This window comes from Actinacidiphila sp. bgisy160 (assembly GCF_965342435.1).
In the GTDB taxonomy this organism is placed as follows: domain Bacteria; phylum Actinomycetota; class Actinomycetes; order Streptomycetales; family Streptomycetaceae; genus Actinacidiphila.
Genome location: NZ_CBDRCM010000022.1, coordinates 56,808 through 111,777, shown reverse-complemented (window position 1 = coordinate 111,777; position 54,970 = coordinate 56,808). Strand labels below are relative to the sequence as shown.

The 54,970-nt window shown below is 72.0% G+C and carries 44 protein-coding genes and 1 tRNA gene (1 of these 45 running past the window's edge); 21 read left to right on the top strand and 24 right to left on the bottom strand.

Annotation, left to right across the window (positions count from 1 at the left end; genetic code table 11):
• Positions 1–46: 46 nt before the first annotated feature.
• The gene (locus ACRWNP_RS19215) at positions 47–502 is read right to left on the bottom strand and encodes a GNAT family N-acetyltransferase (protein ID WP_431962896.1); all 456 of its coding nucleotides are present in this window, start codon (positions 500–502) and stop codon (positions 47–49) included.
• A gap of 234 nt (positions 503–736) precedes the next feature.
• On the opposite strand from ACRWNP_RS19215, the gene ACRWNP_RS19210 reads away from it, so the two are divergent.
• Entirely contained in the window at positions 737–1,549 is an 813-nt protein-coding gene (locus ACRWNP_RS19210; protein WP_431962894.1) for a response regulator transcription factor, read from the top strand.
• Between the two features lie 75 nt (positions 1,550–1,624).
• On the opposite strand, the gene ACRWNP_RS19205 is transcribed toward ACRWNP_RS19210, so the two are convergent.
• Both ACRWNP_RS19205 and ACRWNP_RS19200 read right to left on the bottom strand, forming a co-directional pair.
• A complete protein-coding gene (locus ACRWNP_RS19205; RefSeq protein ID WP_431962892.1) occupies positions 1,625–3,181 on the bottom strand; it encodes an SH3 domain-containing protein in 1,557 nt (518 codons plus the stop codon).
• A 242-nt stretch (positions 3,182–3,423) separates the two neighbouring features.
• Entirely contained in the window at positions 3,424–3,921 is a 498-nt protein-coding gene (locus ACRWNP_RS19200; RefSeq protein ID WP_431962890.1) for a MarR family winged helix-turn-helix transcriptional regulator, read from the bottom strand.
• Between the two features lie 122 nt (positions 3,922–4,043).
• On the opposite strand from ACRWNP_RS19200, the gene ACRWNP_RS19195 reads away from it, so the two are divergent.
• On the top strand, positions 4,044–4,865 hold the full coding sequence (locus ACRWNP_RS19195) for a trans-aconitate 2-methyltransferase (protein WP_431962889.1): 822 nt from the start codon (positions 4,044–4,046) through the stop codon (positions 4,863–4,865).
• A gap of 5 nt (positions 4,866–4,870) precedes the next feature.
• Positions 4,871–5,239, top strand: a complete 369-nt coding sequence (locus tag ACRWNP_RS19190) for a VOC family protein (RefSeq protein ID WP_431962912.1) — start codon at positions 4,871–4,873, stop codon at positions 5,237–5,239.
• An 875-nt stretch (positions 5,240–6,114) separates the two neighbouring features.
• Here the strand turns inward: ACRWNP_RS19190 and ACRWNP_RS19185 are convergent.
• The 6 genes from ACRWNP_RS19185 to ACRWNP_RS19160 all read right to left on the bottom strand — a co-directional run bounded on the left by ACRWNP_RS19185 (position 6,115) and on the right by ACRWNP_RS19160 (position 10,840).
• The gene (locus tag ACRWNP_RS19185) at positions 6,115–6,609 is read right to left on the bottom strand and encodes a hypothetical protein (protein ID WP_431962887.1); all 495 of its coding nucleotides are present in this window, start codon (positions 6,607–6,609) and stop codon (positions 6,115–6,117) included.
• 48 nt (positions 6,610–6,657) lie between these two features.
• A complete protein-coding gene (gene pth, locus ACRWNP_RS19180; protein WP_431962885.1) occupies positions 6,658–7,245 on the bottom strand; it encodes an aminoacyl-tRNA hydrolase in 588 nt (195 codons plus the stop codon).
• Between the two features lie 81 nt (positions 7,246–7,326).
• On the bottom strand, positions 7,327–7,929 hold the full coding sequence (locus tag ACRWNP_RS19175) for a 50S ribosomal protein L25/general stress protein Ctc (RefSeq protein ID WP_431962883.1): 603 nt from the start codon (positions 7,927–7,929) through the stop codon (positions 7,327–7,329).
• A 176-nt stretch (positions 7,930–8,105) separates the two neighbouring features.
• Entirely contained in the window at positions 8,106–9,083 is a 978-nt protein-coding gene (locus tag ACRWNP_RS19170) for a ribose-phosphate diphosphokinase (protein ID WP_431962881.1), read from the bottom strand.
• 138 nt (positions 9,084–9,221) lie between these two features.
• On the bottom strand, positions 9,222–10,661 hold the full coding sequence (gene glmU, locus ACRWNP_RS19165; protein ID WP_431962879.1) for a bifunctional UDP-N-acetylglucosamine diphosphorylase/glucosamine-1-phosphate N-acetyltransferase GlmU: 1,440 nt from the start codon (positions 10,659–10,661) through the stop codon (positions 9,222–9,224).
• A gap of 108 nt (positions 10,662–10,769) precedes the next feature.
• Positions 10,770–10,840, bottom strand: a tRNA-Gln gene (locus ACRWNP_RS19160).
• Between the two features lie 245 nt (positions 10,841–11,085).
• Here ACRWNP_RS19160 and ACRWNP_RS19155 point away from each other — a divergent pair.
• Positions 11,086–12,075 carry an acyl-CoA desaturase gene (locus ACRWNP_RS19155; protein ID WP_431962877.1) on the top strand — a complete coding sequence of 330 codons (990 nt, stop codon included), beginning with the start codon at positions 11,086–11,088 and terminating at the stop codon, positions 12,073–12,075.
• A 76-nt stretch (positions 12,076–12,151) separates the two neighbouring features.
• Positions 12,152–12,754, top strand: coding sequence for a TetR family transcriptional regulator (locus tag ACRWNP_RS19150; RefSeq protein ID WP_431962910.1), 603 nt, complete (start codon positions 12,152–12,154; stop codon positions 12,752–12,754).
• 84 nt (positions 12,755–12,838) lie between these two features.
• Here the strand turns inward: ACRWNP_RS19150 and ppc are convergent, their stop codons facing one another.
• Positions 12,839–15,568, bottom strand: coding sequence for a phosphoenolpyruvate carboxylase (ppc, locus tag ACRWNP_RS19145; RefSeq protein WP_431962875.1), 2,730 nt, complete (start codon positions 15,566–15,568; stop codon positions 12,839–12,841).
• A 139-nt stretch (positions 15,569–15,707) separates the two neighbouring features.
• Between ppc and ACRWNP_RS19140 the strand changes: the two genes are divergently transcribed.
• Entirely contained in the window at positions 15,708–17,066 is a 1,359-nt protein-coding gene (locus tag ACRWNP_RS19140) for a sensor histidine kinase (RefSeq protein WP_431962873.1), read from the top strand.
• Between the two features lie 91 nt (positions 17,067–17,157).
• Here ACRWNP_RS19140 and ACRWNP_RS19135 read toward each other — a convergent pair whose 3' ends face one another.
• Entirely contained in the window at positions 17,158–17,640 is a 483-nt protein-coding gene (locus tag ACRWNP_RS19135; RefSeq protein ID WP_431962871.1) for an SUKH-3 domain-containing protein, read from the bottom strand.
• Entirely contained in the window at positions 17,637–18,131 is a 495-nt protein-coding gene (locus tag ACRWNP_RS19130) for a YwqJ-related putative deaminase (RefSeq protein WP_431962869.1), read from the bottom strand. The genes ACRWNP_RS19135 and ACRWNP_RS19130 overlap by 4 nt, the downstream gene beginning before the upstream one ends.
• A 433-nt stretch (positions 18,132–18,564) precedes the next feature.
• Between ACRWNP_RS19130 and ACRWNP_RS19125 the strand changes: the two genes are divergently transcribed.
• Both ACRWNP_RS19125 and ACRWNP_RS19120 read left to right on the top strand, forming a co-directional pair.
• Positions 18,565–19,551 carry an HNH endonuclease gene (locus ACRWNP_RS19125; protein ID WP_431962867.1) on the top strand — a complete coding sequence of 329 codons (987 nt, stop codon included), beginning with the start codon at positions 18,565–18,567 and terminating at the stop codon, positions 19,549–19,551.
• An 8-nt stretch (positions 19,552–19,559) separates the two neighbouring features.
• The gene (locus ACRWNP_RS19120; protein WP_431962908.1) at positions 19,560–21,902 is read left to right on the top strand and encodes an SUKH-4 family immunity protein; all 2,343 of its coding nucleotides are present in this window, start codon (positions 19,560–19,562) and stop codon (positions 21,900–21,902) included.
• Positions 21,903–22,118: 216 nt separating this feature from the next.
• On the opposite strand, the gene ACRWNP_RS19115 is transcribed toward ACRWNP_RS19120, so the two are convergent.
• Positions 22,119–23,699, bottom strand: a complete 1,581-nt coding sequence (locus ACRWNP_RS19115; RefSeq protein WP_431962866.1) for an alpha/beta fold hydrolase — start codon at positions 23,697–23,699, stop codon at positions 22,119–22,121.
• 486 nt (positions 23,700–24,185) lie between these two features.
• Here ACRWNP_RS19115 and ACRWNP_RS19110 point away from each other — a divergent pair, with 486 nt between their 5' ends.
• Positions 24,186–25,145, top strand: coding sequence for a DivIVA domain-containing protein (locus ACRWNP_RS19110; protein ID WP_431962864.1), 960 nt, complete (start codon positions 24,186–24,188; stop codon positions 25,143–25,145).
• On the opposite strand, the gene ACRWNP_RS19105 is transcribed toward ACRWNP_RS19110, so the two are convergent.
• Both ACRWNP_RS19105 and ACRWNP_RS19100 read right to left on the bottom strand, forming a co-directional pair.
• Positions 25,130–25,714 (bottom strand): Uma2 family endonuclease, encoded by a 585-nt coding sequence (locus ACRWNP_RS19105; protein ID WP_431962862.1) that lies wholly within the window; start codon positions 25,712–25,714, stop codon positions 25,130–25,132. The genes ACRWNP_RS19110 and ACRWNP_RS19105 overlap by 16 nt on opposite strands.
• Positions 25,715–25,718: 4 nt before the next feature.
• Complete coding sequence (locus ACRWNP_RS19100; RefSeq protein ID WP_431962860.1) at positions 25,719–27,203, bottom strand: MDR family MFS transporter; 1,485 nt, start codon at positions 27,201–27,203, stop codon at positions 25,719–25,721.
• Positions 27,204–27,571: 368 nt separating this feature from the next.
• On the opposite strand from ACRWNP_RS19100, the gene ACRWNP_RS19095 reads away from it, so the two are divergent.
• The 3 genes from ACRWNP_RS19095 to mfd all read left to right on the top strand — a co-directional run bounded on the left by ACRWNP_RS19095 (position 27,572) and on the right by mfd (position 34,773).
• Positions 27,572–28,360: an ABC transporter ATP-binding protein gene (locus ACRWNP_RS19095; RefSeq protein WP_431962858.1), complete on the top strand. Its 789-nt coding sequence runs from the start codon at positions 27,572–27,574 to the stop codon at positions 28,358–28,360.
• Complete coding sequence (locus ACRWNP_RS19090) at positions 28,357–30,936, top strand: ABC transporter permease (RefSeq protein WP_431962856.1); 2,580 nt, start codon at positions 28,357–28,359, stop codon at positions 30,934–30,936. Before ACRWNP_RS19095 ends, ACRWNP_RS19090 begins: the two co-directional genes overlap by 4 nt.
• Before the next feature lie 297 nt (positions 30,937–31,233).
• The gene (gene mfd / locus ACRWNP_RS19085; RefSeq protein ID WP_431962854.1) at positions 31,234–34,773 is read left to right on the top strand and encodes a transcription-repair coupling factor; all 3,540 of its coding nucleotides are present in this window, start codon (positions 31,234–31,236) and stop codon (positions 34,771–34,773) included.
• Between the two features lie 93 nt (positions 34,774–34,866).
• Here mfd and ACRWNP_RS19080 read toward each other — a convergent pair whose 3' ends face one another.
• A complete protein-coding gene (locus tag ACRWNP_RS19080) occupies positions 34,867–35,952 on the bottom strand; it encodes an acyltransferase (RefSeq protein ID WP_431962852.1) in 1,086 nt (361 codons plus the stop codon).
• 131 nt (positions 35,953–36,083) lie between these two features.
• Complete coding sequence (locus tag ACRWNP_RS19075) at positions 36,084–36,287, bottom strand: hypothetical protein (protein ID WP_431962850.1); 204 nt, start codon at positions 36,285–36,287, stop codon at positions 36,084–36,086.
• A 191-nt stretch (positions 36,288–36,478) separates the two neighbouring features.
• On the opposite strand from ACRWNP_RS19075, the gene ACRWNP_RS19070 reads away from it, so the two are divergent.
• Both ACRWNP_RS19070 and ACRWNP_RS19065 read left to right on the top strand, forming a co-directional pair.
• Positions 36,479–36,892, top strand: a complete 414-nt coding sequence (locus ACRWNP_RS19070; RefSeq protein WP_431962848.1) for a hypothetical protein — start codon at positions 36,479–36,481, stop codon at positions 36,890–36,892.
• Between the two features lie 6 nt (positions 36,893–36,898).
• Entirely contained in the window at positions 36,899–38,014 is a 1,116-nt protein-coding gene (locus tag ACRWNP_RS19065; protein ID WP_431962906.1) for an acyltransferase, read from the top strand.
• A 192-nt stretch (positions 38,015–38,206) separates the two neighbouring features.
• On the opposite strand, the gene ACRWNP_RS19060 is transcribed toward ACRWNP_RS19065, so the two are convergent.
• Both ACRWNP_RS19060 and ACRWNP_RS19055 read right to left on the bottom strand, forming a co-directional pair.
• Positions 38,207–40,525 (bottom strand): glycosyltransferase, encoded by a 2,319-nt coding sequence (locus ACRWNP_RS19060; protein WP_431962846.1) that lies wholly within the window; start codon positions 40,523–40,525, stop codon positions 38,207–38,209.
• On the bottom strand, positions 40,522–41,910 hold the full coding sequence (locus tag ACRWNP_RS19055; protein ID WP_431962844.1) for a hypothetical protein: 1,389 nt from the start codon (positions 41,908–41,910) through the stop codon (positions 40,522–40,524). The genes ACRWNP_RS19060 and ACRWNP_RS19055 overlap by 4 nt, the downstream gene beginning before the upstream one ends.
• A gap of 451 nt (positions 41,911–42,361) precedes the next feature.
• Between ACRWNP_RS19055 and ACRWNP_RS19050 the strand changes: the two genes are divergently transcribed.
• Positions 42,362–43,330, top strand: coding sequence for a glycosyltransferase family 2 protein (locus tag ACRWNP_RS19050; protein WP_431962842.1), 969 nt, complete (start codon positions 42,362–42,364; stop codon positions 43,328–43,330).
• Between the two features lie 2 nt (positions 43,331–43,332).
• Positions 43,333–44,724, top strand: a complete 1,392-nt coding sequence (locus ACRWNP_RS19045; protein WP_431962840.1) for a polysialyltransferase family glycosyltransferase — start codon at positions 43,333–43,335, stop codon at positions 44,722–44,724.
• A 9-nt stretch (positions 44,725–44,733) separates the two neighbouring features.
• Here the strand turns inward: ACRWNP_RS19045 and ACRWNP_RS19040 are convergent, their stop codons facing one another.
• The 3 genes from ACRWNP_RS19040 to ACRWNP_RS19030 all read right to left on the bottom strand — a co-directional run bounded on the left by ACRWNP_RS19040 (position 44,734) and on the right by ACRWNP_RS19030 (position 48,957).
• Positions 44,734–46,269 carry a protein kinase domain-containing protein gene (locus ACRWNP_RS19040; RefSeq protein ID WP_431962838.1) on the bottom strand — a complete coding sequence of 512 codons (1,536 nt, stop codon included), beginning with the start codon at positions 46,267–46,269 and terminating at the stop codon, positions 44,734–44,736.
• On the bottom strand, positions 46,266–46,847 hold the full coding sequence (locus ACRWNP_RS19035) for a hypothetical protein (RefSeq protein WP_431962836.1): 582 nt from the start codon (positions 46,845–46,847) through the stop codon (positions 46,266–46,268). Before ACRWNP_RS19035 ends, ACRWNP_RS19040 begins: the two co-directional genes overlap by 4 nt.
• A gap of 100 nt (positions 46,848–46,947) precedes the next feature.
• A complete protein-coding gene (locus tag ACRWNP_RS19030; protein WP_431962834.1) occupies positions 46,948–48,957 on the bottom strand; it encodes an N-6 DNA methylase in 2,010 nt (669 codons plus the stop codon).
• A gap of 222 nt (positions 48,958–49,179) precedes the next feature.
• On the opposite strand from ACRWNP_RS19030, the gene ACRWNP_RS19025 reads away from it, so the two are divergent.
• The 5 genes from ACRWNP_RS19025 to ACRWNP_RS19005 all read left to right on the top strand — a co-directional run bounded on the left by ACRWNP_RS19025 (position 49,180) and on the right by ACRWNP_RS19005 (position 53,087).
• Positions 49,180–49,917 (top strand): hypothetical protein, encoded by a 738-nt coding sequence (locus ACRWNP_RS19025; RefSeq protein ID WP_431962832.1) that lies wholly within the window; start codon positions 49,180–49,182, stop codon positions 49,915–49,917.
• Positions 49,918–49,995: 78 nt separating this feature from the next.
• A complete protein-coding gene (locus ACRWNP_RS19020; protein ID WP_431962830.1) occupies positions 49,996–50,727 on the top strand; it encodes a DUF6585 family protein in 732 nt (243 codons plus the stop codon).
• Between the two features lie 58 nt (positions 50,728–50,785).
• Positions 50,786–51,115, top strand: coding sequence for a hypothetical protein (locus tag ACRWNP_RS19015; RefSeq protein WP_431962828.1), 330 nt, complete (start codon positions 50,786–50,788; stop codon positions 51,113–51,115).
• Positions 51,116–51,122: 7 nt separating this feature from the next.
• Positions 51,123–51,893: an HNH endonuclease family protein gene (locus ACRWNP_RS19010; protein ID WP_431962826.1), complete on the top strand. Its 771-nt coding sequence runs from the start codon at positions 51,123–51,125 to the stop codon at positions 51,891–51,893.
• A gap of 63 nt (positions 51,894–51,956) precedes the next feature.
• Positions 51,957–53,087 (top strand): DUF6183 family protein, encoded by a 1,131-nt coding sequence (locus ACRWNP_RS19005; RefSeq protein ID WP_431962824.1) that lies wholly within the window; start codon positions 51,957–51,959, stop codon positions 53,085–53,087.
• Between the two features lie 115 nt (positions 53,088–53,202).
• Here ACRWNP_RS19005 and ACRWNP_RS19000 read toward each other — a convergent pair whose 3' ends face one another.
• Complete coding sequence (locus ACRWNP_RS19000) at positions 53,203–53,802, bottom strand: DUF6262 family protein (protein ID WP_431962822.1); 600 nt, start codon at positions 53,800–53,802, stop codon at positions 53,203–53,205.
• Positions 53,799–54,970, bottom strand: the 3' portion of a protein-coding gene (locus ACRWNP_RS18995; RefSeq protein ID WP_431962820.1) for a tyrosine-type recombinase/integrase. The gene runs 880 nt beyond the window's last position; 1,172 of the gene's 2,052 nt are visible here — the last part of the coding sequence; its start codon lies beyond the right edge, outside the window; its stop codon occupies positions 53,799–53,801. The genes ACRWNP_RS19000 and ACRWNP_RS18995 overlap by 4 nt, the downstream gene beginning before the upstream one ends.

The window sequence follows — 54,970 nt, the reverse complement described above, 5'->3', positions numbered from 1 at the left end:
AAGGTTGTGTCCGGCCCCGCGGGGCCGTGCGTGGCGCGGTGGGGGCTCAACCGCCGTCGGTGAGGCGCTTGGTCAACAGGAAGTCGGTGACTCCCGGCGGATAGTCGGGTACCGCGGCGACGACCCTGTACCCCAGGCCCTCGTAGAACCTCGGCGCCTGGAAGTCCCAGGTGCTGACACGGGCATGGAGGCAGCCGCGGTCGCGTCCGATGGCCTCGGCCCGGCGGACCAGTTCGCCGCCCACACCCCTGCCGCGGGCGGACTCCGCGACCCAGAGCAGGTCGATGTGGAGCCAGCGGGCCCAGGTGTGGCCGGCGAGACCGCCGGCCAGGCTCCACCCTCGTCCAGAGCGTGGACGTCGACGCCGAGTTCCCGGTCCGCGTCCGTGGCGCGCATCGATGCCAGCACCGGCGACACCGCTGTGTTGGAAGCCCGCAGCCGCTGCCGAAGCTCCGCGCGCCGTTGTTCGTCCACCGCTGTGGAAAACCGCACCATGGGTCACAGCCTGGCACGTTCAGGGGGAACTTCGTCCCGCAAGTTTTTCCATTCGGGCGCCTTTGTCTCTTCCTGCCCCTACGCTTTTTGGCAGCGCCGGTGGGGGCCGGCGGCATCAGGGGGCGAGACACAAGGGTTCGGCACCTGGTTGGGGACGGCTGCTAGCCCGGCGGCGTGCGGCGTCCGCTCCAGGTGCCGGACCTCCGTGCACATCGACCTCATCCGTGGGGGGAAGTGCCGAATGCCGGGAGTGGGGCCCGTGGGACGAATCCGCGTTCTCGTCGTCGACGACCACCGCATCTTCGCCGAATCGCTCGCGGCCGCCCTCGCGGCCGAACCCGATGTCGACGTCTCGGCCGCGGGGAGCGGGGCGGCCGCCCAGCGCTGCCTGGAACGCGCGGCCTCCGACGGCCGCCGCTACGACGTACTGCTGGTCGACGCCGACCTCGGGACGACCTCCGCCATGGGGGTCCGGATGATGGGTACGCCCAAGGCCGCCCCCCTGGGCGCGGCCGACGGCGGCGCCGCCGGACTGGACGGCATCGCCCTGGTGGAGCGTGTACGGTCCGAACACCCCGCCACCCGGACGGTCGTGCTCGCCGAGCGCGACGACGCGCGCCGCGCCGCCCGGGCGCTACAGGCGGGTGCCTCCGGCTGGGTCGCAAAGGACTGCTCGCTGTCCCGGCTGCTGGCCGTGATGCGTGGCGTCCTGCGCGACGAGACACATCTGCCGCCGGCCCTGCTCACCGGCGTGCTGCGGGAGTTGACCGCCGCGCGCCGGCACCGGACGGAGAGTGAGCGGCTCGTGGAGTCGCTCACCCCGCGCGAGCAGGAGGTGCTGCGCTGCATGGTGGCGGGCCTGGGCCGCAAGGCGGTCGCCGAGCGGCTGTACCTGTCACCGCACACGGTCCGCACCCACATGCAGAACGTACTTGGCAAGCTGGGCGTGCACTCGACGCTGGCCGCCGTGGCACTGGCCCGGCGGGCCGGGGTGCCCCCGGTGGACGGCGAGGGCGGCCGCGTGGGTTCGGCGGCCCCTGTCCAGCACGCCTGACGGTACGGCGCGCGGCGGATCGCCCTCCCCGCGACCGGGGAGAGCGACCCGCCGGGTCACCGCGGATACCCGCGGTTATTCACCGCCGACGCCGGTGGCCGGCGCCGAGCGGCTGGTGTCACGGTCATTGGGACGGTCGCGCTGACCGTTCTCCTGACCGCGGTCATTGAGGCCGTCGAACGGGTCGCGCTTGCTGTCGGCACGGTTGTTGTCGGTGCGGTTGTTGTCGGTGCGGCCTGTGTCGGTGCGGCCTGTGTCGGTGCGGCCTGTGTCGGCGTGGTTGTTGTCGGTGCGGCCTGTGTCGGTGCGGCCTGTGTCGGCGTGGTTGTTGTCGGTGCGGCCTGTGTCGGCACGGTTGTTGCCAGTGCGGGAGTTGTCGGCGTGGTTGTTGCCGCCGCGGCCGTTGTCACCGCGGCCGTCGAAGGGGTCGCCGCGGTTGTCACCGCGGTCGTCGAAAGGGTCGCTGTCATTCCCGCCGCGGCCGTTGCCCCCGTGGTTGCCCCCGTGGTTGCCCCCCTGGTTGCCGCCGCGGCCGTTGCCGCGGCAGTTGAAGCCGGGGCCGCCGACGAAGCCAGGCGCACCGATGAAACCGGGGCCGGCGATACCGCCGACGCTACCGGGAGCACCGACGAAGCCGGCGCCACCGATACCGCCAACACCGCCGACGAGGCCGGGTCCGGCGATACCGCCGACGCCACCGACACCGCCCACGAAGCCGGGACCGCCGACGCCACCGACACCGCCCACGAAGCCGGGACCGCCGACGCCACCGACACCGCCCACGAAGCCGGGACCGCCGACGCCACCGACACCGCCCACGAAGCCGGGACCGCCGACGCCACCACGGCCGCCGCCGGGGCCGTCGCTGCGCTTGGCGAGGGCGACGCTGTTCAGGGGCTCCTCGGCGCGGTTGTCCTCGCGGAACGGGTCCTCCACGCCGTTGAAGCGTTCGTCGCCGCGGCCGTGCTCACGGCCGCCGCGCCCGTTGTTGCGGCAGAAGACGCCGCCGATCCCGCCGATCCCGCCGACGAAGCCGGGGACGCCGATGCCTCCGACCCCGCCGATGCCGCCGACGCCGCCGATGCCGCCGACGCCGCCGCCGACGCCGCCGACGCCGCCGACGCCGCCGACGCCGCCGACGCCGCCGATCCCGCCGGTGCCGCTGCACCAGCCAGGCGCCGGGCCGACGTTGGCGACGAAGCGGGCCGAGGACCAGGCCCAGTAGTTGCCGCTGAGCTGGTACCAGCGCGGGTTGCCGGCGATGGTGCTGCCCACGGACTTGCAGACGATGGCCACCAGGGCGTTGAAGGGGATGACGCCGACGCTGGGGAATTGGACGCCCGGTCCGCTGCGGACGCGCAGACCCGTACGGGCGACGACGCGGCCCTGGAACAGGGCCGCGTTGGGGGAGCGTGCGGACTTCACCGCTACTTCACGGGACAGGTCCCGAAGGCGCTCCGAAGGGGAAACGAGTTCACTTTGGCCGTCCGGACCAGGAGGGGCAGGCACCCCGGCGGCAGGCCGGCCGTCGGTGGCGAAGGCGGTGCCCATGGTGCCGATGGCGAGGGTGCCGGCCAAGGCGCCGGTCACCGCGGTTGCGGCTATCTTGCTTGCGCGGGTGTGCAGAGTCATCTGCATCTCCAAGGTGGAGCGGGACCCGGCGGGGTCCAGGGAAATGGAAGCCGGACGCGCCCCGACTGCCTTCCACTTGACGTTGTCGGAATGTGGTGCGCCGGCAGCCGCAAAAGTGGCCATTTGAGCCTTTAAGCGGCGTTCACGGACATCACGCTAAGTGCGCCACTTTGTGTACGCAACCGGTGGCGGAGCGTGGTCGTTTGTGATCATTCCCTGGAGGTTACGCCGGGTAATCGACGTCAGCCGGGCACGTTGTCGAAGGGCGCGGTCAACTGTCGGAGCAAGTTCGCGAGTTCTCCCCGCTGGCGGCTGGAGAGCTCGCCGAGGATGGCTCGCTCCTGGGTCAGCAGGCCCGCCAGGGCCTGGTCCGCCCGGTCCCGTCCCTCCGGGGTGAGCCGTACGAGGACGCCGCGCCGGTCCGAGGGGTCGGGCAGTCGCTCCACGAGCCCCTTCTTGGCGAGCCGGTCGATCCGGTTGGTCATCGTCCCCGAGGTGACCAGTGTCTGGGTCAGCAGTTGCCCGGGGGAGAGCTGGTAGGGCGCGCCCGCGCGGCGCAGGGAGGTGAGGACGTCGAACTCCCAGGGCTCCAGGCCGTGCTCGGAGAACGCCAGCCGACGGGCCCGGTCCAGGTGTCTCGCCAGCCTGCTGACCCGGCTGAGCACCTCGAGTGGTTCGACGTCGAGGTCAGGGCGCTCCCTGCGCCACGCAGCGACCAGCCGATCGACCTCGTCCTCCATGGAGATCAGTGTAGTGGTTGTGTCGACGTGAAGTCTCTTGACGTCAAGAGATTAGCTCTGGAACCTTGTGGGCAATGTCGGCGGCAGGAAGAGAACCATCTCTCGCCAGGGAGTTCGAACACATGCCAGCAGCAGCCTGGGATCCCCAGCAGTACCTCCGCCACTCCACCCACCGCACCCGCCCCTTCCACGACCTGCTGACCCGGATACCGGAGCTGCCCGGCGCGAGCCCGCGGATCGCGGACGTCGGCTGCGGTCCCGGCAACGTGACCGCCCTGCTCGCGCAGCGCTGGCCCGGCGCCCGGATCACCGGTCTGGACAGCTCCGCCGAGATGCTGGAGGCCGCCCGGGCCCACGAGGGCCCCACCGCCGGGGGCGGCAGCCTCACCTTCCGCGCCGCCGACGCCGCCCACTGGATCCCCGACGGCACCTACGACCTGATCATCTCCAACGCCGCCCTGCAGTGGGTCGAGGGCCACGCCGACCGCTTCCCCCTCTGGGTCGAGCACCTCGCCCCCGGCGGCGTCCTCGCCTTCCAGGTCCCCGGCAACTTCACCTCGCCCAGTCACGCACTGCTCGGCGACCTCTGCGACTCCCCGGCCTGGCGCGACCGCCTCGGCGACGGCCACGGCCGCCGCTACGTCCACATCCTGCAGCCCCCCGACTACCTGGAGCGCCTCATCGAGATCCCCGAGGTCGAGGTGGACGTCGACGTCTGGGAGACCACCTACGTACAGCTCCTGCAGGGCGAGGACGCGGTGCTCGAATGGACCAAGGGAACGGCGCTTCGCCCCGTGCTGACCGCCCTGGAGGGCGACCCGGAAGCCGCCGGGGAGTTCCTCGGCCAGTACCGCGACCTGCTGCGCAAGGCCTATCCGGCGGGGCCGCACGGCACCGTCTTCCCCTTCCGGCGGATCTTCGCCGTCGCGCGGAAGGCGGGGTGATCCCGTTGATCACCGCCCTCGACCACGTCCAGCTCGCCGCCCCGCCCGGCTCCGAGGAGATCCTGCGCGCCTTCTACGCGGGGGTCCTGGGGATGAGTGAGGTCCCCAAGCCGCCGGTACTCGCCGCCCGGGGCGGCTGCTGGTTCGCCGCGGGCCCGGTCCAGCTGCACATCGGCGTGGAGGAGGACTTCCGCCCCGCGCGGAAGGCTCATCCGGGTTTACGGGTCAGCGGCATCGAGGCCTACGCGGACCGGCTGGAGTCCCGTGGCGCCGCGGTCGTCTGGAACGGTGACCTGCCGGGCCACCGCCGCTTCTGCACCGACGACCCGTTCGGCAACCGACTGGAGTTCCTGGAGTCCGTCGATCCCGCCTGACACCCCGGCGGCGCGTCACCAGCACGGCACCCGCGCCCACCAGCAGCAGCGCGCCGACGGTGATGCCACCGACCTGCGCGCCGGTTTCGGCCAGCCCGCCGGCCTCCGTGCCGGAGTCCGTGGCGGACGGGGCCGCGGTCGCGGAGGCCGAGCCGTTCGGCTGCTCACCGGACTCCGGAGCGGAGGCGGACGGCGAGGCGGAACCGGCGGGCGACTGCGAGGCGGACGGCGACGCGGAGCCGGAGGGCTGCGTCCCGGTGCCGCCGTTCTGCTCGCCGCCGTTCTCCCCGCCGCCGTTCTCCCCGCCGTTGTCGGCGCAGTCGACCCAGAAGACCTTGTGCTTGGCCCGGCCGTGCTCCTCGTCGAAGTTCCAGAAGAGCTTGTAGTGGCCGTCGGGGAGGGCGATGTCCTGTGTGCGCTCGTGGCCCGAACCGTCGAGGGTCAGCGAGCCGGACTTCACCGTCTCGCCCTTGTCCCCGTCGGTCGGCGACCACCGCTCGATGTGCCAGTCGGCCTGCTGGGCACCGTCGAAGCGGAAACCGTCGAGGTAGAAGGTGCAGACGTGCGGCTCGTTCTTGTGGAGCTCCTCGCCGGTCTTCGCGTCGTGGATCTTCACATTGCCGTTGTCGCCGGGGGCGTTGTGCGCGAGCGCGGCGGGAGCGAGCAGCACGGACGCTGCCAGGGCCACCGTCGCCGCGCACGCCGTAGTGAGGGCGCGCATGGGCGTACCACCTGAGGGAGTGAATGACGGAATGCGGGGGGAGGTGGCCAGATTCCAACGGCCTTCCGCCCCACGTCAAGAAACACCTGTCCCATTGGTCCCGGAGCGTCACGACTGCCCCATAGATCCGGGGTAACGATAGCGCCACGCGCCTTCACAGGGTGAGGAAGGCCGCCCCCAGGAGCGCCGCACCGGCCAGGGCGGCGGTCCAGGCGGTGCGCGGCCGGCGCAGACCTCCGGCCAGGACCAGGGATACGAGGAGCAGGGCACCGCCCAGCGGGATCCAGGCGTGCAGCACACCGGCGAGTCCGGTGCGCACCACGGCGTCGGTGCCGGGCTTCACCGCGACCGGTATCCGCTCGCCGGTGCGGTGGGTGACCGCCTTGTCGATCGTCACCTTCCCGCGCACGGAGCCGAGGCCCTTGGGCACGAAGGGCCCGGTGCAGGTGTCGCCGCCACAGGCGGAGACCGTCATCGTGCCCTGCTCGCGGCCCTTGGTGAGCATGACGTGCTGGGCTGTCTTCCACGAGGTCCACACCCCGGCCGCCAGCATGACCAGGATCAGCGCGCTCAGCAGGACGATACGGCCGACCAGCAGCAGCCCCCAGGCGCTCTCGGCGGTGCGGCGGGCGAGACTCCGTTTGACCATGCGGGCGATCCTTGGCCATTGCGTGGCGCTCGGTCAACCTTTCGCCAGTCAACCGTTGTAGGTGCCCTGCGCCCGCTCCAGCCCGTCGCAGATGAGCGACTCGACAGCGTCAGCGGCCCGGTCCACGAACCACTCCAGTTCCTTGCGCTCGGCGGCGGAGAAGTCCTTGAGGACGAAGTCCGCGACCTGCATCCGCCCCGGCGGGCGCCCGATACCGCAGCGCACGCGCAGGTAATCGGGGCCGAGGGACTTGGTGATCGACTTCAGGCCGTTGTGGCCGTTGTCGCCGCCGCCCTTCTTCAGGCGCAGGGTGGCGTAGTCGATGTCCAACTCGTCGTGCACCGCGATGATGTTGCCGAGCGGCACCTTGTAGAAGTCGCGCAGCGCCGTAACCGGGCCGCCGGAAAGGTTCATGTACGTCATCGGCTTGGCCAGCACGACGCGGCGGCCGCCGACGCGTCCCTCGACGACCTGGGACCGGCTCTTGTGGGTCTTGAAGCGCCCGCCGATCCGCTCGGCGAGCAGGTCGGCGACCATGAAGCCGATGTTGTGCCGGTTGCCGGCGTATTCCGGTCCGGGGTTGCCCAGGCCGGCCACCAGCCAGGGTCCCTCGGGGGCGCTTTCCGCTGCGCTCATGCTCATGGCGTCCATTCAACAGGACCGCCGCCCCGCTCCTCGCGGAGCGGGGCGGCGGCCGGGAACCGCGTGCTGCCGTACTTACTCGCCGGCGGCCTCGGCGGCCTCGCCCTCGGCGGCCTCGCCCTCGGCGGGAGCCTCGGCCTGGGCCGCGACGACCTGCAGGACGACGGTGTCCTCGTCGACGGCCAGGGTGGTGCCCTTGGGGAGCGGGATGTCCTTGGCGAGGACGGAGGTACCGGCCTCCAGGCCCTCGATGGAGACAGTGACGCCGTCGGGGATGTGGGTCGCCTCGGCCTCGACCGGCAGCGCGTTGAGCACATGCTCCAGCAGGTTGCCGCCCGGGGCGAGCTCGCCCTCGGTGCTGACCACGACCTCGACGGTGACCTTCTCGCCGCGCTTGACGGCGAGCAGGTCGACGTGCTCCAGGAAGCCCTTCAGCGGGTCGCGCTGCACGGCCTTGGGGATGACCAGCTCGGTGCCGTCACCCTCGATGTCCAGGCTGATCAGGACGTTGGGGGTACGCAGGGCGAGGAGCAGCTCGTGCCCCGGCAGGGCGACGTGCTTGGGGTCCTGGCCGTGGCCGTAGATGACACCGGGAACCTGGTGCGAGCGGCGGATGCGGCGGGCGGCGCCCTTGCCGAACTCGGTGCGCAGCTGCGCGGAGATCTTCACCTCGGACATGGGGATCACACTCCTCGTGATGACGACGGGACTCAGGTCGGTCGCCCGGCCCACGACGGGCCGTTCCACTTACGAGGAGCGCGTCGATAACGGAGTGTGCCGCGCAAACGCGGACGGCCTCCCTCGCCGAGCAACTCGCTGAGTCTACCCGGCGGGGAGGCCGCCCCGGAAATCGATCAGTGCGCGTCCTCGAACAGGCTCGTCACGGAACCGTCCTCGAAGACCTCGCGGACCGCGTTGGCGATCGTCGGCGCGATCGACAGCACCGTGATCTTGTCGAGGGCCAGCTCACCCGGCGTCGGCAGGGTGTCGGTGAAGACGAACTCGCTCACCTTGGAGTTCTTCAGCCGGTCCGCGGCCGGGCCGGACAGGACGCCGTGGGTGGCGGTCACGATGACGTCCTCGGCGCCGTTGGCGAACAGGGCGTCCGCCGCGGCGCAGATGGTGCCACCGGTGTCGATCATGTCGTCCACCAGGACGCAGATGCGGCCGCGCACGTCACCGACCACCTCGTGCACGGTGACCTGGTTGGCGACGTCCGGGTCGCGCCGCTTGTGGACGATCGCCAGCGGCGCGCCCAGGCGGTCGCACCAGCGGTCGGCCACGCGCACCCGGCCGGCGTCGGGGGAGACGACGGTCAGCTTCGAGCGGTCGACCTTCGCGCCCACGTAGTCCGCCAGTATCGGCAGCGCGAACAGGTGGTCCACCGGGCCGTCGAAGAAGCCCTGGATCTGGTCGGTGTGCAGGTCGACGGTGAGGATCCGGTCGGCGCCCGCGGTCTTCATCAGATCGGCGACGAGGCGGGCCGAGATCGGCTCGCGGCCGCGGTGCTTCTTGTCCTGGCGGGCGTAACCGTAGAACGGCACGACCACGGTGATGCGCTTGGCGGAGGCCCGCTTCAGCGCGTCGATCATGATCAGCTGTTCCATGATCCACTTGTTGATGGGAGCGGTGTGGCTCTGGATGACGAAAGCGTCCGAGCCGCGCGCCGATTCCTCGAAGCGGACGTAGATCTCACCGTTCGCGAAGTCGAAGGCCTTCGTCGGCACAAGGTTGACGCCCAGCTCACGTGCCACCTCCTCCGCGAGCTCGGGGTGTGCGCGGCCGGAGAAGAGCATCAGCTTCTTCTCACCGGTCGTCTTGATCCCGGTCACTGCACCGTCTCCTTGGTGTTCAACGCAGCTTCGCCTTCGGTCAGGGAGCTGGCGGAATTGTGTGCACCTCACACGGTACGCGTTGCCCGGCGCGACCGCGCACGTGGGGAAGGCCACTCCCCATGGCTGCCTCGCCGGTCAGGCCTCCGGCGCGGCCTGCTGGGCCTGTTCGGCGGCGTGGGCCGCGGCGCTGCCGGGCCGCTTCCTGGCCACCCAGCCCTCGATGTTGCGCTGCTGGCCGCGTGCGACGGCGAGCGAACCGGCCGGCACGTCCTTGGTGATCACGGAGCCCGCGGCGGTGTAGGCGCCGTCCCCGACTGTGACGGGTGCCACGAACATGTTGTCGGAGCCGGTGCGGCAGTGGGAGCCGATCGTGGTGTGATGCTTGGCCTGCCCGTCGTAGTTGACGAAGACGCTGGCGGCGCCGATGTTCGTGTACTCGCCGATCGTCGCGTCTCCGACGTAGGACAGGTGCGGCACCTTGGTGCCCTCGCCGACGGTGGCGTTCTTCATCTCGACGTAGGTGCCGGCCTTCGCCTTGGCGCCGAGCCTGGTGCCCGGACGCAGGTAGGCGTACGGGCCGGCCGAGGCGGCCTCGCCGATCTCCGCGCCGACGGCCACGGTGTTGCTCACCGTGGCGCCGGGGCCGACCAGGGTGTCGGTCAGCGTGCAGTTGGGGCCGACCTCCGCGCCCGCGGCGAGCCGGGTCGCGCCGTACAACTGGGTGTTCGGCAGTACGAGGGTGTCGGGCTCGAACTCCACCGTGACGTCCACCCAGGTCGACGCCGGGTCCATGATCGTCGCACCTTCCAGCATCGCCCTGCGCAGGAGGCGGTCGTTGAGGATGCGGCGGGCCTCGGCGAGCTGCACGCGGTTGTTGATGCCGGCGATCTCGCGGTGGTCCTCGGCGACGGAGGCGCCGACGCGGTGGCCGGCCTCGCGCAGGATGCCGAGGGTGTCGGTGAGGTACTCCTCGCCCTGGGCGTTGTCGGTGGTCACCTTGGCCAGTGCCTCCGCCAGCAGTCGCGCGTCGAAGGCGAACACCCCGGAGTTGATCTCGCGCAGCGCCCGCTGCTCGTCGGTGGCGTCCTTCTGCTCGACGATCGCCAGCACCGAGCCGTCCTCGCCGCGCACGATACGGCCGTAGCCGGTCGGGTCGGGCACCTCGGCGGTCAGCACGGTGACGGCGTTGCCGTCGGCCGCGTGGGCCTCGACCAGCGCGCGCAGGGTGTCCGGGGTGAGCAGCGGGGTGTCGCCCGCGGTGATCACCACCGTGCCGGTCAGCTCCGGGAGTTCCGCCAGGCCGGCCCGGACCGCGTGACCGGTGCCGTTCTGCTCGTACTGCACGGCGGTGCGGACCGCGGCGTCGGTCTCGGCCAGGTGACCGGTCACCTGTTCGCGGGCGTGGCCGACCACGACCAGCAGGTGCTCGGGATCCAGGGCGCGGGCCGCGGCCACGACGTGTCCGACCAGGGACCGGCCGCTGATCGAGTGCAGGACTTTCGGGGTCGCCGACTTCATGCGGGTGCCCTCACCCGCGGCAAGGACGATGACGGCGGCCGGGCGGTGGGCGCTCACGGAACGGGCTCCTCGGCGTGGGGTGACAGTCACGCGAAGGATACCGGGGCGTTTCGGGCGGGTGAACGCGGAAGGGTCGCGACGGCTGCCGCGACCCTTCGGTCAGTGCTCCGCTGCCAGGATTCGAACCCGGACTTAAGGGACCAAAACCCTCAGTGCTGCCGTTACACCACAGCGGAAGGAAACCCCGGCCGAACAGGACATCCGGTCAGGGTACCCGTCTGGCCTCCACCACTATGCCGCACCGACCGCCTCCAATGCGACGACAAAGATCGGCACTTCCCCTCCGCAAACCTGGGTACATGTGTCAAGAGCCGTGTTCTCGCCGACACGCGTGCTCTGTTCCGCCGTCACTCGGCCCTGCCATACTTACGAGGCCGTAAGTTACGGTGGCGTAGCCTCCGACCTTCATTGAGGGACCACCATGACCACACAGACCGACGTGATCACCGAGTCCCCGGAACCCGGGGCCGGCGACGGGGCCCCGCCTCCCCGCGCCACCCTCGGTGGTGACAAGAAGCAGTCACTCGAGCAGATCACCCTCGGACTCTTCATCGGCATCCCCTTCCTCGCCCTCCTCGCGGCGATCCCGCTGGCGTGGGGATGGGGACTGAGCTGGCTCGACCTCGGCCTGATGGTCGGGATGTACTTCCTCGGCTGTCACGGCATCACCATCGGCTTCCACCGTCACTTCACCCACGGCTCGTTCAAGGCCAACCGCCCGCTGAAGATCGCCCTGGCCGTCGCCGGCTCGATGGCCGTCGAAGGGCCGATCGTGCGCTGGGTCGCCGACCACCGCAGGCATCACAAGTTCTCCGACGCCGAGGGTGACCCGCACAGCCCCTGGCGGTACGGCGAGACCGTCCCCGCCCTGCTCAAGGGCCTGTGGTGGGCCCACATGGGCTGGATGTTCGACGAGGAGCAGACCCCTCAGCACAAGTACGCCCCGGACCTCATCAAGGACCCCGCGATCCGCCGGATCAGCCGTGACTTCTGGCTCTGGACGGCCATCTCGCTGCTGCTCCCGCCACTGATCGGCGGCCTGGCGACGATGTCGTGGACCGGCGCCGCCACCGCCTTCTTCTGGGGCTCCCTGGTCCGCGTGGCCCTGCTGCACCACGTCACCTGGTCGATCAACTCGATCTGCCACGCGGTCGGCAAGCGCCCCTTCCGCTCCCGCGACAAGTCCGGCAACGTCTGGTGGCTGGCCGTGCTGTCCTGCGGCGAGTCCTGGCACAACCTCCACCACGCCGACCCCACCTCCGCCCGGCACGGTGTGCTCCGCGGCCAGATCGACTCCAGCGCCCGCGTCATCCGCTGGTTCGAGATGCTCGGTTGGGCCAGTGACGTACGGTGGCCGACCGCTGACCGGATCGCGGCCCGCCGCAAGGAGAGCGTCAGCGAAGCGGCATGATTGACGGGTGAGCGACGGCAGCAGTAGCAGCAGGGCCAAAGACGGTACGCCCTCGCGGCGTGCCCGGCGGGTGCGCATGACGGGCAAGGAGCGCCGCGAGCAACTCCTCGACGTGGGGCGCACGCTCTTCGCCGAACGCGGATTCGAGGGCACCTCCGTCGAGGAGATCGCGCACAAGGCGGGCGTCTCCAAGCCCGTCGTCTACGAGCACTTCGGTGGCAAGGAGGGCCTCTACGCCGTCGTCGTGGACCGCGAGATGCGGTGCCTGCTGGACATGGTCACCGGTGCCCTCACCGGTGGTCACCCCCGCGAACTGCTGGAACAGGCCGCCTTCGCGCTGCTGGACTACATCGAGCAGTACACCGACGGCTTCCGGATCCTCGTACGGGACTCGCCGGTCGCGCAGTCGACCGGCACCTTCGCCTCGCTGATCAGCGACATCGCCACGCAGGTGGAGGACATCCTGGGCATGGAGTTCAAGCAGCGCGGCTTCGACCCCAAGCTCGCCCCTCTCTACGCCCAGGCGCTGGTCGGGATGGTCGCGCTCACCGGGCAGTGGTGGCTGGACGCCCAGAAGCCCAAGAAGGCGGAGGTCGCCGCGCACCTGGTGAACCTCTCCTGGAACGGCCTGTCCGGCCTCGAGCCCAGGCCCCGGCTGATCGGCCACCGCAAGAACTGACGTCGGCCCCGCTCCGCGCACGGGACGAGGGCGGTGCTCCCCGCGGGGAGCACCGCCCTCGTCCTGCTCTTCCGCGACGGGCGGTCAGCCGGTGTTGCGCAGGCCCGCCGCCACGCCGTTGACCGTCAGCAGCAGTGCGCGGGCGAGCAGCGGGTCGGGCTCCTCGCCGCGGCCGGCGGCCTCGCGCTGCCGGTGCAGGAGAGCCACCTGCAGGTAGGAGATCGGGTCGAGGTAGGCGTCCCGGATCCGGAAGGTCTGCTGGAGCACCGGCTGCGCGTCCAGCAGGTCCGCCTCACCGGTGATCCGCAGCACCTCGGCGACCGTCAGCTCGTGCTCGGCCTTGATGACCTCGAAGACGTGCTTGAGCTCGCCGGGCACCAGGGTGCGGACGTAGTGCCCGGCGATCCGCAGGTCCGTCTTGGCCAGCGTCATCTCGACGTTGGACAGGAAGTTCCGGAAGAAGTGCCACTGCTCGTACGCCTCGGCGATGTCCGCCTCCCGGCCCGCCTCACGGGCGGCCCTCAGGCCCGAGCCGACGCCGAACCAGCCCGGCACGATCTGCCGCGACTGCGTCCAGCCGAACACCCACGGGATGGCCCGCAGCCCGTCCAGGCCCGCCCCGCTGTCCGGGCGGCGCGAGGGGCGGGAGCCCAGGTGCAGCTCGGCCAGCTGGTCCACGGGGGTGGAGGCGAAGAAGTACGCGGGCAGGTCCGGGTCCTCCACCAGCCGCCGGTACGCGCGGTGCGCGGCGTCGGAGACCACGTCCATGGCCGCGTCCCAGCGGGACAGCGCCTCCTCGGACTGGCGGGGCGCGGTGTGCAGCGCCGAGGCCTGCAGCGTGGCCGCGACCGTCAGCTCCAGGTTCTCCCTCGCCAGGGACGGGATCAGGTACTTGTCGGAGATGACCTCGCCCTGCTCGGTCACCTTGATCTCGCCCTCCAGCGTGCCCCACGGCTGCGCCAGGATCGCGTCGTGCGTCGGGCCGCCGCCCCGGCCGACCGTGCCGCCGCGGCCGTGGAACAGCCGCAGCCGCACCCCGTGGCGGTGCGCCACGTCGCGCAGGCTGCGCTGCGCCCGGTGGATCTCCCACTGCGAGGTGGTGATGCCGCCGAACTTGGAGCTGTCGCTGTAGCCGAGCATGACCTCCTGCACGTCGCCGCGGAGCGAGACGAGCTTGCGGTAGGAGGGGTCGGAGAGCATCTCGTCGAGCAGCCGGTCGGCGACCCTCAGCTCGTCGGTGGTCTCCAGCAGCGGCACGATGCCGATCTTGGCGATCCCCGCGTGCAGATCGATCAGCCCCGCCTCGCGGGCCAGCACCGCCGCCGCGAAGACGTCGTCCGAGCCCAGGCACATCGAGATGATGTACGACTCGATGACCTCCGGTCCGAAGCGGTCGAAGGCCTCCCGCACGGTGTGGAAGACGCCCAGCGTCTTCGCCCCCGCCGCGTCCAGCGGCGCCGGGGACGGCGCCAGCGGACGCCGCGAGCGCAGCTCCTTGGCGAGCAGCCTGCGCCGGTAGTCCCGCGGCATGTCCGCGTACCGCCAGGACTCCTCGCCCAGCCGGTCGAAGAGCTGGCCGAGGGCGTGGTGGTGGGCGTCGGCGTGCTCGCGGACGTCCATGGTGGCCAGCTGCAGGCCGAAGGCGGCGAGCGTGCGGATGGTGCGGTCCAGCCGGCCGTCGGCGATCAGCTCACCGCGGTTGGCGCGCAGCGAGTCCTGCAGCAGACGCAGGTCGGCCAGGAGGCCGCCGGTGCCGAGGTAGTCGCGCCCGGGCACGTGCGGCGTGCCGCTCGCCAGCCGCTCCCGGGTGTTGAGCAGCTTCTGCCGGATGCAGGTGGCCTTGAGGCGGTAGGGCTCCTCGGCGTTCAGCCGCTTGTAGCGGGGGCTGATCTCCGGCAGGCGCTGCAGGTCCTGCTCCAGGCCGGCCAGCAGCTCGGGCGAGGCGCCGGAGTTGCGGATCGAGTTCGACAGCGCCGCGCGCAGGTCGTCGACCAGCTCCAGGGCGTCGGTGATGCCGTGCTCGTGCTGCAGGATCAGCACGTCCCAGGTGACCTGCGGGGTGACGTTGGGGTTGCCGTCCCGGTCGCCGCCGATCCAGGTGCCGAAGGTCAGCGGACGGGTCTTCGCGGGCAGCGGCACGCCGATCCGCTCCAGCTCGACCGCCAGGTCCTCCAGTACGTCGCCGACCGCGCCCGCGTGCAGCTCGTCCAGGTAGTAGATGGCGTTGCGCGCCTCGTCGGCGGGTTCGGGGCGTACGACGCGCAGCTCGTCGGTCTGCCAGAGCAGGTCGATGTTCTCCGCCAGACGCAGGTCGCTGCGGCGGCGGTCCCCGCCCGCCGCGCCGGACTCCTCCAGCAGGGCGGCGATAACCCGCAGCTTGTTCAGCACGCTGCGCCGGGCCGCCTCGGTGGGGTGGGCGGTGAACACGGGACGCACGTTGAGGTGGCGCACCGTCTGGCGCAGGTGCTCCGGGTCGGCGTCCTTGAGCAGGTCGGCGGTACGGGCCAGCAGCCCGCCGTCGGCCGCCCGGCGGGACCGCAGCTCACGGCCGCGGTGTACCTGTTCGGTGACGTTCGCCAGGTGGAAGTAGGTGGAGAACGCCCGTACCAGCTTGGCCGCGGTCTCCAGATCGGTCTCGCCGAGCAGGGCGGCGGCGGCCTCGCCGTCGCTGCGGGTCAGCGCCCGCACCCTCTCGACCAGATCGAGGAGTTCCGGGCCCTCCTGCCGTACGAGCGTCCCGCCGAGGAGGTCTCCCAGACGGCGGATGTCCGCGCGGAGGGGGGCGCTGCCGGTGGTGTTGTCGGCGCTGCTCACAGGTGCGGCTCCTAGTGCAGTGGAATGGTCGGCGGCATTGTCCGGACCGCGCTGTCCGACGGCACAAGGATAGGTCGGGGCCGCGTGCCGGAACCGGGCTGACCGCCAGGCGGACACCGGCGCGTCTAGGCTGGTCCGTATGAGTACGACGGGGGAGTACGTACCGGACGGGGCCGGCGGACGAAGCCGGGTGGCCGCCGGGCCGTGGTGGTGGCCCAGGCGGCGCAGCATGGCGCTCGACGTGTCCCTGGCCTTCGTCTCGGCCGTGGAATGCCTCCTCGAGGGCGCCGCCTTCGCGGAGAAGACCGGGGTCTCGCCGGTCGTCACGGGTCTGTTCGGCCTCCTGGTCGGCTCGGTGCTGGTGCTCCGCAGGCGCTGGCCGGTCCTGGTGGTCCTGGTCTCCATCGCCGTCACGCCGGCCCAGATGGGCATCCTGCTGAGCATCGTGGGCCTCTACAGTCTGGCCGCCTCCGACGTACCGCGGCGGATCATCGCGGTGCTGTCCGGGATGACCATGCTCGGCATGCTGATCGTCACCTTCCTGGAGATGCACGGTGACCTCGGCGGCGCGGCCTACCACGCGCCACTGGCCGTGGTCGCGCTCACCTCGGTGCTCGCCGCGGTCGGCGTCACCGCGCCGCCGGTGTTGCTGGGCCTGTACGTCGGCGCCCGCCGCCGGCTGGTGGAGAGCCTGCGGGAACGGGCGGACGGCCTGGAGCGGGAACTGTCGCTGCTGGCCGAGACGGCCACGAGCTCCGCGGAGCGCGCCCGCATGGAGGAGCGCACGCGGATCGCGCGCGAGATGCACGACGTCGTCGCGCACCGGGTGAGCCTCATGGTCGTGCACGCGGCAGCACTCCAGGCGATCGCCGTCAAGGACCCCGAGAAGGCCTCCGCCAGCGCGCAGCTCCTCGGGGACATGGGGCGGCAGGCGCTCAACGAACTGCGCGAGATGCTCGGCGTCCTGCGGACGGAGCCGGTGACGGCGGCGCGGGCGGCGGCGGGTGCGGGTGCGGACGTGGATGCGGTGGTCGGTGTGGCGGTCGCTGCGGAAACGATTGCGCACCCGCCGGGTCCGGCCGCGGCCGGGGACGCCGAGCCGGAGGACGAGCAGGGGCCGTGCCTGGCCGAGCTCACCGGGCTGCTCGACGAGTCGCGGGCCGCCGGGATGGACGTCGAGCTCACGGTGGAGGGACAGGAGCGTCCGCTGGCGGCGCGGGTCGAGGCGACGGTCTACCGCGTCGTGCAGGAAGCGCTCACGAACGTCCACAAACACGCGCCCGGCGCGCGGGCCCGCATCCGTCTGGCCTACCGCGATGCGGAGGTCGCGGTCCTGGTGCAGAACGGGCCCTCCGGCGGGGCGCCGGCGCTTGTGCTGCCCAGCGGGGGCAACGGGCTGGTCGGCATGAAGGAGCGGGTCACCGCGCTGGGCGGGGGGTTCGCCGCCGGCACGACCCATGAGGGCGGGTTCCGCGTCTCGGCGATGCTGCCCGCGTGACGTCTGCTGTCGCGTACGGGTTCGGCTCGCGCCCTTCGGGCGCAAGGACGCGGGCTGCGGATGGGAGGGCGGGGGCCGGCCCGCCCGGCGGTCACGTCGTGAGGCGGTGGGGGCGCGAGCCCGTCGTGAGGGTGCCCAACGCCTCGTCGATGCCGGCGCCCAGGTAGTAGTCGCCCGTGTGGTCGACGCAGTAGACGCGCCCCTCCGCGTCGATCGCGAGCTGCCCGTGGCCCGCCGACTCCTCCCCCAGCGGCGCCACCTCCGTGTCGAGCGCGCTGCCCAGATCGCCGAGGGTGCGTGCGAAGTGGAGCCCGTGGAGCGGGTCCACGCGGACCGTGCTGGGCGCGACGTGGCGGCCGGAGGCGGCGACGGCGGGCACGGTGAGGCCGCCGAACTCGGCCCAGGCCTCGACCGCGGCGGGGAAGACGCTGTGGCGGTGGCCACCGGGGGAGGCGTAGGCGCGGAGTGTGTCGGCCCAGACCTCGGCCTGCCGGATGTCCCAGCGGCCGGGCTGCCAGCCGGCTGCGCGCAGGGCCGCGTCGACGCCGGCGGGGAAACGGGTGGTCGAGTTCATTCGGCGTCGGTTCCAGGGTCGAAGGCGCGGACGCCGAAGTGCGCGAGCAGCGCCTCGCAGGAGCGGCAGGGCGGGGCGTAGGTGCCGTGGGCGGGGTCGCCGTCCTCACGTATGCGGCGGGCGGTGAGCTTGGCGCCCTTGAGGGCCTTGCGGGCCTCGCCGGCGGTGAGCGGCTTGCGCGAGGCGCGCTTGCTGCGGGCGCCGTCGACGGTGGTGAGGTGGCGGGACAGCAGCACCGGCTCGGGACATCGCCCGGTGAAGCGCTCACGCTGGGCGACGGGGAGGGTGTCGAGGAAGTCCTGGACGAGCGGGTGCAGCGGGGGCGGCTGGTCGGCCTTGACGCCGGTGCAGGTGAGGACCTCGTCCTTGACGGACAGTGCGGCGGCGACCGCCGGCAGGATCCCGTCGCGCCGGTGGCGCAGTACCGGTGGAGCGGGTGCTTCGCCGGCTCCCCAGTTGAGCCGCGGATCCGCGGTGTCTGTCGTCAGCATTTTCGTACGGCCCTCCGATCCGTCCTCGCGGGGAGGACGTCCCCCTATGTGCGTAAGACTGCCAAACGGACAAGGCGTTACGGAAGTCGGTTGTGAGGTGAGAGGTTTATTTTGTGCCGGATGTCACGGCACCGTGCGACGTCGCGTGTCGCGGTCCGATGTGCTGCCGCAGTGGTGCTCCTTGCGTTGGCCAGTGGTTGTACGGATAGTAGCGCCGGGTCGGACGGATTCGACCAAGGCCTCCACGGGAGCGGCACAACGGACCCTGTTCAGCGCGCAGTTGAAGGTGCCGGCGCCGTCGGCCACCTGCGTCACCCGGCGCGGACAACTCGCCGCGGTTGGCCGTACACCCGTGACCTGAACCAGCGGAAGCACCTCTTGCCACACCCCATAGGCTGTGCCCAACACCAGATTCAGCATGGGGGCATCGGCAATGACGACAGGTCGGCCCGGGCATCGGGCCGCGCCACCGAACGCGGCCTACGCCGGTCAGATCGTGCACTTCCCGGACCCGGTGCGGCGCGCCCGCCACCCGCAGGGCGTACGCGTGGACGAGCGCGGCTTCCCCGACTTCTCGCCGTACGCCCGCGCGGCGGCCGAGATCGCAGAGCCGCCGGACGGCTTCGGCATCGACGAACTCCGGCTGACCGACTACGTGTCGGCCAACGCCGCGCTGCACGCCGCCGGTCACGAGCTGTGGGGCAGCCTGCCCCCCGTCGCCACGCCGCACGGGTGGACCTGGCACCACGTCGCCGGCAGCCGTCGTCTGGAGCTGATCCCCGCCGAGGTCAAGTCGCTGCTGCGGCACCACGGCGGCCTGGCCACCACCGCCTCCGCCGACCACGACAAGCGCGGCACCCGGCCGCTGCAGGAGACCCGGCCGGTCCACTTCGGGCTGCGCAAGGACGGGGTCGCCGTCACCGAGCAGCAGGTCCGGGACGTCGAGGAGGAGCTCGGCTACCGGCTGCCCGGCGCGTACCGGACCTTCCTGAAGGCGGCGGGCGGCAGCGCGCCGCGCGGCGTCGCCCTGCTGCCCATGCTGGGACTCCTGGTCGACCAGCCCTTCTTCACCGTGCGGGACGAGGCGGCGGTCAACGACCTCGGCTACGTCAACAAGTGCCTGCGGGACCACCTCACCAAGGACTACCTGGCGATCTGTTACGTCCAGGGCGGCGTGCTCGCCGTGAAGTCGCGCGGCGCCGACCTGGGTTCCATGTGGCTGTGCCCGTACGACGACGTGCGTGACGCCGACGGCGCCTTCGGCTCCACCGAGGAACGGGTCTGCGGGCTGCTGCTGCCCTGCGGCGAGGACTTCGACGCCTTCCTGGCCGCGCTCGCCGGCGACCCGCCGGAGCTGGAGACGGTGGCGAACCTGATGGTGGACGGCGGCTTCGCCCGCGCCGTTCCGGTGGAGGGGTGAGGCAGCACATGGTCACCTTCGCGCAGGCGCAGGAGCGCGCCGAGCGGTGGATCAACGCCGACGTCCCGGCCTACCTCGCCCGCGAGGTGCGGGTGCGGGAGTTCGACCGGGGCTTCGTGGTCTGGTCCGAGCCGAGGGACGGCGGTCCGACCTCGGACGACGGGGAGACCCGCATCGTCATCGCCCGGGACAGCGGCGAGGCCACGCTCTGGCCCGCGTTGCCCGTGGGCGAGATCATCCGCCGCTGGGAGGAGACCTACGGCGCAACGGCCGAGGCGGTCGCGGACGCCGTGCCGGAGCCGCCCCGGCGGATCGACCTGGAGGCGACCTCCTTCCTGCTGAGCCCGCCTCAGTGGCTGCAGGACGCCGCCGACCGGCTCGGCATCCCCGACCGCCGCAACGCCGACGGCGCCCCCGGCGACACCGTCCCCATGCCGCCGCCCGCCCCGGCGCCGGTCACCGCGCCCGGTCCCGCCACGCCCACCCAGCCGTACGTCCCCACCCCGACCCCGCCGTTGCCGACGCCGTACGGCGGGGCGCCGACCCCGCCGCCCGCGGCGTGGCGGGACGCCAACGACGGCCAGGGCGCGGGAGCCTCCGTGCCGCCGCCGGCGACGGTGTACGCGCCGCCGATCAGCGACTCGGACGACGCCCATACGCCGCTGCCGGTGACGAGCGCCGACGCCAGCACCGAGCGGCTGCCCGGTGTGGGCGAGACCGGGACGCCGCTGCCGCAGGGGGGTTACGGCTACCCCGGCGCCGGTGCGGGCGCGCCGCCCCCACCCCCGTCGGCTCCCGGGCCCGGCGCCTACGGCTACCCGGGTGGCGCGGCCGCGCCTCCGCCGCCGGGGCCTCCTCCGCCGCCCACGCCATTCGCCGGTCCGCCCCCGCCGCCGCCCGCGCCGTCCACCCCCGCCAGGCCCGCATCCGGGGACGTGCACCAGGCCGCGACGATGCTGTCCCGCCCGGACGGCCCGCCTCCGCCGCCCCCGCCGCCCGGCCCGGCTCGCGGGGTCGCCGACGTGGCCGCCGCCGAGACCTCGAAGGCCGGTCCGCCCGGCCCACCCGGGCCGCCCGCGCCGCCGCCCGGTCCGGGAGTGCCCGGCACCCCGGCCGCCGGGTACGTGCCCACGCAGCTCGTGCAGGCGCTCCCCGCGAACGACCGGCCCGGCCCGCCCGCACCCCCGCCGCCGGGGCCCGCGGCCGGGGACGTGCACCAGGCCGCCACGATGCTGTCCCGCCCGGAGGGCGGCGCCGGAGCGCCGGCACCGCCTGCGCCCTCTCCGCCGGGCCCGGTGGCGCCGCGGCCCGCGGCGTACGGCTACCCCCAGCCGCCGCAGCCCCAGGCCCAGGCGCCCACCGGGGTGCCCACGGTCGGCCCCGGCTACATGGCCGTACTCCGCTATCGCGCGCAGGACGGCTCGGAGCAGCAGCTGATCCGCCGTTCCGCCCCCGGAACGCCGCACCCGGAGTGGCAGATCCTGCACGAGCTGCGCGCCCTCGGCGTGCCTCCGCAGGCGGTGCTGGAGCTGCACACCGAATTGGAGTCGTGCGACCTGCCGGGCGGCTACTGCGCCCGGATGATCCGCGAGACCTGGCCCCAGGTGCGGATCAGCAGCACCGCCCCGTACGGCAAGGACCACGCGAGCCGTCGAGCGGGCGTCCAGCACCTGCTGACGCACCTCGGCGAGCTGCACCAGGTGGCGAGCGCCCCGGCGCACGCCCACCCGCACCGGGTGCCGCTGCCCGAGCCGCACCGGATCCAGCGCGTCCCCCCGGTCCCGCTGGACGCGATCGGGCACGAACTGGCGCAGTCCTTCGGGCCGCAGGGCGTGTTCCGCTTCGACCAGCGGGCGGTCGCCCGCCAGGGCGTGCCGGACCTCGTCGCGCAGACGCTCACCTGGTCCGGGCTGCCGGTGGACTTCGGCCCGTTCTTCTGGGCCCAGGCCCAGCCCGGGCGGCCGGTGCCGACCCTGGCCGAGCTGGCGGCCGAGCGCGGCGCGCAGCCGGCCCCGGACGCGGGCTCGTACCTGGTGATGGGCAACGACTTCGGCCGGCAGCTGTGCGTGCAGTACGGCACGGCGCACATCGTCGCGGTGCCGCTGGAGGCCGGGCCGGGCGGTGCGGCGGCCGTGCCGCAGTTCGTCAACTCCAGTCTGCCGGAGTTCGTCCGCTGCCTGGCGCTGCTCGGGAAGATGTGGCGCTGGCGGCTGGGCCTGACACCCGAGCAGGCGGGCCGCTGGACGGTCGACTTCCAGAACCAGCTGGCCGCGCTGGACCCGGCGGCGGTGGCGTCGCCCGAGCACTGGTGGCCGGTGCTCATCGAGCAGATGTGGGACGGAATGCTCTAGTCGGCACAGGAGGGTCACCGGACGGCGGACCGCCTGCCCGGCAGGCGTCCGCCCGCCCGCCGGGGCCACGGGCAGGGAACCGGGCCGTCCGGGGGGAAGTGTCCTGGAGCCGGCTCGCCGGGGTGCGAAGGCGGCGCGACATCGCCACCGGCACGCCCCGGCCTGCTACGTGACGACTCGCCGGGAAGCCGGAGCGCGGTGCGGCCGCTTCGGCGGTCACTCCGGGGACGGGACGGGGGACGTGAAGGGCCGGGTGTGCTGGCGGCAGACGGTGCCCCGGGGAGGCAGTGCGCCGGTGAGGAAGTAGCGCACCTCGTGCAGGCCGGCGCAGGTGCTGGGGTTCAGCAGCGTGGTGTGCCCGTAGCCGCGGACGGTGATCAGACGGGCGTTCCCCAGGTGCCGGGTCGCCGCCACCGCTGCCCGGTACGGGGTCGCCGGGTCGTACGTGGTGTTCACGGTGAGGAGGGGGACGGTGGAGCGGTTCCACGGTCCCGTGTAGGGGTGGGCCGCCCGCGCGGGCCAGGTGGCGCACGGTTCGGGCAACCACGTCCAGTACGATCCGACGTCGCCCGACCGGGCCCGGGCGTACCGTTCGAAGTGGCGGTAGCGTCGTGGATCGCGCGGGTTGGGGCTCTCCGAGCACTCCACGGCGAGTGGCGGTTCCACCTCCGGGTACGCCGGTTGCTCCTCCGCCTTCGAGGGCACCGGGGCAGCCGCGGGGGTGGCGGTGGAGTCCTGCCGGGAAGGCGCGCGGCCTTCCCACAGGTCCTGGAGGTCCTGGGCGAGTTCGGTCCACCCGGGGGCGACGACGTACAGCCCGTTGACGACCGCCGCCACGGTGGCCGCGTAGGTCCACTCTCCCTGAGGGTGTTCGCGCAGGCGCCGCAGCAGCCGCTGGTACTTGTCCCGGGTGGCTCGCGGGGTGCCGGCCGAGAAGGCGCAGCGGTCGGCCGTCGTACGGCCGCATAGTTCCAGGAAGCGGGACAGGGTCCGGGCCGACCCGATGTCGGCCCCCTGCCGCAGCTCGGTGGGCAGTTCGGGACGCATCCGCACCCACCTGACCGGATCGACGTTGCCGTCCAGGACCACGGCCCGGACCCTGCGGGGGAAGAGATTGGCGTAGGTGGCGCCGAGGAACGTCCCGTAGGAGACGCCCAGGTAGCTGAGCCTCCGGTCGCCCACCGCGCGGCGCAGAAGGTCCAGGTCGCGGGCGGTGTCCGCGGTGGAGACGTGCCGCAGCAGAGCGGGGAGGCGGTGCCCGCAGATCCGGCCCAGCTCGGCGAAGGCGGAGATCCACGCCTCCCGTTCACGGGCGCCGACGGGGAAACCGTCCGGCACCCGCGCCGCCCACGCGGTGAACTCCTCCACGGAGCGGAAGCACCTGACGGCCGTCGAGCGCCCGACGCCGCGGGGGTCCCAGCTGACGATGTCGAACCGCTCGCGCAGTTCGCGGGGGAACCTTTCGTACGCCAGGGGCAGCGCCGCCGTTCCGGCGGCCGCGTTGCCGGGGCCGCCGGGATTGAAGAACAGGGAACCGACGCGGCGGTCCGGGTCGGTCGCCGGCCGCTTGATGACGGCCAGTTCGATCATTCGCCCGTCAGGGTGCAGGTGGTCGAGCGGGACTTCGGCCGTCGCGCAGGTGAAGCCCGGCGCGTCAGGGCAGGGGCTCCATGCCAACGAGGGCACGGTGGCCGGTGCGGAGCGGCCGGTGGCCGCGGCCGGGGCGGCGGCCACGGCGCAGGCCACGGCCGCCGTCACGGCGATGCCCTTCCAGCACGGACCCTTTCGGACTGACATGCGTGACCCTTCCCGAACTCCGGCTCGCGGGAGCTCCGCCCTCACCCGCAGCCTGTGTGAGTCGGGCCACGGGTGCCCGCGGGGGTGACCTGTACGGGCGCTGCTGCAGGTCCGTCCGGATGAGCCGGGCGGTCGGCCGCCCCGGTGGACGGGCCATGGGTCCCAGCCCGTCGACGGATAACGGCCCCTCAGGCCCGTGGACGGGTGCGAGACCGTGCCGGCGACCTCGGCGTCCGCACCCGCACCCGCACCGTTCCTCGCCCCGGCCGGCTTCACCTTGCCGGCCACCCGTCGCGACAGCCGCACCGCTCGGGCGGCCGCATCACCGCGACCAGCCCGGCCTGCGTGATCAGATTCGGATCATCGAAAGCAGTGGGGACCGTCGTCCGCGGCCGATCGCGCTCTGTTCCGCGGCTTCGGCCGTCCGGAACCGCGGTCGGAGTGTCGCGTTATGAGCAAATCGGGCAAATCCCCGAGAATGGAGGCATGAGTACGGCACACCCCCGCGGCCACGGCTTCGCCACCGTCCGTGGCCGCGGGTACCGCACCGAACAGGTCGACCGCTTCCTGGAGGAGCTGTCCGAGGACCGCGACGCTGCCTGGGAGCGTGCCGCGCGGCTCACCGTCCTGGCCAACGAGATGAGCTCGGAGTGCGCGGCTCTGCGCGACGTGGTCTCCACCCTCTCGCCGCCCACCTACGAGTCCCTGGGGAAGGGCGCGCTGGACCTGCTGCGGCTGGTCGAGGAGGAGGCCGCCTCCGTCCGCGAACAGGCGGAGGAGGAGGCCCGGCACGCGCACGACGCGGCCGAGGCCGCCCGCCGCACGCTCATGGACGAGGCCCGCGCGGCCGCACACGCCCGCCGCGGCGCCGCCGACGAGGAGGCCGAGCGGCGGCTGGAGCAGGCCCGCGCCGTCGCCGGGCGCGTCCTCGGCGACGCCCGCGAGGAGGCCGGCCGGCTGCGGGACGACGCCGACCGGGACCTCGACGCCGCACGGCGGGAGAGCGAACACACCCTCGCCGAACTGGAGAAGGAGCACCGCGAGCGCTTCGACACCCAGGAGCACGAACTCGCCGAGGGCGAGGCCGGGGTCGACTCCCGCCTGGCCGAACTGACCTCCTACGCCGAGGCCATGGTGGACGACGCCCGCCGGGCCCTGGCGGAGACGGAGGAGGCCGCCAGGCGCCGCCAGGAGAAGGCCGACGCCACCGCCGCGGAACTCCTCGCCCAGGCCCGGGTCCGGGAGGAGCGCATCCGGCTCGCCGCCGAACGCGAACTGCGCGAGCACGAGGTCCGCCGGGAGGAGATCCGCGAGCACCTCGCCCACGTCCGCAGCAGCCTCGCCGCCCTCACCGGCCGTGAGGTCCCCGAGACCGAGGACGATCCCGGCCCCGCCGCTGCCGACGTGCCCGCCCCCTCCCCCGGGGACGATCAGGAACCGTCGTAGGCGGGGAACTCCCCGCTGTCCACGACCCACGGCCCCACGGGGACGGTGTCTCCGAAGGCGTAGTCGTGGCGCGCCCGGTAACGGGGGCCGTCATCGCCGGGCGCCGGTCCCGGATCGGAGAGGACGGCCAGCGTCTTGTCGCGCGGGTCGATGATCAGATAGAGCGGGATGCCCATGGCGGGGTAGTCCCGGGTCTTGTCGCGGTAGTCGTTCTCCGGGTTGGACGTCGACACGACCTCGGCGACCAGGGCGACGTCGGCGGGGTCGAGGAAACCGAGCGTGTCGAGGGCCCGTTCCGGCACGACGACCAGATCCGGGCGGCGCATGCGCCCTATGGCGGGTGCCTCGATCTCGGGGCCGCTCCAGGCGGTGTGGCCTGTCCATTCGGCATCGCTGTCGATTTGCCGCTGAAGTTGACGTGCCAGCCGCAGGGCGATCAGCTCGTGCCGGTTGACCGGCGGCATCATCATCGTGATGACACCCTCGCCGATCTCCACGGCCCAGGCCTCTTCCCGGGTCATGAGGTCCTCGGCGACGGCCCGCATGCGCGCGTAGGTCTTCGCGTCCATGGGCTCACCGTACCGCCGGGTCCTCCTCCAGGACCGGGAAGCGGCGGGGGGCCACCAGGAGGACGGCGGCCAGGGACAGGACCGCCGCGACGGCCGCGCCGGCGTAGACGTGGTCGACCGCAGCCGCGACGGCGCGGCGCACCTGGTCGTCGACGTGGGCGGCGCCGGCGATCGAGTCGAGGTCGGTGCCGGAGCCGTGCAGCCGGGACGCGAGGGTGGTGTTGGCGACGGCGCCGAAGACGGCGGCCCCCACGCTCTGGCCGACCTGGCGGCAGAAGAGGATCGACGAGGTGGCGGTGGCCCGTTCGCTCCACGGGACGGTGGACTGCACACCGACGATCAGCGGGAGCTGGAAGAGGCCGAGGGCGGCGCCGAGGGCCAGCATCACCAAGGTGGGCTGCCAGGCGGGACCGGCGTACGGGAGCGTCACCAGCACGACGAGGACGACGGTGGCCGCCGCCATGCCCAGGGCGGCGGTGTTGCGGAAGCCGATGCGCAGGTAGACGCGGTTGCTGAGGGCCGCGGAGACGGGCCAGCTGAGCGTCATCACCGACAGCACGAAGCCCGCCGCGATCGGCCCGAGCCCGAGCACGGTCTGGGCGTACGTCGGGAGGAAGACCGTCGGGGCCACCATGAGGACGCCGAGCATGCCCAATGCCAGGTTGACGGCTACGATCACCCGGCGCCGCCAGACCCAGCCGGGGATGATCGGCTCCGCGGCCCGGCGTTCGGCCCACACGGTGAGGGCGCCCATGACGAGGCTGCCGCCGAGCAGCCACCACCGGGCGGGCCCGCCCTGGACGAGGCCGGTGATCAGCAGCCCGCCGGAGAGGAAGAGCAGCAGCGCGCCGGGCCAGTCGACGCGGTGCCGGGTCCGCTCGCCGACCCGCTCGCGCAGATGGCGGGAGATGAGCAGGAGCGCGACCGCGCCGATCGGCAGGTTGATCAGGAAGATCCAACGCCAGCTGGCGTACCCGGCGAGCAGCCCGCCGCACAGCGGCCCGAGAACGGCCGAGACCGCCCAGACCGTGGAGATCGCGGCCTGGATGCGGCCACGCTCCTTCAGCGGGTACAGGTCGCCGGCGACCGTCTGCACGGTCCCCTGGATGGCACCGCCGCCGAGCCCCTGCACGATGCGGAAGGCGATCAGGCCGGCCATGCTCCACGCCCCGGCGCACAGCACGGAACCGAGCAGGAAGATGCCGATGCCGGTGAGCAGCACGGGCTTGCGGCCGAAGGTGTCGGCGAGCTTGCCGTAGACCGGGAGGGTCACCGTGACCGCGAGCAGGTAGCCGGAGAAGAGCCAGGAGAAGACGGAGAAGCCGCCCAGCTCGCCGACGATCTGCGGCACGGCGGTGGAGATGATCGTGGAGTCCATCGCCGCCAGCGCCATGGCCAGCATGAGCGCGGCGACCACCGGGCCGCGCCGCTGCGGCCCCTGCCGGCGCGCGGTGGCGGCTGCGGTCGCGGTCTGCTCGGTGCGCTCCACGGGACCCCCTGGTTGTGTGTACGACACACGATTTCATGCCCGGCCCCCGTGCGCACAGGGGGTTCCCGCAGGCCGGACGGCGCGGCTTGAACCTCCCGCGACCGGAGGGCGCACTCTCGACCCCGAGCCGGGTCAGCCGAAAGTCGCAGTCCCCCTAGGGGTCCCACCGAACTTTCTCCTACCCCCGGTTCGTACCGGCGGAGGACGAGGGGGCCCTCCTGGGCTCCCTAGCCTTCTGGTGGGGCTAACCCCCGGGCCGATACGGAGACGCGCACCATCGTCCCGGCCCCCTCCCCGAAGCCAGTCTTGGTACGCGACGAAGCACGCCCCGAACCGGCGGCGACGACCACTCGAACAGGAGCATTCCAGTGACAACGGCAGTATCGATTCCCAAGTCCGGGGGCAGCGGAGAACGTACGGCCGTGGCCGCCCGGGCCCGTCAGGTCACCAAGGCGTACGGCTCGGGCGAGACCCGGGTCGTGGCCCTCGACGCGGTCGACGTCGACATCGACCGCGGCCGCTTCACCGCGATCATGGGGCCGTCCGGCTCCGGCAAGTCGACCCTGATGCACTGCCTCGCCGGTCTCGACACGGTGACCGAGGGCCAGATCTGGGTCGGTGAGACCGAGATCACCAAGCTGAAGGACAAGAAGCTCACCCAGCTGCGCCGGGACAAGATCGGCTTCATCTTCCAGGCCTTCAACCTGCTGCCGACCCTGAACGCGGCCGAGAACATCACGCTGCCCATGGACATCGCCGGCCGCAAGCCCGACCCCCAGTGGCTGCAGCGCGTCGTGGAGACCGTCGGCCTGGCCGGCCGCCTCAAGCACCGTCCCGGCCAGCTCTCCGGCGGCCAGCAGCAGCGCGTCGCCGTGGCCCGCGCCCTCGCCGCCCGTCCCGAGATCATCTTCGGTGACGAGCCGACCGGAAACCTCGACTCGCGCGCCGGCGCGGAGATCCTCGGCTTCCTGCGCCGCTCCGTCGACGAACTCGGCCAGACCATCGTCATGGTCACGCACGACCCGGTCGCCGCCTCGTACGCCGACCGCGTCCTCTACCTCGCCGACGGCCGGATCGTGGACGAGATGCGGGACCCGACCGCCGACTCCGTCCTGGAGCGCATGAAGGACTTCGACGCCCGCGGGAGGACGTCGTGACCGTCGTCAAGACCTCGATGCGCAACTTCGTCGCGCACAAGGGACGCATGGCGCTGTCCGCCATCGCCGTCCTGCTGTCGGTGGGCTTCGTCTGCGGCACGCTCGTCTTCACCGACACCATGACGTCCACCTTCGACAAGCTCTTCGCCGCCACGGCCTCGGACGTCACCGTCACGCCCAAGGGCGCGCCCACCGACGACGAGATGCAGATGACCACCAAGGCGGCCACCGTGCCCGCCTCCGTGGCCGGGGAGCTGCAGCGGGTCGAGGGCGTCAAGTCCGCGACGGGCGAGGCCAACAGCCAGACCCTGACCGTCACCGACGCCGCCGGCGACAACCTCGGCCCGACCTCCGGTGCCCCCACCATCGGCACCAACTGGGACCCCACCGAGCTGCGTTCGGTCGACGTCACCTCCGGCCACGCCCCGCGCGGCCCCACCGAGGTGATGGTCGACGCCGACACCGCCGACAAGAAGCACCTGGAGCTGGGCGACGAACTGCGCGTCATCGCCATCCCCGGTGAGTTCCGGGCCCGCATCAGCGGCATCGCCACCTTCAAGGTCACCAACCCCGGTGCGGCGATCTTCTACTTCGACACCGCCACCACCCAGACCAGGCTGCTCGGCGCCAAGGACGTCTTCAGCAGCGTCGGCCTGACCGCGAAGCCCGGGGTCAGCGACGAGCAGCTGAAGAAGAACGTCACCGCCGCCCTCGGCGCCACCGCCGGCTACAAGGTGCAGACCCAGGCCGAGTGGACCGCCGAGAACCAGAAGGACATCGCCGGCTTCCTCGACGTCATCAAGTACGCGATGCTCGGCTTCGCCGGGATCGCCGTCCTCGTCGGCGTCTTCCTCATCGTCAACACCTTCTCGATGCTGGTCGCCCAGCGCACCCGGGAGATCGGCCTGATGCGGGCCGTCGGCGCCAGCCGCCGCCAGGTCAACCGCTCGGTGCTGGTCGAGGCGCTGCTGCTCGGTGTGGTCGGCTCGGTGCTCGGCATCGGCGGCGGCGTCGGGCTCGCCGTCCTGCTCATGAACCTCATGGGCAGCGCGGGTATGAACCTCGACACCTCGTCCTTGACGATCAAGGCCACGACCCCCGTCATCGGGCTCGTCCTCGGCGTGGTGGTGACCGTCCTCGCCGCCTACCTGCCCGCCCGGCGGGCCGGCAAGGTCTCCCCGATGGCCGCGCTGCGCGACGCCGGCACCCCCGCCGACGGCCGTGCCGGCAAGGTGCGCGCCGTGATCGGCCTGGCCCTCACCCTCGCCGGTGCCGCCGCGCTCCTGGCCGCCGTGCGGGCCACCAAGGCCGCGGACGGCTCGATGTTCCTGGGCCTCGGCATCCTGCTCACCCTGGTCGGCTTCGTGGTCGTCGGGCCGCTGCTCGCCGGCGTCGTCGTCCGGGTGATCAGCGCGGGCGTCCTGCGGATCTTCGGCCCGGTCGGCCGCCTCGCCGAGCGCAACGCGCTGCGCAACCCGCGGCGCACCGGCGCCACCGCCGCCGCCCTCATGATCGGCCTCGCGCTCGTCGCGGGCCTGTCGGTGGTCGGCTCCTCGCTGGTGGCCTCGGCGACCGACCAGCTCGACAAGTCGGTCGGCGCGGACTTCATCATCGCCTCCGACAGCGGCCAGCCGATCACCCCGCAGATCGAGCGCGCCATCAAGGCCGCGCCTGACCTCGCCCACGTCACGGACTACAAGTCCCTGGACGTCGAGCTCACCGCCCCCGACGGGTCGGTGTCCGACACCTCACTGACCGCCGCGGACCCGACGTACGCCCAGGACCTCCAGGTCAAGACGGTCGCCGGGGAGCTGTCGGCCGCGTACGGGGCGAGCGCGATGTCGGTCGGCGAGAGCTTCGCCGACAAGCACAAGGTCAAGCTGGGGGACAAGCTCGCCGTCCGCTTCGAGCACGGCGACACCGCCACGCTGACCGTGGCCGCCATCACGTCCGCGGACACCGTCTTCGACCAGGGCGCGATGTACACCAACATCACGACCGCGGCGCGCTACGTGCCGGCCGACCGGATGCCGGTCAACGACATCATGTTCGCCGCTGCCAAGGACGGGCGGCAGGACGCGGCCTACGCGGGGCTGAAGAAGGCGCTGCACGACTTCCCGCAGGTCCAGGTCCGCAACCAGGCCGACTACAAGCAGATGCTCAAGGACCAGATGGGCCAGCTGCTCAACCTGATCTACGGCCTGCTGGCCCTGGCGATCATCGTCGCGATCCTGGGCGTCGTGAACACCCTCGCTCTGTCGGTGGTGGAGCGCACCCGGGAGATCGGCCTCATGCGGGCGATCGGCATGTCGCGGCGGCAGCTGCGACGCATGATCCGCCTGGAGTCGATCGTCATCGCCCTGTTCGGCGCGGTGCTCGGCCTCGGCCTCGGCATGGGCTGGGGCGCCTCCGCCCAGCAGCTGCTGGCGCTCCAGGGGCTCGGCGTCCTGGAGATCCCCTGGCCGACGATCATCACCGTCTTCATCGGCTCCGCCTTCGTCGGACTCGTCGCGGCGCTGGTGCCGGCGTTCCGGGCGGGTCGGATGAACGTGCTGGGCGCGATCGCGACGGAGTAGCGCGCGGGCGCGCTGCGGCCCCGGGTACGTGCTCATCGTGCCCGGGGCCGTTGTCGTGTGCGGGTGCGTCGTGATCGCGGTTGCGGTATCTCCCCCCGCCCGCCCGATCGGGGGTGCCCCGGCCGAAGGCTGGGAACCGCCCGCCGCGGGCGCGACGGACCCGTACCCGGCGAGCGAGCCGCACAGCTCACGGCGCCGGGTGTCCGCGGAGCGTCGTACGCTGGGACACCCCGGCTCGTTCGACGCGTCGGGCTGTTCGCGTTGCCCCGCCTGTCTGCCCTTGGGACGGAAAGCCACATGAGCCTGAACGGTCTGCTCGACGTCGTCGTGGACGACCCCGCGCTCGCGGAGGCCGTGCGCGGTGCCGCGGACGGCAACCGCCCGCACGTCGACCTGGTGGGCCCGCCCGCCGCCCGCCCGCTGGCCATCGCCGCGCTCGCGGCCCGCGCCGGCCGCACCCTGCTGGCGGTGACCGCCACCGGCCGCGAGACCGAGGATCTGGTCGCGGCCCTGCAGTCGCTGCTGCCCGAGGACTCCGTCGTGGAGTACCCGGCCTGGGAGACGTTGCCGCACGAGCGGCTGTCGCCGCGCTCGGACACCGTGGGCCGGCGCCTGGCCGTGCTGCGCCGGCTGGCCCACCCCAGCGCGGACGACCCGACCGCCGGCCCGGTGCGCGTCGTGGTCGCGCCGATCCGCTCCGTGCTGCAGCCGCAGGTCAAGGGCCTGGGCGAGCTGGTCCCGGTGGCGCTGCGCACCGGGCAGACCGCCGATCTGAACGACGTCGTGGACGCCCTGGCGGCCGCCGCGTACGCCCGCGTGGAGCTGGTGGAGAAGCGCGGCGAGTTCGCCGTGCGCGGCGGCATCCTGGATGTCTTCCCGCCCACCGAGGAGCATCCGCTCCGGGTGGAGTTCTGGGGCGACGACGTCGAGGAGATCCGTTACTTCAAGGTGGCCGACCAGCGCTCCCTGGAGGTCGCCGAGCACGGCCTGTGGGCGCCGCCCTGCCGGGAGCTGCTGCTCACCGACCAGGTGCGGGCCCGCGCCGCCGAGCTGGCCGAGGAGCACCCGCAGCTGCGCGAGCTGCTGGACAAGATCGCCCAGGGCATCGCCGTGGAGGGCATGGAGTCCCTCGCCCCGGTGCTGGTGGACGACATGGAGCTGCTGCTGGACGTGCTGCCGTCAGGGTCGCTGACCGTGGTCTGCGACCCCGAGCGGGTCCGTACCCGGGCCGCCGACCTCGTGGCGACCAGCCGGGAGTTCCTGGAGGCCTCCTGGGCCGCCTCCGCCGGGGGCGGCGAGGCGCCGATCGACCTGGGCGCGGCCTCGCTGTGGAGCATCGCCGACGTGCGCGACCGGGCTCGTGAGCTGGGCGTTCCCTGGTGGTCGGTGAGCCCGTTCGCGGCCGATGACGAGCTGGACGCCGACACCCTCAAACTCGGCATGCACGCCCCGGAGGTCTACCGGGGCGACACCGCCCGGGCGCTCGCCGACACCAAGGGCTGGCTCGCCGACGGCTGGCGCACGGTCTACGTCACCGAGGGCCACGGCCCCGCCGCCCGCATCGTGGAGGTGCTGGGCAACGAGGGCATCGCCGCCCGGCTGGACACGGGGCTGGACGGGCCGTTCGAGCCCTCCGTGGTCCATGTGGCCTGCGGCTCGCTGGAGAGCGGCTTCGTCGATCCCGCCCTGAGGATCGCGGTGCTCACCGAGACCGACCTGTCCGGCCAGAGGTCCTCCACCAAGGACATGGGCCGCATGCCGTCCCGGCGCCGCAAGACCATCGACCCGCTGACGCTGCAGGCGGGCGACTTCATCGTGCACGAGCAGCACGGCGTCGGCCGCTACGTGGAGATGGTGCAGCGCACCGTCCAGGGCGCCACCCGCGAGTACCTGGTGGTCGAGTACGCCCCGGCGAAGAAGGGCCAGCCAGGGGACCGGCTCTTCGTTCCCACCGACCAGTTGGAGCAGATCACCAAGTACGTCGGCGGCGAGTCGCCCTCGCTGCACCGCCTGGGCGGCGCGGACTGGACGAAGACCAAGGCGCGCGCCAAGAAGGCGGTCAAGGAGATCGCCGCGGACCTGATCCGGCTGTACTCCGCCCGGATGGCCGCGCCCGGCCACAGCTTCGCGCCGGACACCCCCTGGCAGCGGGAGCTGGAGGACGCCTTCCCGTACGCGGAGACCCCGGATCAGCTCACGACGATCGCCGAGGTCAAGGAGGACATGGAGAAGTCGGTCCCGATGGACCGGCTGATCTGCGGCGACGTCGGCTACGGCAAGACCGAGATCGCGGTGCGCGCGGCCTTCAAGGCCGTGCAGGACGGCAAGCAGGTCGCCGTCCTGGTGCCCACCACCCTGCTGGTGCAGCAGCACTTCGGCACCTTCTCCGAGCGCTACTCGCAGTTCCCGGTGGTGGTCAAGGCGTTGTCCCGCTTCCAGACCGACACGGAGGCCAAGGCCGTCCTGGAGGGCCTGCGCGAGGGATCGGTGGACGTCGTCATCGGCACCCACCGGCTGTTCTCCTCGGAGACCAAGTTCAAGGACCTGGGCCTGGTCATCGTCGACGAGGAGCAGCGCTTCGGCGTGGAGCACAAGGAGCAGCTGAAGAAGCTCCGCGCCAACGTCGACGTGCTGACGATGTCCGCCACGCCCATCCCGCGCACCCTGGAGATGGCGGTCACCGGCATCCGTGAGATGTCGACGATCACCACCCCGCCGGAGGAGCGGCACCCGGTGCTGACCTTCGTCGGCCCGTACGAGGAGAAGCAGATCGCCGCCGCGGTCCGCCGCGAACTGCTGCGCGAGGGCCAGGCCTTCTACATCCACAACCGGGTGGAGAGCATCGACAAGGCCGCCGCACGGCTGCGCGACCTGGTGCCCGAGGCGCGGATCGCCACCGCGCACGGGCAGATGGGCGAGTCCGCGCTGGAGCAGGTCGTGGTCGACTTCTGGGAGAAGAAGTTCGACGTGCTGGTCTCCACGACGATCGTCGAGTCCGGCATCGACATCTCCAACGCCAACACCCTCATCGTCGAGCGCGGCGACAACTTCGGCCTCTCCCAGCTGCACCAGCTGCGCGGCCGGGTCGGCCGGGGTCGCGAGCGCGGTTACGCCTACTTCCTCTACCCGCCGGAGAAGCCGCTCACCGAGACCGCCCACGAGCGGCTGGCGACGATCGCCCAGCACACCGAGATGGGCGCCGGCATGTACGTCGCGATGAAGGACCTGGAGATCCGCGGCGCGGGCAACCTGCTCGGCGGCGAGCAGTCCGGTCACATCGCGGGCGTCGGCTTCGACCTGTACGTCCGCATGGTCGGCGAGGCCGTCGCGGACTACCGGGCGTCCCTGGAGGAGGGCGGCGGCGCGGCCGAGGAGGCACCGCTGGAGGTGAAGATCGAGCTGCCGGTCGACGCGCACGTGCCGCACGACTACGCGCCCGGCGAGCGGCTGCGCCTGCAGGCCTACCGGGCGATCGCCTCGGTGAACTCCGAGGAGGACATCACGTCCGTCCGCGAGGAGCTCACCGACCGCTACGGCAAGCTCCCGGAGCCGGTGGAGAACCTGCTGCTGGTCGCCGGGCTGCGGCTGCTGGCCCGCCGTCTCGGAGTCTCCGACATCACCCTGCAGGGCAACAACGTGCGCTTCTCCCCGGTGGAGTTGCGCGAGTCGCAGGAGCTGCGGCTGAACCGCCTCTACCCCCGCACGGTCGTGAAGCAGGCGGCCAGGCAGATCCTGGTGCCGCGCCCCGCCACGGCGCGGATCGGCGGCAAGCCGGTGGTCGGCCGGGAACTGCTGGCGTGGACGGCCGAGCTGCTGACCGCGGTCCTGGACAGCTGAGGCGCTCGCCGCCTCCGGGGACGCGACAGGGCCCCGTCCGCGCGAGGTCGAGGTGCGCGGACGGGGCCCTGTCGTTCCGGGGCGCCCCGCGGTTCAGCCCAGCAGGCGCCGGAGGTTCAGCCGGCCCCACAGCAGGCTGGCGGAGAACGACAGCACCATCACCGCCAGGACCAGCCCGACCAGCAGCAGCGCGGCCACCGGTCCGCTCAGGTGCGGCGAGACCGCGCGGTGGACCAGTTCCTCGACGAAGAGCACGTGCACCATGTACGCGCCCAGCGCCGCGCCGGCCAGGTGCTTCAGGCGCGGCCGGAAGCGCTCCGGGACGCGGATCCGGCTGACCAGCAGCAGGACGCAGACGCTCATCGCGGCCACGAACGCGTGGGCGTTGGGGATGACGTAGTGGACCCGCGTGTTGTACCAGAGGCACCCGGCCATGGTGAGCGGGAGCAGCACGAGCAGCCACCGGCGCCACGGGACGGCGCCGGCCGGCAGGGCGAAGAGCATGGCGCCACCGACCGCGTACACCAGGGAGTAGGTGCCGAAGCCCCAGGCCACGGGGGGCAGGTCGGTGTGGGTCAGATCCCCGACGAGGGCGATGACGCTCGGCAGGACCGCGATGCCCAGCAGCGCCGCCCCCAGCCCCCAGGGCCGCTTGCCCTCCTTGACGAGCATCGCGAAGGCGAGCAGCACGATGATCGGGATGTAGTTGTACATGAACCACAGGTGGTAGGCGGGCTGCACGGAGCCGAGGAGCGAGTCCCTCGCGAGCTCGGTCATCGGCCGCTCGTTGCGGTCCCGGAGCCAGGCCCACACCAGGTAGACCGCCGTCCACGCGAAGAGCGGGACGGTGTTGCGGACGACCCGCTGCCACATCCGGGCGCTGTCCCGCGGCGGGGAGCCGACCAGCACCGCCCATCCGGCGATGGCGAAGTACATGGGCACCGCGAACGGGTTGACCGCCTCGGCCACGTGCCCCGCCCAGTACGACCCGGCCCCGTGGGACGCGTCGTTCCCGGTAGAGCGGATGAACTGGGAGCCCACGTGGCCCAGCATGACGGTGGCGGAGCACAGCAACCGCATCAGGTCGATGTCGTAGCGGTGTTCCCGCGCGCCGGCGGAGTGACCGGAGGAGGCGGAACCGCGCTGCAACGGCAGTCGTACGGCTGTTTCATTCGACACCGCGCGATGATCGGGCACACGGGTGTCGAGGAACCGAACGGTCGCCCAACTCCCCGGATCCCGCGGGCATCGGAACGGTCTCGTTCCGACGGGCGGCCCCGCTCGTCTCCGCCGGGCGCCGGCGCGCCCGTTCACCCCCGGCCACCGGTCGCGCCGGTGCCTTTCCGGTGGTGCCGGCCGCGCTCTCCTCCGGGGACGTGGTCGTCCCTGGTGTCGTCGCTCCACGGCACGCCGCCGAGTACCGCGCCGGCCGCCTCCGGGGTGACCTTCTTGCCGGTGCGGTTGCACCCGGGCGGCGGACGGCTGTGGGAGGGGTCGCGCGTGACGGACGGCACCCGCGTGACCTGCGGCGCGATCGCGTCTCCACGCCGGATTCACCTGGACGCCACCCCTCGGCCGCCGGTCTTCACCAGGTTCGCACCCCCCGCCCCCCCCGCGGTGTCGCATAGTCTGCCGGGGCAGGTGAAATCGGACAGCGACCGGAGCGGATCCATGCACATCGCCGTCTTCGCCGAGGCGCCGGGCCGTGGGCCTGGCCACCGCGCTGCGCGGCGCCGACCCCTTCGCGGAGCACGCCGCCGAGGACTCGCCCGAATCGACGCTCACCGCGATCGGCGACGTACTCGGCGACGAAGCCGGGGAACCGGGGTACACGGAGGTCCGGGAACTGCTCGGCGTCACCCGGTTCGGAGAACGGATGGACCTCGCGTCGGGGCCGGCGGGCACGGACGGCCCGGCCGTCCCGCCCACCGATCCGCTGCCCACCGGGCCCGCGCCGACGGACCGGACCCCCGCAGCCCACCTCGCGCACGTCAGGGAACCGGCAGGCGCGGGCCGGACCGCGGACGCCCTCGCCGACGGTGTCCGTGTACTCCACGACCATCCGATCCCCGAGCCCGGCCGGACCCTGGCCGAGCTCCGCGAGCGCACCCGGGAGTGACCGCCGATCTCCGCCCAGACGACCACCGACGCCCCCGCCCTCACCACCGGTCCCGCGACCGGGGCGAGCGAGGCCTCCGCCGCGTCCGCCGCCCGGCCGCGTGAGCACAGATACGACATCGACCTCCTGCGCGTCCTGTGCTCCATCGGTGTCATCGTCTGCCACGCCGCCGGTCAGCTTCTCAACGCCGTGGGCCGCGAGCCCTCCGGCGGCCGGCCCGTCTACTGGACCGGGCTCGTCTCGGACGGGCTGACCCGGTGCGCCGTGCCGCTGTTCTTCGCGATCGCCGGCTGGGTCGTGCTGGTCGGCGCGACCCCCGAGGACAGCACGCAGGTCCGTAGACGGCTGACCCGCATCGTGCTGCCGATGGGCGTGTGGACCGCCGCGTACCTCGCCTGGGACTGGATCCGGCACACCAACTCCCGCCCCACGCAGCGGCTGGTCTTCGAGTCGCTGTTCGGCTCGATCCAGCCCGCGTTCCACCTCTGGTACCTGTACGCCTACGTGCCGGTGATCCTGCTGCTCTCGCTCGCCGCCCTGATCAAGGCGGGGAAGCGGCCCTGGGGCCTGGGCACCGTGTTCGTCCTGCTGGCCATCGCGCCCACCTTCACGGGCGACATCGGCAAGGTCCTGCATGTGAACCTGCCCGGCTTCGCCTGGACCCTCTCCCCGTACCAGGTCGCGTACGCCGCCGCCGGGTCCGCCCTGCTCGCGCTGCCGCTCGCGGCCACCACCGGCCGCCGTCGGCGTCTGAGGTGGCTGGCCGCCGCGGTCTGCGCGTGGGCCGCGGTCGTCGCGTACGAGCGCTGGCTGCACTACCCCTCGCCCTATGCGGGCCTCGCCGTGCCGTTCCTGGCGGGCGCCCTGGTGATGGCCCTCAACCGGATCAGCATTCCCGAGCGCTTCCGCCCGCTGGTGTCCCGGCTCGGCGGTGCGGCCTTCGGCGCCTACCTGGTGCACCTGATGTTCCTGCGGGCACTCGCCCCGCACCTGGTCTCCGCCGACGCGGGCTGGCCGGGCGCCGTCCTCATGATCACGCTGCTGGTGACCGGGACCGTGGTGCTCTCGTTCGCCGCCAGCCTGCTGTGGACGCGCCTGCGGCTCAACCGCTGGCTGGGCTGACACCCCGTACGACAGCGGAGCCCCCCACCCGGGTGAACACCCCCCGGGAGCAGGTCGGCCTGGTGCTGTGCGCCCCGACCCGATCAGGCCGTGCTCCCGCACCGGCATGATGAACAGCGGAAGCGGCGGACGGAGGGGCGCCGTGTCAGCGACACGGCGCCCCTCCCCGAAGGCCCGGCCCTGCGGGGAGGCTCAGCCAAGGACGGTCTTCAGCTTCGCGACGTTGTCCTGCGTCACCTTCCACAGCGCCTCCTGGCGTCCGTGGACGTCGGCGATGGTGGCCGACAGGTTGTCCAGGATGCCGACGGAGCGCTCCGCGAGGACCGCGCCGAGGTTCCGGTCGTGGACCGAGACGCCCCACTCCGGGCGCTCGATGTCGGACAGGAAGTACGCCATCTTCGGGTGGGAGATCAGGCTGATGATGGGCGTGCCGCAGCCGAACGGGATCATGCCCGCGTGGCCGCGCATGCCGATCACCAGCTTGGTGCGCGCGAAGGCGGTGCGCAGCTGGTCGGTGTCGAAGTCGTACATCGGCTCGACCGGCATCGAGATGCCGTACTCGCGCCGCAGGTCGAAGACGAAGCGCTCGTCGTCCAGGGCGTGGGCGGCGTACCGGACCTCGGCGTGCTTGCCGATGGCGCGGACCGCGGTGGCCATCTCCCGCAGGAAGTGGTCGTAGTCGTGGCCGAAGCGCAGCCCGGCGCGGTCGTAGGCGCAGTTGATCAGCACCGTGTCGTCGCGCTTCACCGGGTCCTGCCAGCCGGGCACCAACTGACGGGAGACGGTGGTCGGGCAGGGCTGGAAGATCACCCGGTCCCGAAGCTCCGCGGGGAGCAGCGCGCGCACCTTCTCCACCGAGCCGTGGTTGCGCAGACCGAAGAACGCCGACTTGGAGACCAGCAGCCGCAGGCTCTCCTCGAAGCGGCGGCGGGTGTACGACTGGCCGTCGAAGGCGTTGTAGCCGACCGCGAAGACCGCCAGCGGGACGTCGATCTTCTCCAGCAGCCGGTCCGGCACGTTCCACTGCCACGCGCTGTTGCCGTTCGGCGAGGTGTCCGGGATGAACAGGCCGCCGCCGCCGATGACCAGACCGCGGCGGGAGTTCACCCGCTCCAGGGCCGCCTCGTCGAAGAGCTTGTGCGCGTGGATGGAGTGCCAGCTGCGGTCGCCGGTGTCCGGGCCGAAGCACAGCCGTACCGTCTCGGGCAGGATCTTGTCGCCCGCGTTGCCCTGCCGCTCCATGTAGAACGCCACGTGCGCCAGCTGCTCGGAGGGCGTGCCGGTCTCGGCCGGGCGGGCGGCGATCGCCTCCGCGCGCTCGTACGAGATCCGGCAGGCGCGGTCGCTGACGTCCGCGTTGAGGCCGGCCAGGGCGTACTCGCGGGAGGCCGCGTTGTCGCCCAGGACCCACGCCATGTTCGCCAGCCGGCCGAAGGGGCGGGCGGCGGCCGGGGCGTGGGCCGTGGAGAGCAGCAGGTGGGCCGTGGCCTCCTCGTAGCGGGAGGTGGCCATCAGGGCCTGGCCGAGCAGCTCGTGGGAACGGCTCTCGTCGGCGGGGATGGGGGAGCGGCCGAGGATCTCCACGGCGTCCTCGTACCGGCCCTTGGACAGGTAGGCCTCGGCGACCTGGCGGACGCTCTCGTGCCGGCCCTCGCTCGCGACGAGGTGGCGGCCGAAGTGGATCAGCAGGTCCGGGTGCTTCTCGTCGGGCAGGGCCAGGAAGCGCTCGACGAACTCCGCGTGGGGAAGGTCGTACTCCTGCCACGCGGCCTCGGCGCCCGAGTAGCCGTGCTCGCCGCCGTTCCACGGCTTGTGACGGCCGGTGAAGTGCAGGATGACGACGTCTTCCTCGTCGGGGGAGCGGTCCCCGTTCAGCCGCCGCTTCACGAAGTTGTAGCGTGGGTCGATCTTGATGAACTTGCCCGCGAGCAGGGCGTTGAGGATGCCCTGGTCGTGCTTGTCCAGCTCGTACGTGCCGGCGGTGCCGACGGAGTCGATCTGCGCGCAGAACTCGTCGGTGAGGTACTCCTTCTGGATCACCAGCAGTCCGCTGTTGAGCTTGGACCGGTCCAGGAAGAACTGCGCCACCGCGCCGATGCCGTACCGCATCCGCAGCAGCTCGCTGATGTCACCGAGGACGACCATGTCGGTGTCGAGCGTGATGATCGTGTCGTAGTCGCGGATCCGGAAGACGTCGAGGATGAAGTACGCCTTGCGGACCAGGTAGTTCTCCGGGTCGCCCTTGACGAAGTCGTCGTAGCGCTCGGGGACCACGCGGCGCATGACGACACGCGGGTGCAGCTTGCGGATCTCGGTGATCGAGGACGGCTGCAGGTCGTCGTAGAGGACGACGAAGTCCTCGCACAGGCCGGGGTTGGTCAGTGCCAGGCTGCGCAGCAGGGTGAGGAAGCCGGGCAGGTAGTTCTCGTCGACGTACGACGCGAAGGCGACGCGGCGCTTGCCGGTCAGCGTCTCGCTCCGGGGCGCCGGAACCAGGACAGGGGCGGTCATCGGAGCGATATCCTCATTTCAGTGACGTCCTGGGCGCGGGCCATGACCCAGTCCTTCTCGTCCGCGTAGCCGTGCGCGGCGGCGATCGGCAGCTTCATCGCTTCCTGGAGGCGGTAGGCACCGGTGTCGTAGAAGTCGAAACCGATGAGGTCGATCTTCGGGTTGACGTCCAGGAAGTCCAGCAGCCACAGCATGTTGAAACCGCTGGTGGGGATGGACGGCATCGCCTTCTCGTCGATCCTGCCGATCTCGCGCACCGGCCAGCGCAGCGTCCGGTCGCCCACGTAGCGCTGGGCGCCGGGGACGAGGCGGCGGCGGAGCGAGTTGCGCCACTGGTGGTGGATGCCGCCGAAGACCAGCCGCGTCTCGACCTTCTTGTCCCAGTTGAAGTCGTGCATGTGGATCGTCGCGTGGATGTCGGTCCTGGTGCCGGTGGCCGGTGCCTCGATCCGGTAGGAGTTGAAGCGGACGACGAGGTCGTAGGAGTCGATCTCCCGCCCCATCGTGCCGGTGCCCACGCGCTGGGAGTTGGCGACCAGGCAGATCGTCTTCCCCGCGATCAGGTTGCGGAAGTCGCTGAGGCCGACCATCTCCGAACCGGTCAGCCCGGGGTCGGGGATCGGGTCCAGATCGCGCAGCCGGCGGTCGTCGGCGTACATGCGGAGCAGCCGGGTCGAGCCGGCCAGCCGGCCGCGGTCCCGCTCCAGGCGGAGGTCGACGTAGTCCGTCAGCGCCGCCCGCACGGACGTCGCGGGACGCTCCTGCTCGGCCATCGAGACCAGCGCCGCCACGAGCCGGGACTCGGCGCGCTCCCAGTCGCCGGCGTCCTTGAGGGCCAGGCCTTCCGCCCACAGCTCGGTCTCCGGGACGCCCTTGAACTCACCGGCGCCCGGGGTCTCCCGCTGGAGCAGGTCCAGCGTCTCCGCCAGGCGCTCGCCGCTCTGCCGGAGCCTGGTGATCCGGCCCGCGATGTTGAGGTCGTCCTTGGGGGTGAGCGCCAGGAAGCGCTCGTACGCCGCGACGGTGGCGGCGTCGTCGCCGAGCGCGTCCATCAGGCGCGCCCGCAGCCGCCAGCCGGCCCGGGACTGCTTGCGGACACCGAGGACCGTCTCGGTGATGCGCGTCGCGAGCCGCAGCTCGTCGGCGCCGCGCACGTCCACGGCCTTGTTGCCCACCTCGAGCAGGGCGTCGAAGACCTCGGGGCTCGACTTCGGCCAGGTGCTCTTGCCGCCGGAGAGGGCGGCCGCGTCACCGGGGTCCGTCATCGCGGCCGCGTACCGGGCCAGCAGTTCCCGGATCGCCTCGGCGAGCCGGCCCTTCTGCGGGTCCAGGTTCTTGACGAGCTTGCCGCCATGGACGGCGCAGGACCGGACGCACTCGGCCACGGAAACCGAAGCGATAGGAATATCCGCCCCCGCGGCATTGTCCAATCTTTTCTCGAGCCATCCAGCCCGGAACTTGACCATGCTGCTCCCAACAATGACACGGCCGCTGGGGAGAACTGCATGGGTTTCCCGCGCGGATCAACAGACGCCGCCCGGACGCCTCGACGCACATGGACACGCGCACGGCACATGGGGCGGAGCGATCACGATAGGGAGTGGATGTGACGTTCAAGTGAACGAGGATCCAATCGGATGCGAACGACCATGGCCGCCGTCGACGAGCACCGCGGACGACGTGGGAAAAGCGGGAATTCGCATTCCGTATTCCGTGCGTTCACCTTGCCGAAGCATTTCCGACGCCCGGTCCGGATCTAGTCCGATACGCTTGTCCCCCGGCGTCGTCCGGAGGGCCGGATTCCGTGGCCCGCCTCGAGATCGTGTGGATTCCCAGGTGCCCAAACTTTCGGTAATCGTCCCCTTCCGCAATATTCAGGCATACGCGCACGACATGTTGTGCGGGCTGGCCAACAACGCGGGGGAGGGCACCGAGTTCATCCTCGTCGACGACCACTCGACGGACGGCACCCCGGAGATCCTGGAGCACTGGGAGCGCCGACTGCCGGGCATGAGGGTGATCCGGCACGAGGTGAACAGAGGCGTCGCCCAGTCCCGCAACAGCGGACTGGACGCGGCCGGCGGGCAGTACGTGACCTTCCTGGACGGCGACGACTGGTACGCCCGCGGCTACCTCGACCGGCTGGTCGCAGGCATCGAGCGGCTGGGCTGCGACTTCGTGCGCACCGGGCACATCAAGGCCACCGGCACCGAGCGGACCGTGCACCGCCCTCCGGCCAGGCTCTGGGACGCGGTGCTCCACCCGCGCGACGCGATCACGCCCTCGCACGTGTCGACCATGGTCGACTACCCCTTCGTCTGGGCCGGGATCTACCACCGCCGGCTCTTCGAGGGCGGCGGCATGCGCTACAGCACCAGCCTGCGGACCGCGGAGGACCGCGAGTGGGTCTGGCGGCTGCACCTGACGGCCGAGTCCTTCGCGGTGATCCGCCCGCTCGGGGTCTTCTACCGGCGCGGGGTCAGCGACTCGCTCACCCAGATCGGCGACGGCCGGCAGCTGGACTTCATACCCGCCCACGACGCGATTCTCGAGAACGTCCGCGCCGACCGCGAGGCCGAGCGCTTCCTGCCCAAGATCGTCCGTACCTACTGCGCGCTGATCGCCTTCCACATGTCCAACCTGCGGCGCTACGACCCCGAGACCGGCCGGCAGCTCAAAAGGCGGTCCGCCGCGGCCCTGGCCCGCATGCCGCAGGAAGTGCTGGACCGGACCCTGGCCGAGATGGACATCGAGCGCGCCGGCGTGCTCCTGCGGCTGCGCGCCGACGCGCGGAAGGCGGCGTGACGATGACCCTGTCGACGGCCGGGCGGGCCGGGGAGAGCATGAACCACGACCGGGCCCAGATCTTCGAGGTCTCGACCCTCTACGGCGCCGCGACGCTCGCCGCCGCCCTGGACGCCGGCGCCTTCGGGCCCCGTACCGGCACCCGGCGCATCCTGCTGGTGAGCAACAACGCCCCGATCCCCGAGACGGTCGCGCAGCTCTCCGACATGCACGGGTACCAGCGGATCGTCACCCGCTTCGACGAGGTCGTCTCGTGGAACGAGGTGATCCACCCGCACCTGCCCGCCAAGTGGGCCCCGCTGGAGGACGAGAGCTCCATCTGGGAGCGGCTGTTGCGGCACTCCTGGGGCCTCGGTGACGTGTCCGTCGAACTCGTGGTGGAGTCGATCCAGGTCAACCCGGCACGCGCGCTCGCCACGATCTTCGCCGAGAGCGCCGTCCACGTGTACGCGGACGGCCTGATGAGCTACGGGCCCACCCGTGAGAAGCTGCCGGGCCCCCTCGGCAACCGCGTCCAGCGGGTCCTCCACCTCGACCTGGTCCCGGGGCTTCGCCCGCTGCTGCTGGCGGAGACCGGTGCGGAGCCCGAACTCGTCCCCGACGAGGCGTTCCGGGCCGTGCTCGAGGAGATCGCCGTCGATGCGGCGGACGACCCCCGGCTCACCGCGCTCGCCGAGGACCCGCCGACCGCGGTGCTGCTCGGCCAGTACCTCGCCGCCCTGCGCATCCTCACCCCGCAGGAGGAAGAGGAGTTGCACGTCTCGATGGTCCGCGGCGCGGTCGCCGCGGGGCACCGCTCGATCGTCTTCAAGCCCCATCCCACGGCGCCGGCCGGCTACTCGAAGGCGATGGAGGAGGCCGCGGCGGCCGAGGGCGCACGGCTGCGGGTCCTGGACGGCCCGCTGCTGGCCGAGACGCTGTACGAGGTCTGCCGGCCGCAACTGGTCGTCGGCTGCTTCTCCACCGCGATGCTCACCGCGAGCGCCTACTACGGCGTCGCGATCGCACGGGCCGGCACCCGTCTGGTCCTGGACCGGCTCACGCCGTACCAGAACAGCAACCGCATGCCGCTCACCATCGTCGACCACCTCGTGCCCGACGTCGCCGTTCCGGCCGGCCAGGGCGGCGCGGCCGGTGAACTCACCGCCCTCGTGCGGGCCGTGGGCTTCTGCATGCAGCCCAGGATGCACCCCGGGCTGCGCGAGGAGACCGCGGCGTGGCTGCGGGACCACCTCGGCCCGGACACCGAGCACTACTTCCGGCGCCGCCGCCTCACCTCGCTCGGGCTGCCCGGTGGCGGCCCGCTCAGCGCCACCCAGCGGCTGCGCGGCAACACCACCGTGCGCCGCATGGTGCGCGTGGCCCGCCGCCTCCGCGCCCGCGCGGGCCGGTAGGGTCAGGCCCTAACGTCCCACCTGCCCCAGCCAGGTCAGCGTCCGCCGTACCTCCAGCGAGAAGGGGTGGTGCGGGCCGTGCACCCGGTCGGAGTCGTACAGCAGGCGGGACAGCACGTCGTGGGCGGCCGCGCGATCGCCCACCGACAGCAGCAGATGGCCGATCCGGCGCCGCACCTCCAGCGGCAGGTCCGGGTCGGTGGCGCGGTACTGCTCGAAGGAGGGCAGCAGCGCCCGGTACTCGGCGAGTGCCGCCGGGGCCTCGCCCAACTGCTCCAGACACTGGGCGGCCTCGTAGCGGTACTGCAGCGACTGGCGACCCAGCGGCCCCGACTCGGCGGCCAGTTCGTCCGCGAGCCGGCGCAGCTCCGGCAGGGCGCGGCGGTACTGGCCGTCCTCCATCAGCGTGGCCGCGTACTGCTTGCGCAGCATCCGCACGACCGGGGACTGCTCGCCGTGCTTCTCCGCCGCGGCCGGCAGCACCCCGCCCAGGATGTCGACCGCCTGCGTGATGCGGCCGGCGTCGAGCAGCCGCTTCACCTCGTCGACGGCCTCCGCGATGCCGTGGCCCGCGGGAGCCGCGGTCGCGGTCGCGGCCGGGGTGGGGGTGGGCTGCGGCGGGGCGGCCGGCCGGTCCGGCCAGGGAGCGAGCGGGCGCAGGAAGGGGCGGGTGGGGTCCATCGGCCCGAGGGGGCGGTGGACGACGCCGGGCACCGGCAGCAGCGGCGCCAGCCGGCGATAGGTCTCCTGGGCGTCCGCCGGGCGTTGCTGCGGGTCCTTCGCCAGCAGCTGCAGCACCAGTGCCTCCAGCGGCTCCGGCACCTCCGGGCGCACCTGCCGCAGCGGCACGGGCTGCTCGTACAGGTGCCGGTGCAGCACGCCGAGCGCCGTGGCGCCGGCGAACGGGACCGTTCCGCTGACCAGTTCGTGCAGCAGCACCCCGAGGGCGTACAGGTCCGTACGGGGCCCGACGGCGCCGCTCATCGCCTGCTCCGGCGCCATGTACGCGGGCGTCCCGATAGGCGTGCCGGTGTGCGTGAGCCGGGTCGTGTCGGTGTCGAGCACGGAGGCGACGCCGAGGTCCAGGACGACCACGGTGCCGTCCGGACGCACCATCACGTTGCGGGGTTTGAGGTCGCGGTGCACGATCGGCACCGCGTGCACCGCCGACAGCACGGCGCACAGCTGCACCGCGACGGCGACCGCCCACGGCCAGGGGTACGGGTCGTGCTCGGCGAGGTGGTCGGCGAGGTCGGCGCCCTCCACGTACTGCATGACGAAGTACAGCTCGTCGGCGTCGCTGCCCGCGTCGTGGACGGTGACCAGCCCCGGATGGTCGACCTGGGCGGTGACCCGGCACTCCCGCTCGAAGCGCCGGCGCAGCTCCTCGGCGTCGGCGCCGCCGGCCACCTTGTCCGGGCGCAGCAGCTTCACGGCCACCCGCCGGTCCAGCCGCCGGTCGTACGCGGTCCACACCTGGCCCATGCCGCCCTGGCCGAGGACCGTGGCCAGCTCGTAACGGCCGGCGACGATCCGTCCGTTCACCGACCGCCCTCCTGCTTGCGCAGCAGGTCGCTCAGCTCGTCCAGTTCGGCCCGCACCTGGTTGATCCGCGGTGGGTGCGGGGGCGGGGGCACGGGCGACTGCGGCGGTACGGGGGCCTGCGGCGCGGGGGACGGGGGCGGGGTCGTGCGGTACGGGTTGTAGTCCACCGGCGGCTGCGGCGGCGCCGGGTGGTGGGGCTGCGGGTACGGCACGGTCGTGGCGTACGACGGGTAGCCGGGCACCGCGGCCGCCCGGTGCAGCGCCAGGTCGGCCACCAGGTAGTGGACGCCGACCAGGGGGACGAGGGCGATGGCGGTGAGCATCGCCACGTCGGTCCAGGGGCTCTCCTCCGGCAGCGTGCCGACGGTCGCGAAGGAGGCGATGCTCACCGCGGTGCAGATCCAGAAGAACACCCAGTCCATGGTCCGGCGCCGCTGGATGGCCAGGTGCAGCAGCGGGAGGCCGGACAGGAAGCCGCAGCTGATCGCGGTGATCGTGAGGAAGATGGCACGGAGCGTGATCGCCGTGGCCTTGGACTGAGCGGGTGGGTACGGCGGGACCGGGCCGGGGCCGTTCATCACTGCTCTCGGACTCCCTGGACATCAGTGCGGAGGACAGCTGCGGGTGGTATCGCGAGAGTATCCGCCGTCCCCGACGGGCTGTCACCCGATCCCGTAACTATTCGGGACGCACCGTGCCGTCGGTCAGCCCGTCGTAGAGCCCCTGCACCAACTGCTCACCCAGCTGTCCCGCCAGCCGCAGGGCCTCCTCGAAGGCGGCCATGGTGCGGAAGCGTTCCCCGTACCGGCGTTGTTCGGACAGCGGCAGCCGCGGCACCTGGAGCCGGCGGACGTCCAGCCGGGTCGCGGTGGAGGCGTAGCTGCTGGCCTGGCGGTTGTTGGCGGTACCGCGCAGGAAGCCGGCGAGGAACCAGGGGTCCAGGGCTGCCGGGTCGGGGCGCAGCAGGTGGAGGTTGCGGCCGAGGGCCGCCCCCGCGGTGGCGGCGTCGACGACACGGGCGGCCGGGCCCCGGCCGAGCACCGGCACGACCACGTCGCCCTCCCGCGTCAGGACCGGCTCCTCCGCGGTCGGTACTTCGGGCAGGGTGCCGCTCGGGGCGCCGCCGCCGAGGACGTCGTGCTCGGTGAGCACGGCGGGACCCTCGCCGGGGCGGGCGCCCCCGGTGCCGCCCGCGCGCAGCACCAGCGCTCCGGCGCGGGCCAGCTCGCCGACCGTGGTGAGCGGCCAGCGGGCGGGCTCGGCCGCCCCGGCGGGGGCGGGGGCGAGTTCGGCGGTGCGCAGCAAGGTGAGGGCCAGCCGGTCGCGCACCCCAACGAGTTCGGCCGCCCCACCGCCCGCGGCGGGCGGCGGCAGATGGCGGGCGGGGGCCAGGTCCACGTCGTCGTCGAGCAGGTCGATGACCTTCAAGGCGCGGCTGACCCCGGGCCGCTCCTCCGTGGTGCCGTGCCGGTCGAAGGACTGCCAGGCGTCCAGTACGGTGGCGCGCACCGTCTGCCAGGGCACCTTCTCGCCCCCGGGGGCGGTGTCCTGCGCCCCCGCGGTGTCGACCAGCAGCAGATGCGGGGAGGCCGCTGTGCCGCCGTCCGGCCTGCGCAGCACCCACAGGTGGAGCGGGATGCCGTACGGGGGCGCGGCGCCGGCCGGGAGCGCGACCACCGCGCGCAGGGTGCCGCGCCGCAGCAGGTCGGCGCGGATCCGGCGGCCGGAGCGGCGCGAGGCGGCGGCGGGCGGCATCAGCAGCACCACCGTCCCACCCTCCCGGACCCGCGCCAGGCAGTGCTGCACCCAGGCGAGTTCGGACTCCGTGCGGGCCGGGAAGCCGTACTCCCAGCGGGGATCGTAGGCGAGCTCCTCGTGACCCCAGTTGCGCTCGTTGAACGGCGGGTGGCACAGCACCGCGTCGGCTGCGAGCCCGGGGAAGGCGTCGGCGCGCAGGCTGTCGCCGCCGGCCACCCGTACCACCGCGGCCGGGTCGGCGTGCAGCGCCAGCCGCAGCGCCGCCAGCGCGGCCAGGTCCGGGTCGGCCTCCTGGCCGTACACCTCGTGCGGGGCTTCGACGGCGCGCAGCAGGGTGCCGGTGCCGCAGGCGGGATCCAGCACGGTGCGGGCGGGGCCGGCGAGCGCGGCCATCAGCTCGGCGGGCGCGGGCGGGGTCAGCGTGTACTGCCGGGGGTTGGCGTCCAGATAGCGCCCGAGCAGGAACTCGTAGGCCTGGCGCGGGCCCATTCCGGCGGCGAGCCCGGCCGCGCCGCGCAGCAGTTCGGCGTCGAGGGGGGTGCCGAGGGCGAACCGTCCCCCGAAGTGCCGCTCGAAGAGTTCCCGTACGGCGTCCTCGGCCGCCGCGCCCTCCAGCTCGGGCGCGCCGGCTGGACGTTCACGGACCAGCAGGCAGACGGCGCCGGCCTGCCGGAGCGCGGCCGCGGTGCCCACCGGATGGGACTCGGCCCGCTGCCAGACCCGTTCGCGCAGCGGGACCTCGGCCAGTTTGCCCTGGGCGCGGAGCCAGCTCTCGACCTCGGACAGCGCGAAGGCCGGGCTGGTGTCGGTGCCCCCCACCGGCTTGGGGAAGTCGGCGTGCCTGCGGCGCCAGTTGCTGACGGCCGCCCGCCCCACCCCGGCCAGCCGTGCGATCCCGGCGGCGGTCACCTCGCTTGCGTTCTCCGGCACCTGGCTGGCTCCCTTCCCGTGCGGGGTGCGGCTGTGGCCACGAGCATACCGGTGAACACAAGGCGTACCCCTTCACGCCGTGAATCCATGTGAATCGAGAATTCGTGTTGACTCGGTTCACAGCTCATGCTGTGATTGTCCCATCGGTTCACGGAGTTCCTGGGGCGTTCGGCCGGCCCGCAACCGTCATCCACACGCTGTCCACCAAGGGGGACGACCCTCATGACCACCACTCGCGGCGCGCTCACGGCGCTCGGCTGTCTCACCGCCGCCCTCACCATCGCCGCCTGCGGACCGCTCGACAGCACGGCGGAACCGGCCTCCACGGCTCTCGCCGACCAGCCGTCCGCCACCATCGAGAAGAAGGCCGTGGCCGCCATGAAGTCCGCCCCGGCGATGACCGTCGCCCTCGACGGCATCTCCGACGGCGAGCGGATGAAGTTCCGCATGACGATGAGCACGGCCGGCGACTGCAAGGGCGAGGTCACCGTCGAGGGCGGCACCGTCCGGCTCGTCAAGGCGGGCCCCTCGCTCTACATGAAGGGCGACGACGCCTTCTGGAAGGCCCAGGGCTCCGACGGTGCCGCCATGAAGGAGCTGCTCGGCGACCGGTGGATGAAGACCAAGGCCGACACGCCGGACAACAAGGACCTCGTCGAGGCCTGCGACCTCGACGCGTTCCTCGCCGAGCTCGAGAAGGACTCGGACGGCGACCTGGGCGGGAAGAAGGGCGAGCCCGCCACCCTCGCCGGTACGCCCGCCGTGCCGATCACCAGCAAGGACGGGGCCGAGACCACCACCGCCTACGTGGCCACCGAGGGCAAGCCGTACGTGCTCAAGGTGGTCGTCAAGGGCGGCAAGGAGCCTGGCACCATGCTCTTCTCCGACTTCGACAAGCCGGTGGAGATCACCGCCCCGGCGGCCAAGGACGCCGTCGACATCGACAAGCTCGCCGGCTGAGGCCGCCGGCCACGATGTTCGGGCCCTGGCGCGCGCCGCGCCAGGGCCGTCCCCTTCCCGAGAACGGCGGAACGCACCATGGAAGACCGGATACCCGACGACATCGCGGCCCTCGCCGCGGCCGAGGGCCTGGGGCGGCACCGCCTCACGATCCTGCCGAAGCGGCACGGCTTCCTGATGACGTGCAACTTCGTGTTCATGATCCTCGTGGGGCTGGCCTGCTTCGTGCTGCCCGGCATCTGGTTCCTCCACCACGCCCTGCGGACCCCGAACTTCTCCCGCAAGGCCGCCGCCCGCCGGCTCCACTTCTTCGAGTTCGGGCTGATCGAGATCGACCACGCCGGTGTCCCCGCCGCCTTCCGCTGGGACTCGATGACGGTGCTGCAGGAGATCACCGATTCCTACGTCAACGGCGTCCACGTCGCCACCGGTTACCGCTACACGCTGCACAAGGGCGACGGCACCGTGCGGAAGATCCTCAACTTCTACGCGGAACCGGAGCGGTGGGGGCCGTTCATCCAGCAGGAGGTCGCCGGGTTCCAGCTGCCGGGGATGCTGCGGATGCTGGAGGAGGGGCGGACGCTGACCTTCGGGGACATCTCAGTCAACCGTACCGGCGTCGCCACGTCCCGGCGCGGGGCCGTCACCTGGCCGGAGATCGAGGACGTCCGGGTCGCCGACGGCGTGCTCGTGCTGAAGAAGGCCGGCAAGTCCCTGTCCTGGTCCTCCAGGAAGGTCAAGGACATCCCGAACTTTTTGCTCTTCCTCGCACTTGTGGACGAACTGCGCCGAACCGCCGTCATGCGCTGACCGTTCGGCCGTCGCAGGCCCCCTGACGGGCCGCGGCTCCCACCTCTACAGTGCCAAGGTGCGTACAACCAGGGCGGGAACGGCAGCGGTGGCCGTCGTCGTGCTGCTCGGCGCGGGTCTGGCCGGGTGCACTGGCGAGGACCTCGGAGGCGGCACGGGCAGCGGCGCCGGGAGCGACGCGGTCCCGAAGGGCAGCGCGCTCAAGGCGGTGGACGAACTGGCGGTGAAGGGCCGGGCGCCCAAGACCGGCTACGCGCGGAACGAGTTCGGCGCGGCCTGGGTGGACACCGACCACAACGGCTGCGACACCCGCGTTATCTCTATGCTTCGCGCTGTGGCATGTCCGTTCTCGCAGCGTATGCAGGATGTGGTCGGCTGTGCGTACTGAGAGGCACATGAGTCACAGGCCGCTGCGTGCGCGCGGGAAGAGGGTCGTCCTTACGGTCACCATCGCCGTCACGCTCGTCGCAGGCTGTGATGGTATGGAGCCGGGCGGAAGCTCCGCCGGATCCGGACCGGACGCCGCTGCCGGGCGGGCGGCGAGCCCGCTGACGAATCCGGACGGAACCAAGCCGGGGCTCGGCGCGCTCACGTCGGAGGCGGAAAAGGCGAAGGCGCGCAAACTCGTCGAAGAACTCAGAGTCAAGGGGCGTGGGCCGAAGACGGGCTACGAACGGGACGAGTTCGGCTATGCGTGGATGGACACGGCGGATGGGGTGCCGCTGGCGAGGAACGGTTGTGACACCCGGAACGACTTGCTGAAACTCCATGGACGGGACGTCCAGTTCCGTACGGGTTCCGACTGTGTGGTCGTGTCGATGAACCTGTACGACCCTTACACCGGCAAGGACATCGCCTGGAAGAAAGCCAAGGCCACCGAGGTGCAGATCGACCACGTGGTGCCGTTGTCGTACGCCTGGCAGATGGGTGCCTCACGTTGGAGCAAGGAGAAGAGGCAGCAGCTGGCCAACGACGCGCTGAATCTCCTGCCGGTCTCGGGCTCCACGAACTCCGCCAAACGCGATTCGGGTCCGGCGTCCTGGCTGCCGCCGAACAAGTCGATCCGGTGCTCGTACGCGGTCCGCTTCGCACAGGTTACGGAAAAGTACGAGCTCCCGGTGACGGCCCCGGACAAGAGGATGATGCTTAAGCAGTGCGAGGGCTGAGAGGGCTGTGGTGACCTGGGGAAATAATGTCGCTTCGCTGCGCGACGCATAGGCTCCATTGCCGTGGCTGACCGCATACAGAAGATCGTGACGAAGCTGCCGGGCCTGAAGAGCGTCACCGAAGTCTGGAAGACGGCTGACCGCAGTCTCGGGCGGGGAGACGCTGATTTCGTCGCGGACCTCGCTATCGCGCTCGCCGGGGCTTACGCCTCTGACGCCGGGCGGATATGGCAGTACAGGAGCGTCTTCGACTACCTGCTCCGGCTGCTGGCCACTACGCCCGACCCCGGCAACGTCGCCCAAGCACTGCGGCTGGTTTCTTCCGCGGAGGCCGCTGACAGGAAGCTGGACCGCTATACCGCCTCCCTGCTGGCCTCCAGCCAACCGACCGAGGAGCTCGCAGTGGCGTTCACTGGACACGCCACTGAGGAACTTCGGGCGTGCCTGGTCCATGAGCTGGTGCTCAGAGGCGTCGACGTCGCGGAGTCGCCGGGGATCGCCGGGTGGGCGACGTCGCCGCACTGGAGGCATCATCCTCTGGGTTGGCTGCCGTTGACCCTGTTGGAGCTGGAAGGCCGACCGGATCTGCCGAGTTACAGCGCGCGCGGTGGCAGCCACTCGATGCCGTACGGCCCGCCGGCGAACCGTGAGGTGCCGCGTGATGACCGGGCGCCCGTGCCGCCGGTCGAGGAGACGACGACCGAAGCCGTTGCCAAGACCACCGGCGTTGCTGTGACGAACTGGGCCGAGGAGTCGAATGGCCGGGTCGAAGCACGAGTCTTCGATCTGGCAGCTCCTCTGGAAGCCGAGTCGGTTCCGAGGATGCTGTTGGCACTCGGGCTGAAGTGCCTGGAAGGCGCCGGGACGAAGAAAGCCGCCCTATCGGTTGCGGCCTGCCCGCCAGAGCACCCATGGCGGGTTCTCTTCGCCGCCGCGTCCACGGGCGGTGCCTACAACTCCGGCGTCCGAGGTGCCTACGGCCGGCTGGCCGCCTGGCAGTCCGTAGCCGGCCTCTCCGGTGCGGAACAGGGCTGCCCCGCGGAAGAGGTCGAGGCGGTGGCACGGGCATGCGCTTGGTATGCATTTGGCGCCGACACCAAGTGGTTCGAGCGTGTGGCCTGGGATATCGGCCTCGTCGCGGTCTCTGCAGAACGCCGACGGCTGGCGATGCTGGCCGCGACGGACACCGACTGAGCGCGGTCCTGACCGGTGCGTGGGGTCAAGTCCTGACCACTTCGTCGGCCTTCCTCGCGGCTGTCCGGAAGACGGCATGAAAGCCGGACGGCCGCGAGTCGGCGGTATCGCGAGACTATGGGGACGGAACGGCCCGCATGGCACGGCGAAGACCGGCTCGCGCGGCGGTGAGGTCGTCCTCCGCCTCACGCAGTTGGCCCTCCAGGGCGGTGATCCGATCCCTGGCCTCCGACAGCGCTTGCTCCAGCGCGGTATTCCGCCGCTCGATCTGCTGTACCCGCTCGATCAGCTCGTGCTGGTTCACGCCCTCCAACTCGGCGCCGAGAGAGAGCCTGACCCGGTTGCGGAGCCGATCGCGCTCCTTCTTGAGGTCCTTGATCTCTTCGCGGGCCAGTGCAAGGTCCGTCCGCAACCCGGCCGGAGACACCTGGGACGCTTCTGGAGTGTGGGAGTTCTGGCGACCTCGCGTTCGCTGGGCGGTGAAGCCGTCCTGAACGGCCTGGTGCACCTGAGGCTGGTTGTAGACGAACCACGTGGACACCGAGGCCTCCCGTGCCACTTGGGCGACGGTGATCCGTTGCCCCGAGCGGAGAAGGGCATCCACGGCGTCGAGTGCACGCCTCGTCTTTTCTTCGCTGTCCTTGGCGCGGCTGACGCGCAGCCGCTCGATCCGAGCGTTCCGGTCGTTGCCGCTGGCAGCAGCAGGGATCTTCATTCCGAGCTCCGTGTCGTCAGCGACTGAAGGGGGACGAAGGCCGCTGCCGAACGTGCCTTGCGCAGCTCGCGTGAGGCGGATTCGACGGCGGCCCGCTCCTCGGCGGGCATCGCGTCCAGCTTCCGCCGCATCTCGTCGGCCGACTTCGAGTAGGCGCGGACCTGGTCGTCGAGATTGTGCACGACCCAGTCGGCGGCCTCCATGGCCAGGGCGGCCTCCTTGTCGGCCCGCAGGTCCGCGATCTGCTGTTCCAGGGCGGGGAGGTAGGAGGGATCGGGCCGGTAGAAGTCGCATCCGGCGCACTGGAAGCGGATGCGGCAGTGCCCGCCGCCGGCTTTGACGTTGCTCGGCTCGGTGCAGCCGCCATAGGGAACCCCGACGCTTTCCACCTCGTAGGCGAGGGGGTCGCTGAACCCGCGGGCGGCTCCGTGCCGGTCGACGGCGAGTGCCGCGACCGTGCGCACGGCCTCCTGCTTTCGGCTGAGGGAAACCTTGTAGTAGCCCATGGTGACGTCCAGCGAACGATGGTCCATGAGTTCCCGCAGGACGTCGGGGCGGGTGCCCGCGTCCGCATGGCGTTGGGCGTACGCGTGGCGGAAGCCGTACGGGACGATCTGGGTGCGGTCGTAGGCGAGCAGGGCGCCGTCCTCGTCGAGACGGTCGTCCACAAGGTCAGGGATCAGTTCGTCGACCCAGTTCCGGAAGATCCGGTTGCAGAAATGCGAGGTGTTCAGATGCCCGCGGCGTGGACGATTGCGCTGTCCTGGAGAGGGAAACAGCCACTGGGCGCAAGCCGGTACGGCCGGTAGCGCATAGAGCTCCTTCTGCCAGGATTCGATCAGTTGGGCGGTGCTCTCCGAGATGGGCAGACGACGGCCGTGTCGTCGCCGCTTGTGGTTGTCGTAGATCAGCGTCGGTTTGCCGTCGACCCGCTCCAGGCAGTCGCGGCGCAGGCTGGTGACTTCGCCCGGACGCCGACCGGTGTCCCGGAGGACCGCGTAGACCACCTGATACATCCGCGCGAAGTCGGCGGCCGTCCAGCCGCCGCTCGTGTACCCCGTCGAGGTGCCCAGCAGACCCAGGTGTGCGTCGAGTTGGGCGATGATGTGCTCGGGGATCGCACGGCCGAGATCGTCCTCGGTCACCTCCACGGCGGCGATGCTGTGGA

What these genes read in the sequence shown, in the direction of transcription:
- mfd (WP_431962854.1), top strand. Translation starts at nt 31,234, where the DNA reads ATGAGCCTGAACGGTCTGCTCGACGTCGTCGTGGACGACCCCGCGCTC.
- ACRWNP_RS19155 (WP_431962877.1), top strand. Translation starts at nt 11,086, where the DNA reads ATGACCACACAGACCGACGTGATCACCGAGTCCCCGGAACCCGGGGCC.
- ACRWNP_RS19195 (WP_431962889.1), top strand. Translation starts at nt 4,044, where the DNA reads ATGCCAGCAGCAGCCTGGGATCCCCAGCAGTACCTCCGCCACTCCACC.
- ACRWNP_RS19205 (WP_431962892.1), bottom strand. Translation starts at nt 3,181, where the DNA reads ATGACTCTGCACACCCGCGCAAGCAAGATAGCCGCAACCGCGGTGACC.
- ACRWNP_RS19200 (WP_431962890.1), bottom strand. Translation starts at nt 3,921, where the DNA reads ATGGAGGACGAGGTCGATCGGCTGGTCGCTGCGTGGCGCAGGGAGCGC.
- ACRWNP_RS19060 (WP_431962846.1), bottom strand. Translation starts at nt 40,525, where the DNA reads ATGACCGCCCCTGTCCTGGTTCCGGCGCCCCGGAGCGAGACGCTGACC.
- ACRWNP_RS19000 (WP_431962822.1), bottom strand. Translation starts at nt 53,802, where the DNA reads ATGAAGATCCCTGCTGCTGCCAGCGGCAACGACCGGAACGCTCGGATC.
- ACRWNP_RS19105 (WP_431962862.1), bottom strand. Translation starts at nt 25,714, where the DNA reads ATGGACGCGAAGACCTACGCGCGCATGCGGGCCGTCGCCGAGGACCTC.
- ACRWNP_RS19120 (WP_431962908.1), top strand. Translation starts at nt 19,560, where the DNA reads ATGGTCACCTTCGCGCAGGCGCAGGAGCGCGCCGAGCGGTGGATCAAC.
- ACRWNP_RS19140 (WP_431962873.1), top strand. Translation starts at nt 15,708, where the DNA reads ATGAGTACGACGGGGGAGTACGTACCGGACGGGGCCGGCGGACGAAGC.
- ACRWNP_RS19130 (WP_431962869.1), bottom strand. Translation starts at nt 18,131, where the DNA reads ATGCTGACGACAGACACCGCGGATCCGCGGCTCAACTGGGGAGCCGGC.
- pth (WP_431962885.1), bottom strand. Translation starts at nt 7,245, where the DNA reads ATGAGCGCAGCGGAAAGCGCCCCCGAGGGACCCTGGCTGGTGGCCGGC.
- ACRWNP_RS19125 (WP_431962867.1), top strand. Translation starts at nt 18,565, where the DNA reads ATGACGACAGGTCGGCCCGGGCATCGGGCCGCGCCACCGAACGCGGCC.
- ACRWNP_RS19175 (WP_431962883.1), bottom strand. Translation starts at nt 7,929, where the DNA reads ATGTCCGAGGTGAAGATCTCCGCGCAGCTGCGCACCGAGTTCGGCAAG.
- ACRWNP_RS19020 (WP_431962830.1), top strand. Translation starts at nt 49,996, where the DNA reads ATGGAAGACCGGATACCCGACGACATCGCGGCCCTCGCCGCGGCCGAG.
- ACRWNP_RS19045 (WP_431962840.1), top strand. Translation starts at nt 43,333, where the DNA reads ATGACCCTGTCGACGGCCGGGCGGGCCGGGGAGAGCATGAACCACGAC.
- ACRWNP_RS19135 (WP_431962871.1), bottom strand. Translation starts at nt 17,640, where the DNA reads ATGAACTCGACCACCCGTTTCCCCGCCGGCGTCGACGCGGCCCTGCGC.
- ACRWNP_RS19150 (WP_431962910.1), top strand. Translation starts at nt 12,152, where the DNA reads ATGACGGGCAAGGAGCGCCGCGAGCAACTCCTCGACGTGGGGCGCACG.
- ACRWNP_RS19035 (WP_431962836.1), bottom strand. Translation starts at nt 46,847, where the DNA reads ATGAACGGCCCCGGCCCGGTCCCGCCGTACCCACCCGCTCAGTCCAAG.
- ACRWNP_RS19210 (WP_431962894.1), top strand. Translation starts at nt 737, where the DNA reads ATGCCGGGAGTGGGGCCCGTGGGACGAATCCGCGTTCTCGTCGTCGAC.
- ACRWNP_RS19010 (WP_431962826.1), top strand. Translation starts at nt 51,123, where the DNA reads ATGAGTCACAGGCCGCTGCGTGCGCGCGGGAAGAGGGTCGTCCTTACG.
- ACRWNP_RS19115 (WP_431962866.1), bottom strand. Translation starts at nt 23,699, where the DNA reads ATGTCAGTCCGAAAGGGTCCGTGCTGGAAGGGCATCGCCGTGACGGCG.
- ACRWNP_RS19185 (WP_431962887.1), bottom strand. Translation starts at nt 6,609, where the DNA reads ATGGTCAAACGGAGTCTCGCCCGCCGCACCGCCGAGAGCGCCTGGGGG.
- ACRWNP_RS19025 (WP_431962832.1), top strand. Translation starts at nt 49,180, where the DNA reads ATGACCACCACTCGCGGCGCGCTCACGGCGCTCGGCTGTCTCACCGCC.
- ACRWNP_RS19110 (WP_431962864.1), top strand. Translation starts at nt 24,186, where the DNA reads ATGAGTACGGCACACCCCCGCGGCCACGGCTTCGCCACCGTCCGTGGC.